The 52,557-nt window shown below is 43.4% G+C and carries 48 protein-coding genes; 27 read left to right on the top strand and 21 right to left on the bottom strand.

The annotated features are described in order from the left end of the window. Positions 1-324: IS1595 family transposase (locus BLS28_RS29120; RefSeq protein WP_143020907.1), on the top strand; the 324-nt coding region annotated here is incomplete at its 5' end. 135 nt (positions 325-459) lie between these two features. Continuing rightward, positions 460-1,536 (top strand): AAA family ATPase, encoded by a 1,077-nt coding sequence (locus tag BLS28_RS29115; RefSeq protein ID WP_091176056.1) that lies wholly within the window; start codon positions 460-462, stop codon positions 1,534-1,536. A 175-nt stretch (positions 1,537-1,711) separates the two neighbouring features. Here the strand turns inward: BLS28_RS29115 and BLS28_RS29110 are convergent, their stop codons facing one another. After that, positions 1,712-3,130 (bottom strand): FRG domain-containing protein, encoded by a 1,419-nt coding sequence (locus tag BLS28_RS29110; protein ID WP_176844594.1) that lies wholly within the window; start codon positions 3,128-3,130, stop codon positions 1,712-1,714. 598 nt (positions 3,131-3,728) lie between these two features. Here BLS28_RS29110 and BLS28_RS29105 point away from each other — a divergent pair. Both BLS28_RS29105 and BLS28_RS29100 read left to right on the top strand, forming a co-directional pair. Next, complete coding sequence (locus tag BLS28_RS29105; protein WP_091176051.1) at positions 3,729-3,980, top strand: hypothetical protein; 252 nt, start codon at positions 3,729-3,731, stop codon at positions 3,978-3,980. Between the two features lie 4 nt (positions 3,981-3,984). Then, positions 3,985-4,518, top strand: a complete 534-nt coding sequence (locus tag BLS28_RS29100; RefSeq protein WP_091176049.1) for a hypothetical protein — start codon at positions 3,985-3,987, stop codon at positions 4,516-4,518. A 428-nt stretch (positions 4,519-4,946) separates the two neighbouring features. On the opposite strand, the gene BLS28_RS29095 is transcribed toward BLS28_RS29100, so the two are convergent. After that, positions 4,947-5,816 carry an AraC family transcriptional regulator gene (locus tag BLS28_RS29095; RefSeq protein ID WP_091176047.1) on the bottom strand — a complete coding sequence of 290 codons (870 nt, stop codon included), beginning with the start codon at positions 5,814-5,816 and terminating at the stop codon, positions 4,947-4,949. Between the two features lie 144 nt (positions 5,817-5,960). Here BLS28_RS29095 and BLS28_RS29090 point away from each other — a divergent pair, with 144 nt between their 5' ends. Then, positions 5,961-6,779, top strand: a complete 819-nt coding sequence (locus tag BLS28_RS29090) for a class I SAM-dependent methyltransferase (protein ID WP_091176044.1) — start codon at positions 5,961-5,963, stop codon at positions 6,777-6,779. 337 nt (positions 6,780-7,116) lie between these two features. Continuing rightward, positions 7,117-7,662, top strand: coding sequence for an REP-associated tyrosine transposase (locus BLS28_RS29085; protein WP_091176042.1), 546 nt, complete (start codon positions 7,117-7,119; stop codon positions 7,660-7,662). A gap of 434 nt (positions 7,663-8,096) precedes the next feature. Here BLS28_RS29085 and BLS28_RS29080 read toward each other — a convergent pair whose 3' ends face one another. Beyond that, positions 8,097-8,780 carry a hypothetical protein gene (locus tag BLS28_RS29080; RefSeq protein WP_091176040.1) on the bottom strand — a complete coding sequence of 228 codons (684 nt, stop codon included), beginning with the start codon at positions 8,778-8,780 and terminating at the stop codon, positions 8,097-8,099. A 141-nt stretch (positions 8,781-8,921) separates the two neighbouring features. Between BLS28_RS29080 and BLS28_RS29075 the strand changes: the two genes are divergently transcribed. Beyond that, positions 8,922-9,728 (top strand): DUF5995 family protein, encoded by an 807-nt coding sequence (locus tag BLS28_RS29075; protein WP_091176037.1) that lies wholly within the window; start codon positions 8,922-8,924, stop codon positions 9,726-9,728. Positions 9,729-9,758: 30 nt separating this feature from the next. Here the strand turns inward: BLS28_RS29075 and BLS28_RS29070 are convergent, their stop codons facing one another. After that, entirely contained in the window at positions 9,759-10,127 is a 369-nt protein-coding gene (locus BLS28_RS29070) for a hypothetical protein (protein WP_091176065.1), read from the bottom strand. Positions 10,128-10,448: 321 nt separating this feature from the next. Between BLS28_RS29070 and mnmL the strand changes: the two genes are divergently transcribed. The 4 genes from mnmL to BLS28_RS29050 all read left to right on the top strand — a co-directional run bounded on the left by mnmL (position 10,449) and on the right by BLS28_RS29050 (position 15,246). Beyond that, entirely contained in the window at positions 10,449-11,405 is a 957-nt protein-coding gene (mnmL, locus tag BLS28_RS29065) for a tRNA modification radical SAM protein MnmL/YtqA (protein WP_256337574.1), read from the top strand. 387 nt (positions 11,406-11,792) lie between these two features. Beyond that, the gene (locus BLS28_RS29060) at positions 11,793-13,025 is read left to right on the top strand and encodes an acyltransferase family protein (RefSeq protein ID WP_143020906.1); all 1,233 of its coding nucleotides are present in this window, start codon (positions 11,793-11,795) and stop codon (positions 13,023-13,025) included. 7 nt (positions 13,026-13,032) lie between these two features. Continuing rightward, positions 13,033-14,376, top strand: coding sequence for an acetylxylan esterase (locus BLS28_RS29055; RefSeq protein WP_176844592.1), 1,344 nt, complete (start codon positions 13,033-13,035; stop codon positions 14,374-14,376). A gap of 27 nt (positions 14,377-14,403) precedes the next feature. Then, positions 14,404-15,246 (top strand): hypothetical protein, encoded by an 843-nt coding sequence (locus tag BLS28_RS29050; RefSeq protein ID WP_143020905.1) that lies wholly within the window; start codon positions 14,404-14,406, stop codon positions 15,244-15,246. 70 nt (positions 15,247-15,316) lie between these two features. On the opposite strand, the gene BLS28_RS29045 is transcribed toward BLS28_RS29050, so the two are convergent. Next, positions 15,317-15,877, bottom strand: a complete 561-nt coding sequence (locus BLS28_RS29045; protein ID WP_091176060.1) for a 5' nucleotidase, NT5C type — start codon at positions 15,875-15,877, stop codon at positions 15,317-15,319. Positions 15,878-15,943: 66 nt separating this feature from the next. Here BLS28_RS29045 and BLS28_RS29040 point away from each other — a divergent pair, with 66 nt between their 5' ends. Together BLS28_RS29040 and BLS28_RS29035 are read left to right on the top strand one after the other, a co-directional pair. Then, the gene (locus BLS28_RS29040; RefSeq protein ID WP_090533966.1) at positions 15,944-16,693 is read left to right on the top strand and encodes a DeoR/GlpR family DNA-binding transcription regulator; all 750 of its coding nucleotides are present in this window, start codon (positions 15,944-15,946) and stop codon (positions 16,691-16,693) included. A 14-nt stretch (positions 16,694-16,707) separates the two neighbouring features. Continuing rightward, a complete protein-coding gene (locus BLS28_RS29035; RefSeq protein ID WP_091176029.1) occupies positions 16,708-17,886 on the top strand; it encodes an MFS transporter in 1,179 nt (392 codons plus the stop codon). 140 nt (positions 17,887-18,026) lie between these two features. Here BLS28_RS29035 and BLS28_RS29030 read toward each other — a convergent pair whose 3' ends face one another. From BLS28_RS29030 to BLS28_RS29020, 3 genes are all read right to left on the bottom strand, one after another. Beyond that, positions 18,027-18,386: an SRPBCC family protein gene (locus BLS28_RS29030; protein WP_223266118.1), complete on the bottom strand. Its 360-nt coding sequence runs from the start codon at positions 18,384-18,386 to the stop codon at positions 18,027-18,029. A 207-nt stretch (positions 18,387-18,593) separates the two neighbouring features. Continuing rightward, complete coding sequence (locus BLS28_RS29025; RefSeq protein ID WP_091176024.1) at positions 18,594-19,430, bottom strand: sulfurtransferase; 837 nt, start codon at positions 19,428-19,430, stop codon at positions 18,594-18,596. Between the two features lie 59 nt (positions 19,431-19,489). After that, positions 19,490-19,963, bottom strand: coding sequence for a ribonuclease H-like YkuK family protein (locus tag BLS28_RS29020; protein WP_091176022.1), 474 nt, complete (start codon positions 19,961-19,963; stop codon positions 19,490-19,492). 494 nt (positions 19,964-20,457) lie between these two features. Between BLS28_RS29020 and BLS28_RS29015 the strand changes: the two genes are divergently transcribed. Further along, positions 20,458-20,961, top strand: coding sequence for a transposase (locus tag BLS28_RS29015; protein ID WP_256337573.1), 504 nt, complete (start codon positions 20,458-20,460; stop codon positions 20,959-20,961). Positions 20,962-21,134: 173 nt separating this feature from the next. Here BLS28_RS29015 and BLS28_RS29010 read toward each other — a convergent pair whose 3' ends face one another. The 3 genes from BLS28_RS29010 to BLS28_RS29000 all read right to left on the bottom strand — a co-directional run bounded on the left by BLS28_RS29010 (position 21,135) and on the right by BLS28_RS29000 (position 22,892). Then, positions 21,135-21,866 carry a lysophospholipid acyltransferase family protein gene (locus tag BLS28_RS29010; RefSeq protein ID WP_091176016.1) on the bottom strand — a complete coding sequence of 244 codons (732 nt, stop codon included), beginning with the start codon at positions 21,864-21,866 and terminating at the stop codon, positions 21,135-21,137. 39 nt (positions 21,867-21,905) lie between these two features. Beyond that, positions 21,906-22,466 (bottom strand): NUDIX domain-containing protein, encoded by a 561-nt coding sequence (locus tag BLS28_RS29005; RefSeq protein WP_091176014.1) that lies wholly within the window; start codon positions 22,464-22,466, stop codon positions 21,906-21,908. Between the two features lie 189 nt (positions 22,467-22,655). Next, positions 22,656-22,892: a hypothetical protein gene (locus BLS28_RS29000; protein ID WP_091176012.1), complete on the bottom strand. Its 237-nt coding sequence runs from the start codon at positions 22,890-22,892 to the stop codon at positions 22,656-22,658. A 146-nt stretch (positions 22,893-23,038) separates the two neighbouring features. On the opposite strand from BLS28_RS29000, the gene BLS28_RS28995 reads away from it, so the two are divergent. Further along, the gene (locus BLS28_RS28995; RefSeq protein ID WP_091176009.1) at positions 23,039-24,916 is read left to right on the top strand and encodes a M1 family metallopeptidase; all 1,878 of its coding nucleotides are present in this window, start codon (positions 23,039-23,041) and stop codon (positions 24,914-24,916) included. Positions 24,917-25,135: 219 nt separating this feature from the next. Here BLS28_RS28995 and BLS28_RS28990 read toward each other — a convergent pair whose 3' ends face one another. Then, entirely contained in the window at positions 25,136-25,570 is a 435-nt protein-coding gene (locus tag BLS28_RS28990; RefSeq protein ID WP_091176006.1) for a pentapeptide repeat-containing protein, read from the bottom strand. A 327-nt stretch (positions 25,571-25,897) separates the two neighbouring features. On the opposite strand from BLS28_RS28990, the gene BLS28_RS28980 reads away from it, so the two are divergent. Further along, positions 25,898-26,389 (top strand): DUF6265 family protein, encoded by a 492-nt coding sequence (locus BLS28_RS28980; RefSeq protein ID WP_091176002.1) that lies wholly within the window; start codon positions 25,898-25,900, stop codon positions 26,387-26,389. A 19-nt stretch (positions 26,390-26,408) separates the two neighbouring features. On the opposite strand, the gene BLS28_RS28975 is transcribed toward BLS28_RS28980, so the two are convergent. Then, positions 26,409-27,197 carry a helix-turn-helix domain-containing protein gene (locus BLS28_RS28975; protein WP_090533985.1) on the bottom strand — a complete coding sequence of 263 codons (789 nt, stop codon included), beginning with the start codon at positions 27,195-27,197 and terminating at the stop codon, positions 26,409-26,411. A gap of 294 nt (positions 27,198-27,491) precedes the next feature. Here BLS28_RS28975 and BLS28_RS28970 point away from each other — a divergent pair, with 294 nt between their 5' ends. Further along, positions 27,492-28,493: a hypothetical protein gene (locus BLS28_RS28970; RefSeq protein ID WP_091176000.1), complete on the top strand. Its 1,002-nt coding sequence runs from the start codon at positions 27,492-27,494 to the stop codon at positions 28,491-28,493. Between the two features lie 324 nt (positions 28,494-28,817). Here BLS28_RS28970 and BLS28_RS28965 read toward each other — a convergent pair whose 3' ends face one another. The 4 genes from BLS28_RS28965 to BLS28_RS28950 form a co-directional block, all read right to left on the bottom strand. Beyond that, positions 28,818-31,031, bottom strand: coding sequence for an alpha-galactosidase (locus tag BLS28_RS28965; RefSeq protein ID WP_256337572.1), 2,214 nt, complete (start codon positions 31,029-31,031; stop codon positions 28,818-28,820). A gap of 15 nt (positions 31,032-31,046) precedes the next feature. Beyond that, complete coding sequence (locus BLS28_RS28960) at positions 31,047-34,385, bottom strand: DUF5107 domain-containing protein (protein ID WP_091175996.1); 3,339 nt, start codon at positions 34,383-34,385, stop codon at positions 31,047-31,049. A 14-nt stretch (positions 34,386-34,399) separates the two neighbouring features. Beyond that, positions 34,400-35,785, bottom strand: a complete 1,386-nt coding sequence (locus tag BLS28_RS28955; protein WP_256337575.1) for a sugar porter family MFS transporter — start codon at positions 35,783-35,785, stop codon at positions 34,400-34,402. Positions 35,786-35,857: 72 nt separating this feature from the next. Continuing rightward, positions 35,858-36,892, bottom strand: coding sequence for an aldose epimerase family protein (locus BLS28_RS28950; protein ID WP_091175991.1), 1,035 nt, complete (start codon positions 36,890-36,892; stop codon positions 35,858-35,860). A 239-nt stretch (positions 36,893-37,131) separates the two neighbouring features. Between BLS28_RS28950 and BLS28_RS28945 the strand changes: the two genes are divergently transcribed. Beyond that, a complete protein-coding gene (locus tag BLS28_RS28945; protein WP_091175988.1) occupies positions 37,132-38,028 on the top strand; it encodes an AraC family transcriptional regulator in 897 nt (298 codons plus the stop codon). Positions 38,029-38,088: 60 nt separating this feature from the next. Here BLS28_RS28945 and BLS28_RS28940 read toward each other — a convergent pair whose 3' ends face one another. After that, complete coding sequence (locus BLS28_RS28940) at positions 38,089-40,554, bottom strand: TonB-dependent receptor (protein WP_091175986.1); 2,466 nt, start codon at positions 40,552-40,554, stop codon at positions 38,089-38,091. Positions 40,555-41,228: 674 nt separating this feature from the next. Between BLS28_RS28940 and BLS28_RS28935 the strand changes: the two genes are divergently transcribed. From BLS28_RS28935 to BLS28_RS28925, 3 genes are read left to right on the top strand one after another with little or no spacing between them, the layout of a single operon-like run. Continuing rightward, positions 41,229-42,362 (top strand): sensor histidine kinase, encoded by a 1,134-nt coding sequence (locus BLS28_RS28935; protein WP_091176057.1) that lies wholly within the window; start codon positions 41,229-41,231, stop codon positions 42,360-42,362. Beyond that, positions 42,359-43,099 (top strand): LytR/AlgR family response regulator transcription factor, encoded by a 741-nt coding sequence (locus BLS28_RS28930; RefSeq protein ID WP_091175983.1) that lies wholly within the window; start codon positions 42,359-42,361, stop codon positions 43,097-43,099. Before BLS28_RS28935 ends, BLS28_RS28930 begins: the two co-directional genes overlap by 4 nt. A gap of 41 nt (positions 43,100-43,140) precedes the next feature. Further along, positions 43,141-43,563, top strand: coding sequence for a DUF1801 domain-containing protein (locus BLS28_RS28925; RefSeq protein ID WP_091175981.1), 423 nt, complete (start codon positions 43,141-43,143; stop codon positions 43,561-43,563). Between the two features lie 6 nt (positions 43,564-43,569). On the opposite strand, the gene BLS28_RS28920 is transcribed toward BLS28_RS28925, so the two are convergent. Together BLS28_RS28920 and BLS28_RS28915 are read right to left on the bottom strand one after the other, a co-directional pair. Further along, the gene (locus tag BLS28_RS28920) at positions 43,570-45,852 is read right to left on the bottom strand and encodes a histidine kinase dimerization/phosphoacceptor domain -containing protein (protein ID WP_176844591.1); all 2,283 of its coding nucleotides are present in this window, start codon (positions 45,850-45,852) and stop codon (positions 43,570-43,572) included. A gap of 177 nt (positions 45,853-46,029) precedes the next feature. Next, entirely contained in the window at positions 46,030-47,475 is a 1,446-nt protein-coding gene (locus BLS28_RS28915; RefSeq protein ID WP_091175976.1) for an aminotransferase-like domain-containing protein, read from the bottom strand. A gap of 91 nt (positions 47,476-47,566) precedes the next feature. Here BLS28_RS28915 and BLS28_RS28910 point away from each other — a divergent pair, with 91 nt between their 5' ends. The 6 genes from BLS28_RS28910 (at position 47,567) to BLS28_RS28885 (ending at position 51,942) form a co-directional block, all read left to right on the top strand. Continuing rightward, positions 47,567-48,034 (top strand): GNAT family N-acetyltransferase, encoded by a 468-nt coding sequence (locus tag BLS28_RS28910; protein ID WP_091175973.1) that lies wholly within the window; start codon positions 47,567-47,569, stop codon positions 48,032-48,034. A 5-nt stretch (positions 48,035-48,039) separates the two neighbouring features. Further along, positions 48,040-49,242: an aminotransferase class V-fold PLP-dependent enzyme gene (locus BLS28_RS28905; RefSeq protein WP_091175970.1), complete on the top strand. Its 1,203-nt coding sequence runs from the start codon at positions 48,040-48,042 to the stop codon at positions 49,240-49,242. A gap of 222 nt (positions 49,243-49,464) precedes the next feature. After that, positions 49,465-50,322, top strand: coding sequence for a helix-turn-helix domain-containing protein (locus tag BLS28_RS28900; protein WP_091175968.1), 858 nt, complete (start codon positions 49,465-49,467; stop codon positions 50,320-50,322). Between the two features lie 67 nt (positions 50,323-50,389). Then, on the top strand, positions 50,390-50,962 hold the full coding sequence (locus BLS28_RS28895; protein WP_091175966.1) for a DUF417 family protein: 573 nt from the start codon (positions 50,390-50,392) through the stop codon (positions 50,960-50,962). Between the two features lie 20 nt (positions 50,963-50,982). Further along, positions 50,983-51,522 (top strand): carboxymuconolactone decarboxylase family protein, encoded by a 540-nt coding sequence (locus BLS28_RS28890; RefSeq protein WP_090534021.1) that lies wholly within the window; start codon positions 50,983-50,985, stop codon positions 51,520-51,522. A gap of 18 nt (positions 51,523-51,540) precedes the next feature. Then, a complete protein-coding gene (locus tag BLS28_RS28885; RefSeq protein WP_218134524.1) occupies positions 51,541-51,942 on the top strand; it encodes a nuclear transport factor 2 family protein in 402 nt (133 codons plus the stop codon). Positions 51,943-52,415: 473 nt separating this feature from the next. On the opposite strand, the gene BLS28_RS28880 is transcribed toward BLS28_RS28885, so the two are convergent. Further along, the coding region (locus tag BLS28_RS28880) for an IS3 family transposase (protein WP_176844590.1) at positions 52,416-52,557 on the bottom strand (142 nt) is incomplete at its 5' end.

The raw sequence follows: 52,557 nt of genomic DNA, 5'->3' as shown, positions 1-52,557 counted from the left end.
CTCAAACCCATTGTTGAACAATCAGTGAGCACAGATGCTACTATTGTAACGGACGGCTTTGGTGGATATGCCGGTTTAAATAAAATATTCCGTGAACATCAGGTATTAAACAAGGAAAAAGAAGAGTATGCCCGGGGAGAGTATCACACCAATACGATTGAGGGCTTTTGGACATTGTTAAAACGGGGGATATATGGTCAATACCATAAAGTATCGCTCAGACATTTGCAATCATACCTGAATGAGTTCACATTTAAATATAACAATAGAGGCAATAACCAGGTGTTTAACTTTTTAATTAACAAAATGGCTACTGCCTCTTGATGGGCTATTACTCTCAAGAGGGGAATCGCGCAATCCTTCGCTTTTTTTATTTCTTCTGAACACTTATGCCGCTTTACCCGGGAACTACGACTTTGCCCTAAACACCAAGCTTTAATTTATCAACGACATAACGCTATGATTGAAAAAAATGGACGACCACTGGTTGTGGAAATGATCCGCGCCGATGTGCGCGAGGCGGCGCGAAGAGACGCTAAAAGAGGGATCCGCCCGAGAGTTTATGACCCTGACGCTATCCCTCCCGATGCTTTTATTATTCACCAGGCCAGTACATGGATGGAGATGGAACGCGAACGCCAAACGCCCCGGATGCTGTTCGGCGAATTTTGGCTTGAAGGTGAGCTGTGTATCCTGTTTGCCGATACCAACATGGGCAAAAGTTTACTGGCCGTACAACTGGGCGACAGCATTACCCGCGGCAAAGCCATCACACCTTTTAAAATGGATGCCGAACCCTGCCCGGTCCTCTACATTGATTTTGAACTAACCGGCAAACAATTTGAACAGCGCTATACCGACGGCAGCACCACCCACACCTTTCACGAAAATTTTTACCGGGGTGAGTTTAACCAGATGACCGGCCTGCCGCAAGATTTTAAAACTTTTGATGAGTTTATAACCCACGCGCTTAGTCGCGCTATTAAACGTACCGATGCCAGGGTGCTCATTATTGATAATATTACCTGCCTGCGCAACGGTACCGAACGCAGCAGCCAGGCCCTCTCGCTCATGAAACAGCTCAAACTGCTTAAAACCCGGCATGGCCTCAGCATCCTGGTGCTGGCCCACACCCCTAAACGCAACCCTTCACTGCCCATTACCCGTAACGACCTCCAGGGCAGCAAAATGCTCATCAACTTTGCCGACAGCGCCTTTGCCATGGCCGAAAGCCAAACCCTGCCCTGCTACCGCTACCTCAAGCAGGTGAAACAACGCAGCACCGCTGAAATGTACGGCAGCCATAACGTATGCCTCGGCCGGCTGGAAAGGCTAAACGGCTTTTTGCAGTTTGTATTCTCCCATACCGATAACGAGGTTAAACACCTGCGCCGTTACAGCCAGGTAGAACGCCAACGCCGCGCCGCCGATGTGCTGGCGCTTCATAAACAGGGCCTGAGTCAAAGGCAGATTGCCGGCAGGCTGGAGATGAGTTTATCGGCGGTTAATAGGGTGTTGGGGGTGGCGGAGGGATGATGAATTTTTCTAATTACGCTCCCGCAAGCTTTCCTATGCTATCGCAAGCATCCTCGCTTGTGGGCTTTATGCCATTCTCTGCAATGTGAGCACAGACGTGACGCTTGCTGTAACGGGGTTACTTACACTATATTGCGGTCAAAGATTGACCCTTGACCGGACGATGGAAATTCACTCAGGCATATCCCAGCACATTGATCTGGGCGGGCGTAAAGAAGATCACCGGATGGTCATTCTCCTGCTGCAGCAACAACTGAGAAAAGATGATCTCTTTTTTGAATACCGCCAGCAATAAATGGAAATCGAAGAGTAGGTAGGGATCATTGATGTGCAACAGAATCTCTGGCTGCAATACCTTCGGTGCGTTGTCAGAAAGGATATCGAACAGATCGGCCCGGATAGCGGAAAGGATCACGGAAGGTGAAACCTGGCATCTGCTGATATTGCCGTATTCGTTGGTCATCTCCAGTTGGAGCAACTTTTCACCTGAAAATGAAAACACCCTGCCTGTAAGCTCCTCGGTGACACCCGCGACGATGACTTGGCTGATAATCTGGATGATCTCCGCGTCCGAGAAGGGTAGATTGCGCATGCCTTCCCAAGCCCGACTACAGCACAATTCAATCTTTTTCAGGAAATTACCAACAATTCCTATTATCGGATCGAGATTGAATTTTACCGGCTTCGTCCGGTCGACCTTCCTTTTTTGGAATAGGTCGGCAAGCTGTTGCCCGATGCTTTCCTGCTGTGCCGCAGCCTGTAGTCCATTATCATAGCTCAGTCGCAACCGGACCCCTTTACCGGGATTCCAGCGTTCCACCAGCGGAAGGTCCCAGCTTTTGAATTCCGCCGAACGCCAGCTTTTATGCTTTTGCTTCCTTTTGAAATAGTGATCGAATTCCAGCCCGCCAATATGACTGATCGGCATATTGATTTCTTCGGCGAACTTTCTCATCCGCTTGCCGCCCTTGATGAGTTCCTCCATATTAAAGTAATGATCTAATAGTTGCTCCAGTTCGCTTTTGCGCTGCGGATAGATATGACCGTTGCGGATAGCGGCGTAAGGTTCACTATAAGGGAATAGGATCCGGTCGAAGTCGTAAAAGAATTCGACATGGCTGTACGGCGTGAACATAAAACAACCCTGCTGCGCTTGGAGGCGCCACAGATTGTCGACATCGATTCGGGCGATATAAGGGGTGATCACCTTCTCCTCCTCAAAATATCCCTTCATACCCGACATGAATAACGTCCAGTCCGCTTCATTCAGGCAGATGAGCACGGCATCTTTACCCGGAATATTGTCTTTGGAATTCGTTGCAAAATAGGCGGCCACTTCCGGGCTATCGGTGAAGTCGATATAGTTCGTCTTGAGGCCGTAGTGTTGTGCCACCGCCCAGAACCAATCAATATCAGCCTTGTATTTCCTGAGCGCGGGGCTTGAATCAAAGAACAGGAACAACCGCTCCAATTGCTTTTGGATCTCCGGATCGGGGTCTGGCAACAGCCTGCTCAGCGAAGACATGACCGGCCAGTTCTGGGCCTGCCCGCGGAAAAGATCATAGGTTCCGGCAACTTTAAATGCTTGTGCCATTTGCAGGGCCTCCGTTAAAGAAGCCGCTTGATATATCTCACTCATATAAAATTCAGGTGAGTCGAAGATACAAGCTTTCGCTTATATTCTTTGTGAATAACTGTATTAACAGCAATCATTTATCCATTCCCTAAAATACCCCACATGCTAAGTAACAAGCAATTCCTCGTCGTTATGTCCTTAATACTTAGCAACACCTCTTATCTCACTAAGCTTTATACTTTTCCATTAAGAGTAGCGTATTAATATAACATGCCTAAAGCATTAAAATAAAAACACTTGTAACCTTGTAAATGTTAAATTTTATAATGAGATTTAGTGCATAAACCTTAAAGCCATGAAGATTACCTCAACTTTGCCACTTCCTTTGTCAGGCAACATTTCTATGCTGTCAATAACGGAAAATACCTTTCCTCCACGCCCTCCCCATTTCCGATCGAGAAGTAGTATTTAGTTACTTTTTAATTAATTAACCGGCCAACAATTCACGGGCATACATGTTACTAAAGTGTTGACTAAGAGTAAACAAATAGTATATAGTTACTTTGAAAGACCAAATATTTATTAGATTTGCACACATTAACTGATCAAGACTTTAATGCAATTATTATTAGAAGGTGGTAATCCTTTGTCAAATTTACCATCTTGGGATACAATTTATAAGCAGTATGGGCCGTTCTTAGGATTATCTGTTTTTTTTTTAATTATAGTACTCTTTTTACAATGGTGGTGGTATAAAAGCAATGTAAAAGATAAAAAAGAGGAAATTGACAGACTTGTTAAAAGGACAACCGAATTAGAAGCAATAAATTTAAAATTGATTGCACAATTAAGATCGAAAGGAAAATAAAGTTATGACAACAGTTACTATTTACGCTATTTTTCTAACCCTAATAGCAGGTTACATAAATTTCAGGCTAAAAAACAAGTATTACATAGATAAATCGATCTATCAATTTCGTCAAAGTAAACACGAACTTACAATGTATATGTTCGAAAATGCTGAAACTATAGATAAGACTCTATACCAGGAATTGAAAGACTTATTACACGTTCATAATCAATCAATTGATCATTTCTCCAAAATACATAAGAAGTTTTTTCCAATTGCTAAGGTAGTAATAACAAATACAATTTATTCCGAAGCAAAATTCGAAAAGAAGATAACCAATTCTAAAACAGAGGAATTTAAAAAGAGTTATGCTAAAGGCGTTTATTATTCACTTGAAACTGTTCCTTTTTTTAAAATGCGACTTCTCTACCTTTTAATAAAAGGTATATTAAAACTATTAGTATTTATCGGGTTATACAGAGTTAAAAATTGGATAAAAAAACTTGATCTGTTCAAGCAAGCAGAGAGCAAATTCGATTCGAGTTGTATGGCTTAAATACTTTTTTTCTATCCATGTAAATCATAGGGTAAGTACCATATTCCTTGATATGCACTTCATTAATAAGATGATTGCATATCAAGGAAATATTCATTAAAATATCCAGCCAGGTTCCCTGCTGCCGAAGCCAAATTCGAGACATAGCATATTTACCACAAGGCACAGCCATGCGGTAGCAAAAAAATCGGGAACGCTGCCGCAAGGTTGTGCCTTGTAGCCCGCATGCAAGGTATAAAACAACGCATCTGCAATAAAGTATCAGCCATGCCTCCCCGCCACCGCAAGCAAATCCTAACATAAGCAATAAATATACGTCGCTAAACCGGCGGTTGGTAAACTGCCCAAAAGGTATATTGTCCCGGGCAGGCCCTTTAGCAACATATCAAAATCAGCAGGCTTTATTCCATTCGCATCTGCAGAGAGATTTAACTGTTGCCTACCGAAGATGGCGTAACGCCAAAACGTTGCTTAAATGATCTGCTGAAGTGGGCTGTGGTTTCAAATCCGCTTTCAAAAGCCACGTCGCTTATCGTTTTTTCACTGTACATGCTCAGCAGGCTCCTGGCGTATTGCAGACGCTTTTCTAATAACCACTTGCCGGGCGTACTGTTAAAGGTTGCCTGAAAATCTCTTTTAAATGCCGAAAGACTGCGGTTGGTTAATTGAGCAAATTGCTCCAGTTTTAAATTGTAACGGTAATTGTCTGTCATTACCCTTTCCAGGCTTATTGCGCGGGGCTCGTTCACCAGTGAGCAAAAGTAGGAGAGCAATTCGCTGTTAACGGGATTATCCGCTATAGTTAGGATCAGTTCCTTAAATTTTAATTCTAACAGGGATTGCGCGGGTTCCCTGGCTTCGGCGAAGTAGGAAGCCATGGAATGAAAGAAACCCGCCAGGGTTTCGCTGGAATTCAAAGTGATCACCTGCCTGTGCCCGGCGCTTTTCACAGGCGCGCTAAATTTTTGGCCGAGGGTTTGGCAAATAAACTCGTCGGGAATAAAGAAGAGTACCAGGCAAAATCCTTCGTCAAAAAATTGTTCAAGTACGAATGCCCCTTTCCTGATAAACACGCAGCTACCTGCACCAATATCGTACGATCCTTCGGCGATATGCCAAATCTTCCGACCCTCCACTACGTAAAACAGGTAATTGTGTTGGGTCCAGAGCGGCGAAAATTTGTTCTTCATCAGGCGTGCTTCGGCGGGGCAGCTGAATATAGTGATCAGCGACTCGTTGCAATTAAACTGACGATAATAGTTGGGGTGTTGCAGCACCCTGTCGTACAAATTATTCATAACGCAATACTATAAGCTAATTTAATTATTTTGAACTTTTAGGTCATTATTCTGGGCTTTTCAGACAAAAATATTCTTATCGCTCTCATTAACTTTGTTTCAATATCATAAACATAACACAATACAAATCAAAAACTTAAACCCATGAAAAATATGAATCCAAACAAAGCACTATGGGAAAAGGGTGATTTCACCCAGGTAGCAGCTACCATGCGCGAAAGCGGCGAGGAACTGGTTAATAAACTGGGAATAACCAAAGGGATGAAGGTACTTGACCTGGGTTGCGGTGATGGTACAACTGCTATACCGGAAGCCAGGCTGGGCGCAGATGTTACCGGCGTTGATATAGCCGCTAACCTTGTTGCAGCAGGTAACGCAAGGGCAAAGGCCGAAGGACTGGGTCAATGCAGGTTTTATGAGGGAGACGCGACCGACCTTCACGAATTAAAAGATGGTTCGTTTGACACTGTGGTTAGCATTTTCGGAGCAATGTTTGCTCCAAAGCCTTTTGACGTAGCTAAAGAAATGGTGCGCGTAACCCGGCCCGGCGGCAGGATAATCATGGGTAACTGGATACCCGGCGACCCTACCCTGGTAGCACAGATCCTTAAGATAAGTTCGGCCTATACGCCGCCACCGCCCGAAGGTTTTGTAAGCCCGATGTTATGGGGTATTGAAGCAAACGTTACAGAACGTTTTAAAAGTGCCGGTATAAATGAAGAAAATATTTCTTTTACCAAAGAATCCTTTACGTTTAAGGCTCCTTACGCTCCGGCCAACTTTGTTCAGGTTTTCAAAAACTATTATGGCCCAACCATGAACGCGTTTGAAGCTGCCGAAAAAAACAACAAAAGTGACGAACTGCAACATGAACTGGAAGCTTTGTTCAATGACCAAAACACGGGCGGGGAGCAAAATACTAATATAAAGGCTACCTTTTTGAAAGTTACGGTAGTTAAGTAGCACGGCTAAGCTTAATTTAAAGGCATCACATTTTTGTGTTGCCTTTTTTGCTGGTGAGAAGCAGAAATGATTTTACGACACTCAGCACATTCCCCACAGCCTTTCGCTGGCGCACGCGTGTCGCGTGTGTCCCGCATGCTAAGTAACACGTCATGCTTGCCTATATATGTGCCTGCATGCTCGATAATCCATTATCCCTCGTCATCTGCATATCTTTATAAGCAAATTAGATACACGCGACACGCGTGCACCAGCCATAAACATGCTTTCAGCAAAATCAATTATGTGTATTAATATTTGAACCTTATTATTGTAGCTTTATACACCTAAAACATCCATGAGTCGCAAATACAAGTTTTTGAACAAAGAAGGATTATACTTTGTAAGTTTTGCCACAGTTTATTGGATTGATGTATTTATCCGATCTATATACAATCAAATTATTATTGAAAGCCTTACCTATTGTCAAAAGAATTTAGGCATGGAACTATACTGCTGGTGTATTATGCCAAGTCATATCCATTTAATTTACAGCGCAAAGAACAACAATCCTGAAATTATTTTAGGTCGGTTTAAAGAATACACGGCTAAACAACTTATAGCAACAATTACATCAAACATCCAGGAATCACGAAGAGACTGGATGTTGTGGATGTTTAAACGCGCTGCTTCAAAAAGTAGTAATGTTAAACAGAATCAATTTTGGCAACATCATAATAAGCCGATCGAACTTTGGACTGCAGCGGTAATTGAACAAAAGGCCGATTATATTCATAATAACCCTGTGGAAGCCGGTTTTGTTACCGAACCTTCATATTGGCGATATTCAAGCGCGATAGATTATGTAGATGGCAAGGGTTTAATCGATATTGAGTTTTTATAAATAGTACATACTTGCAGTCAGGATACACGCGGCACGCGTGCACCAGCGTTCAAAGGTTATTTCTTCAACAAAAAGGCTAATCATCTCTGATCAGCCTTTTCACATAATTACCCCGTTTAGTCTATTACATTTAACATTCATTTTCCTTTGTACTGTGCGCAACAAAAAAACCGCATAATGCACTTGCGCTTAATGCCAATAATAACGTAATCATAGTGTTTAATTTTAGGTGAATAATTAATTAATACTATAATTAGTACGTATAAAACGGGCTATGGTTTTATTAAAAAGCTTGTTTTTAGTACATTCAAAGCACTTTTATAAATCTCATCGCTTGAAGGGATAAACATTATTAATTTATTATTATTACCAGCAAATTTTCGCTACAATTAAAAACATATTTCACTATCAATACACTATTTAGCCGTTAATTGTTATTCATCAACATTTTTTGCCTCTCCCTTCTTCTTGTTTTTCTCTTCACTTTTCTTCTCTGCCTCCTCTTTAGCTATTTGGGCGTTCCGTTCAAAATAATATTCGTCAAGAATGTCCTCCATATCGCCTTTGCGGTAATCTTTGTTCTTGATTTTTTCCACCAGTCTCGGCTTATCGCTCACTATATCGCTCATAACTTCAATAAAATGTTGGCGGTCGAGCTCAGTAACGTTGTCGGGATCCGGGCCATAGTAATAAGTTCTGTCAAGATTGGAGTAAAACATGGTGGCTCCGCTACCAAAGCCTCCCACAGCAGTTTGATTATAACGCAGGCGTACATATAGTTTGGTTGGCCTATCAATAAGCACCAGCAAAATAGGAAAAAGCTCAAGGTCTTTATTATGCGATACTACGAAGCTATCTATCCCTATTACAAAAGCCCGAAACTGCGCAGTTTTAATCTTTTGTTTATCGCCATCAACAGTAACACGATACAGAAAATCATCACCTACGCCTTTGAAAAGACTACGATTAGGGACATTCCATCTAATAAAGCCGGTTATTTTGTTGTTTTGCAGGTCGTAATAGCTTCCGGGGTTCCATCGGCTAAGTACGCTTTTTTGCTGGGCACCTGCATCCATAAAGGCAGCACACAGTAACAGGAGGGAAAAAAATTTGCGCATAAAGCTCAGGTGTTGTTGGTATACAATGCTGTGAAAATACACAAATTACCAATAGCACCCAATAACGATATTACCTGATTTTTCGACCAACAAAAATCATATCTTTAAAATAATTAATTTACCTGGACTTATCTTCCTGCTATGGAACCTATTGCACCAGCCCAAACTATTAACCAGATTATTGAACAGTTAGAGGCCATTATTGCCGATGCTATAAAAACCGACAGCCGCGCCGGATATTTTGCAGCCCTGTACCATAAGGTTACCTGCAAGGTAAGGGAAGGCATCCAGAACGGTGAGTTTGAAAACCCTGCCCGTATGGAACAACTGGACGTGATCTTCGCCAACAGGTACATTATGGCTTATCATTGCTGGCAGCAAAAACAGCCCTGCTCACAGTCGTGGGAGTTGGCTTTTAGCATTTTTGATAAACCGTCGAGACTGGTACTGCAGCACCTGCTCATTGGCATGAACGCGCATATCAACCTTGATTTGGGTGTTGCTGTTGTAGAAGTGGCGCGAAATCTCAACCAACCGCTAACCGAGGTCCATAATGATTTTAATTCCATCAATACTATACTTTCGGCGCTTACTTACGAGGTGATAAGCGAGCTGAACCGGATCTCGCCGCTGCTGTCACTGGCGGGCCTGCATGCGCAAAATAATTCTATCCTCATCCAGTTTGCCCTTGGCAATGCCCGCGATGGCGCCTGGTGCTTTGCCGAAGACCTGTTTACCCGTAACGGGGATGCTTACCCTAAGCAGATTGCCAGCAGGGATAGTGATATCAATAAACTGGGACTTGGCATTGTTAACCCGGTTGGGATGCTGCGTATTACCGTATGGATCATTCACCTGTTTGAAAAACGGGACCCATCCAAAATAACTGAGATTTTGAGTACTTATAAAAAGACTTATTTGAAGGTGAACCCAACTCCCTCAACCTGACAAAGTCAAAATCTATCTCACGTTATTATCTTACCATTCTCTCCACTCGCTGGCTAACCCCTCACCTCCGCCAAAATCTTTAGGATTGAGGCCGCAGGCTATAGTAATTTGATCGACCAGTGCACAAAGATCCTCCCGCTCGCCGGTTTCAATCAGGCTATCGTCTTCAGCGCTTAAATTATTTAATGTCAACACCGCCTTTTTAAAAGCGTTCACCTTCTCAGCACTTTGCGAATGTTCGCCAAGCCTTATTAAATCGCTGATCAAATTATCAAAAATAAGTTTAAACCTATTGCAATTTTCTTCAGTGTATTGTTCAAATCCTTCATTAAATGCTTCGCGCCATCGCACAAACGGGTAATCTGCCTTGCAACTTTTTAATTTTTCCTGATAAGTCATGCTGGCAGAATTATATCGAACCTTGTGTACAGATCCCATATCTGTTTTACTTTTAGTATTTGAATTGCAATTACACAACAGCTGAGCTATAATTAGCAGGAAGAAAACTTTCATTGTTTTGATAAGGCTTTAGATAATACATAATTAAGTAAATTTAAGATGCAACGCAAACTTGCAAATATAATTAAGACACTAATTGGTATTTTTTGTGACCTGCAGGCGCAAACAGACTAACTTTTTGACTCGTCCAAAATTCACTATCTTTGCCGCTCAACCGGTGATAATCACAACAATCGGTGACATCATCAAAAGGAAAGCAAAGTGGAACAGCAAACAATAACAACCTGGGAAAAAGGCTATAACAATTACGGGCCATGGCTTAAGGAAAAATACAAAGGCCATCGCGTGTTTAAAGTAATTGTTGATGGTGGTTTTACCTGCCCCAACCGGGATGGGTCGAAGGGTTACGGCGGTTGTACTTATTGTAATGTTGATTCATTTACGCCTTCCGTAAGCCGTAACGCCCCCACAGTACGCCAACAGGTTGAGGAAGGTATGGAACGTGCCCGTAAAGGCAACAAGGCTGATAAGTTTATTATTTACTTTCAGCCCAATACCAACACCTACGCGCCCGCTCATTACCTCAAAATGCTTTACGACGAAGCCCTGAGCTACGGCACCAAAGATATCGTAGGCCTTTCGGTAGGTACCCGGCCCGATTGTATCGATGCGGAAAAGATTGCTTTATTGGAAAGCTATACCGATCGTTTTGATGTTGACCTGGAAATGGGGATGGAAAGTATCTATAACGATACCCTGAACCAGATTAACCGCGGCTGCAGCCATGAAGAACTGGTAAAAGCCCTGAGTTTGGTCGAAAATTCAAAACTGGACATTTGCGTGCATACCATTTTCGGTTTCCCCTGGGAAACTAAAGAAATGATGCTGAAATATGCCGACGAGATCAACCGTTTTAAACAGATCAAGTTTGTAAAATTCCACCACCTTCATATTGTTGAAGGCTCGGTAATGGGCGTAAAATACAAACGCGAACCCTTCCACCTGTTTGGTATTGACGAATATGCCGATTTTCTGTGTGAGCTGTTACCGCTTGTTCGCCCTGATATCGTGATCCAGCGCCTCTTCGGTCTCAGCGACCGCGAACTGCTCATCGCTCCCAACTGGGGTTTGAAAAAATCAGAGATCCAGTATTATATTGATCAAAGAATTTTGAGCAGAGGTGTGGTGCAGGGAAGTGGTCTGAACCTTGATTTATAGGATTTGAGGATTGTCAGGATTTTTTATGCCGTGGTAGTTTTTCAGAAAAAACGAGGTTTGTGCGATTCCCTCTCTGCCGTTGTTGGTGTTGTCACCAACAACATTTAGAATATGATGTATTGAACAAATAGAAGTTGTTGGTGACAACACCAACAACGGCGAGAGATTACTCGGATTTTCAGGTAAAATCCATCAATCCGGCAAATTCCCCAAATCCCGGTTCTGGTTTAACGAATAAGCAAATCAATGCTCTTCCCCCTGCAACTAAAAACTGCCACTGCAACTTAAAATATCACCACTTGTCAGCTGTTACTTTCTAAACATTGGTATCCCTTTTGCAAACATTTACGTATAATTAAATTCATCTGAAAGTTAAATACGTCTATTTTGTCACAAAGAGCACAATCCAATTATATCCCGGCGTTAACCGGTGTAAGGGCCATGGCGGCTTACCTAGTTTTCATATCGCATTTTGCCTATGTGTTTGATGAGAAATTTCCCCACTCTGTGCAACGTTTCTTTAACGAGTTCCATATCGGGGTTACTATTTTCTTTGTGCTTTCGGGCTTTTTGATCGCATTTCGTTATTTTGATAGTTTTAAATTAACAAAAGCCTGGTTTCTGCAATACCTTAAAAACCGGGTGGCGCGCATCTATCCCATGTATGCCTTGCTTACCATTGGCGCGTTCATAGCTTATCATTTTACCCAAAACCAAACAGTAACAGCAGGACAAAACCCGGTGGTTATGTTTTTTATGAATATCGTTTTTGTGCGCGGCTTTTTTGACCAGTTTAAGTTTACGGGCATTGCCCAGGGCTGGTCGCTCACGGTTGAAGAATGTTTTTACTTTTCGGCGCCATTTATTTTCCTTATCGCCACTAAATACAAAAAGTTTTATATCCAGCCTATCGCGGTTACCGGTTTAGGGGCTCTGCTTGTACTCATCTTTAGTCATGTAAACTGGTTCGGCTTCTTCGGCAACTTTACGTTCATGATGCTGTACACCTTTTTAGGCCGATGCTTTGAGTTTTATGCGGGCATTCAGCTGGCGCTCATAGTACGCAAACAAAAGCTGGATGGTACAAGCAAAAAGAAGTTCACTTACCTGGGCTTTTTCCTGATCTTTTTTTGCGTGTGGATCATGTCTACGTTAACTATCCCGAAAGGATATGAAGCCGGTTTGCATAATCCCTGGGGCATTATAACCAATAACTATCTACTGGCTACCTCGATTGCAATCTTCTTTTATGGCTTGCTTACCGAAACTACCCTCCTTAAAAAGTTTTTAGCACACCCTTTTATTGAACTGCTGGGCAAAAGCTCCTACATATTTTACCTGATCCACTTAGGCTTTATGTACAATTTTATCCATCAGGGCATGAACAGTCTTAACGATTATGTTTTTGAGCTTTATGATAAATGGGGTGTCGACTGGCATTCGCCTTTTGAGTATGATAGTTTAAACCTTTTGTACGCCTTTATCGTTTTAAATATGGTTTCCATAACGCTGTTTAAATTAATTGAAGAACCGCTTAATCACTATATCCGCAAGTCTGATTTCCTGATTAAAAACCAAGCACGCAATCCCGAAAATGAATCAGCTAAGATCAAAGCCTAATTACAACATGCTAAAAAACGCTAACAAACTACTGATCATTACTTTCGCTTTACTGACCTGGTGCGCCGCCCTACCGGCCATGGCCCAGGAAACTGAAAAAGACCCAGCGGAGAATACCGACAAAAGCAGTGGTGATGATGAAGTATCAACGGTATTAACTATCAATAATAAGGATGGTATATTCAGTTCAACCGCCTCGTTCAGCTTTGAAATTAAAAACACTTATGATACTAACCAGGAAGGTAGCATATCATACAATATCACCACCGAAAATGGGCAAATTGTTAAAACCCTGTCAAAGCCGGTAAACCTTAGCAAAAAAAGCACTTCCAAATATGATTTTGAGGTGCCTAACCTAAAAACAGGTTTTTACAAGGTTAACATGATGATCAATGTGAGCGATTATGACGATACCACCCGTCGCGCTTTTGGGATCAGGCCGGATGAAATCCGGTCGCAATATGCCCGGCCGGCCGATTTTGACCAGTTTTGGCAAACCGCCAAAGATGAACTGGCCAAAGTGAAACCCAATTACAAAATTACCGAAGCACCATCCATGAACACCGAAAACCGCAAGGTTTACGAAATAGAAATGAAATCGCTGGATAACCTTACCATCCGCGGTTACATGACGGTACCCATCAGCAAAAATAAAAACAAAAAGTTTTCGGTATTGCTTGGCTTACCTGGCTACCAGGTAAAACTATACCCTATAGTAGGGTCAGACCCCGACCTGGTAATCATCACGCTTAATACCCGTGGGCAAGGTACCAGCCGCGATGTGATCCACACCGAGCGGGATGCCTTTATCTCCTACCATATTGAGGATAAAAACAAATACGTAATGCGCGGTGTAATTATGGATTGCGTACGCGCTGTTGATTTTATTTACGCGCAGCCCAATTTAAGACACGATCAGATCCTGGCAACCGGCGGTAGTATGGGCGGTTATTTATCCCTTGCGCTTTCAGGCGTCGATCATCGTATAAACCTTTGCTCGGCACAAAACCCCATCATGAGCGATATCCGCAATTTGGTGGGCGCTGTTGAATGGCCCATTAACGATATTAAAAAATATGTTTTAAGCAAACCCGGCGTAACCTTTAACCAGGTATTAAACAATCTTGATTATTACGATGCAAAAAACTTTGCAACAACTATAAAATGTCCAACAATTTTAGGCTTGGGCCTTTTAGACCCCTACGTACCGCCCGCCAATGGTTACGCGGTATTTAACTCAATGAATACTGATAAACACGTAATGGTATTTAAAAACCTTGCACATGAGGTGAGCCAGGTATACAAAGATTATGAGGGCCGTTGGATGCGCGATACCTTCGGTTTGTTTTAAAACTTTTAAAATCTTAAACACATGACCTTGAAAAATACTTTATCAAAATATTTGCTTATTGGGATAGTAATATTCGCCATTGCTACGGGTAAAAGTTATGCCGGAGGGTTCCCGGTAAGGCCGGGCAGGATCTCACTATCGCCATCGGCAACTTACTTTTTTGCCAATAAAGCCTGGGATGCCGACAGCCATAAAGGTGCCTTTGCCAATAACGGTAAGTTCAGTTCATGGAGCTATTCTTTATATTCGGAAGTTGGTTTAAGTCGCAGGTTTACCCTGTCGGTACTGGCACCTTATGTAATGAATACCTTTAGTACAGATCTGGGCACCAGCAAAAGTTCAGGTTTCCAGGATCTGGAAGTGGGTATCAGGTACTACCTGGCCAATATCAATTATAAATATTACTTCAGCTTACAGGGTACGGCTATTTTACCCATGTACACCAACACCGCGCTGGGCTATAACCAAAAAGGGGCCGAACTTAAACTGGCCTTTGCAGGCAGCGGGCATTTGTTTGGTAAAAACTCATTCTTCATTCTCGAAAACGGTGTACGCGAATATTTTGGTTACGAAAGCGTTTTCCAGGACAGGTACAATGCCACTTATGGCTTAACGCTTGATAAAAAATTCCGCGAGCAAATTTCCTTAAGTGTAGGCGGCTTTTATGCTACCAGTATCAATAAGGATTTTAACGTAAACCCAAGCGCCAGTAAAAATTTTGCCTTTAACCAGGTATCGCTAAGCTACGGCCATGCATTTGCCAAAAGCCTGTCGCTGTTTTTAACCGGCGGCACCTTTATTACCGGGCGCAATACCGGCGCGGGCACCAGCTTTTCGGCATCACTTAATTACCGGATAGATACGAAATAGCCCCTATAAAAGCGGAAGGCAAAAGCTTAAAGCGATAGTTGTCATTATCAAAAAACCTCTGCAAATTATGCTATGCTAAATCTGCAGAGGTTTTTTCCATTTCAAACAGGTTTAATATTTCATCCCAATTGTGAACCCGCACATGTTGGCGTTCGTGTTTATTGTGCTGCGCATTAAACATGATGGCCTTGCCGTTGCAATAGTCAAGGTTTTTACAATGGTCATCTATCATGTAATCGGTATGAATGATGCTTTTATCGCCACACAGCACAATATTACGCCAGCTGATAAACGGGAAATGCTCCTGAAGCCATTCCAACTTTTCGAATAACGACAGCGGAAATTCCGTAGCGGCCGATACGATGTATATCTCGTAATCTTCCATCAGCTTTTTAATTGCCTCAATAGCGCCCGGCATAACGGGCAGTGTGCGGAAAAATCCGGGTAAATTCAACGAAGCCTTCGTTGTAGCATCCAATGGAAAAGCCTCGGCATGTGATAAGCCATCAATAGCCTCAAGGGTTGTAGTGATGCCGTACAACTGTTCATAATATTTGATCAGCTGCGGCTCGACATCGGCCATAACGCCGTCCATATCGATGGCGATAGTTTTTCTTGTTTGCAATTTCATGCAGCAAAACAAAACATTATTGCAATATTTTGCAAATAAATTATAACTTTGCATTATATTGCAAACATGGTAAGAGAAGAAAGACTCCAGATTATTTTAGATCACGTATCAAAAGATAACAAAGTTATGCTTGCCGAACTGAGCGAAAAACTCAATGTTTCGGAAGATACTGTACGCCGCGACATTAAAGTATTGGCCGATCAGAAGTTATTAACAGCAGTAAGGGGCGGCGCGGTCGCCCACTCTCCCATTCCGCACCATTACCGCGCGAGGGAAAAGCATGACATTGCCTCTAAGAAAGTCATCGCATCAAAAGTGTTGAGCTTTTTAAAAGACGGACAGGTTGTACTTTTTGACGGCGGTACATCAACCTTAGCTGTGGCTGAAAGCCTGCCAGATGACTTGAGGATCACCGTAGTTACCAACAGCTTTCCGGTTGCAAGCGCGCTTGAAGATCATCCAACGGTTGAGGTGATATTTGCCGGTGGGCGTCTGTATAAATCGTCCTTTACTACCATCGGCCATGAAACCATCAATGCCTTCCGGAATATCCGGGCCGATCTTTGCATTTTCGGGATTTGCAGTGTGCACCCTGCCATCGGCATCACCACCAGGGATTATGAAGAGGCCGAGATCAAGAAAACCATGATAGAAGTATCTAAAGAAACTATCGCTTTATCCACCTTAGAAAAAATAAATAAAGCCGATTCTTATTACATAGGCCCGGTAACAGAACTGGATACCATCATTACCGATGTATCTCCAGACAATGAAGAACTTTCGGCATACAAGGAAGCAGGCATTAATATCATCTAATATAAAACAACAACGTGAAAAAGAGTTTACTACCGCTAACTTTAGGCGGCCTCGGCATAGGCACTACCGAATTTGTAATGATGGGGATGCTGCCTGATATTGCCAATGATTTTCACACCAGCATTCCGGTTGCAGGACACCTTATTTCGGCCTATGCATTAGGCGTAGTCATCGGAGCACCGCTACTGGTTGCCTTTACCAGCAGTTATCCGCCTAAAAAGATTTTAACAGTATTGATGATCATTTTTACGGTATTCAACGCATGTTCGGCATTTGCCCCTAATCATTACGTTTTGCTGTTTTCGAGGCTATTGGCCGGATTGCCCCACGGGGCGTTTTTTGGTGTGGGCTCGGTAGTGGCCACCCGCCTTGCCGAAAAAGGAAAACAAGCCCAGGCCATATCCATTATGTTTGCCGGGCTTACCATAGCCAATCTGCTCACCGTTCCGCTGGGTACTTATATTGGTCACCATTATTCATGGCGTTATACTTTTGGGATGATTGCAGCGATAGGCTTATTAACGTTAACATTTATCCAACTTTGGTTGCCGCAGCTGGCTCCAAATAATGCTGGAAACATCCGCTCGGAGCTTTCATTTTTCAGAAAAAAACAGGCATGGCTTATCATCGGTCTTACTGCTATTGGTACCGGTGGGCTTTTTGCATGGATAAGCTACATAGCCCCGCTCATGACCGAAGTTTCCAAATTTTCGGCAAGTAGCGTGCCTTATGTTTTGATTTTGGCAGGCCTTGGGATGGTTGTAGGGAATTTCGTTGGCGGTAAACTGGCGGATAAAGCTTCCCCTGTAAAAGCCTGCTTAATACTGATGATCACTATGGCCATATCGCTGGTTGTAATCTTCTTTGTTTCGCAAAATCAAATCCTGTCGCTCGTTATGACATTCATAACAGGTGGTCTTTCAATGGCAGTTGGTTCACCGATACAAACACTAATGATCAATACCGCCAAAGGCGCCGAAATGCTTGGCGCAGCTGCTACACAAGCTGCTTTTAATATCGGTAATGCATTAGGAGCTTTCCTTGGCGGCTTACCCATAGCCTGGGGACTGGGATTTACCTCGCCCGAAATTGTTGGCGTGATCATGGCTACAACCGGTGCATTCTTTGCGTTAACACTCAGCAGGCAAAAGGTTGAGCTTGCTGAAGAGGAAGCTGTGTTGGTTGGTGATTAATTGAGGATTAAATTATAAATCTACCGCGGGCTTTCAGCCCGTGGTTACCATGATTCCGGCTTTGAGCCGGAGAGTGGTAAGCTGAAAGCTTACACCATGCTATACCACGGGTTACGCTGCGCTAAACCCGCGGCAGTTACTTATAATTTCCCAAACATCTCCTCAATCACCTTGGTACGATAATCAAATATCTGCTCCACCTTCCCTTTAACAAAAACAGTGTTTGCAAATCTTCCTATTGCGCCATAAGGAATAGCATAATGTAAAAGATCAGTCATGTGTACACCGCCATCTATTGCTTTAAAATGATGCTGATGATGCCATAATGCATAAGGGCCAAAACGCTGTTCATCAACAAAATATTTTTTTTCATCAACATGCGTGATCTCTGTCATCCAGTCCATTTTAATACCTAATAACGGCGAGATCTTATAAGTAATGATCATTCCGGGGTACATTTTCGTCTCAGCGGTATAATCAGATGTTACTACGAAGCTCATATCACTGGGTGTGATTTTAGCTAAATTTAATGGCGACGAAAAAAAATCCCAGGCTTGATCAAGGCTGATCGGAATGGATTGTTCTTTTTTTAAAACGTATGTTCTCACTATGGGATAAAAAATAGTTATAAGTTGAGTTTTGATTTAAAGCTGCTATGTTTCTGTGCGATCACGTCGTTCCTAACAGCAATCGCATTTTATTTTAATTTACCTTTCTTCCTTCCCTATCGGCAAATCCCTTCTTGACCATTCGCTCCATGAGCCCACGTAAAGCTTTGGGCCGCTGATGCCCGCGTAATCCATGCCCAGCAGGGTATGGCAGGCTGTAACACCCGATCCGCAGTGAACTATAACTTCGCTGTGCGCTACATCGCCAATTGCGGCATCGTAGGCCTTACGCAGCTCATCGGCGGGTAAATACTTACCGTCGGCACCGAGGTTGTTGATATAAGGCAGATTTAAAGCACCGGGGATATGGCCGGCTATCAAATCCAAAGGTTCTGTCTGGCCCAGGTAGCGTGGTGTTTCGCGTACGTCAATTACCAGTCGTGAGGGATCCTGTGCAGCTTCTCCAGCCTCCGCTATCTCAACAGTATTTGCATATTCGTGTGTCACCGGGTACGGATCAACGGCAACCGGGGCATAAACTTCAGTGCTCAATGCTATACTTGCATCTTTAGCAGCCTGTAAGCCGCCATTTACTACCTGTACGTTTTCATGACCAATTGCCCGCAGCATCCACCACAAACGCGATGCGCTAAACGCTCCCGACTTGTCGTCATAAACCACTACGTGGCTCTTAGGTGTGATGCCCCAGTTGCCCAGCAATACAGCAAACTCCTGTATATTAGGCAACGGATGCCTGCCGCCAAAGGCCGGGTCATCGGGTTTAGTGGTAAGGTGCTGATCAAGGTCGGCGTAGATGGCGTGGTTTAAATGGCCTGCCAGGTAACGCTGGTAAGAGTCCTGCCCTCCGCGGGCATCAATAAGAATAGTATCCTGTGCGGCTAAAGCCGGGTCGTTGATTTCAATAAGTGGCGACATAGGTATATCTGATATGTTTTAATATCAAATATAGATACACGCTTTGGGTTTCGGCAAATTTACTGCACTATTTTATTGGCGCAGTATGAGCTTGCAAAAGCCTCGGGCTTGGCCTTAAACACAAAACCCATGCTCAGGATGTAACCCATAGCCTCGTGCAGGGCCGCGTTACTTTTAAACATCGGGTTGGTGTTAATGTCGGCATGTACCTCAAGCTCCACATCATACAGGTCGAGCAAATCACAAAGCTTGTAAGCAATGTCGATAGACTTTTGCACTTCGCTCAGCATCCTTTCTTTAATGCTCATTTTTTGCGAAGTGCGTTCCTGGTGTATGAACATAAAAGCGCCGCGTTTTTCGCGCAGAAACACGATCACCGTCGCAAAATCCGTTATGGATCCTTTAACTTGTGAGTCGGTGCCGATACATACTTTAAGCTTGTTACCGAGGAGGGCTTCGCGTTCAATTGCCTTTTCAACCTCTTCCATAATGGGCGATTGGATTACTTCGCCGCTGAATTTTCTCCAGGTCATAAAAATTATTTTAGGTAAATTTTAGGCGACCTCTTTTATGGGTCTATAAAAATAAGCGATAACGTTTCATATTAACGTAAATAACATGTGATTTATTTGTTAACATTTAGCTGATTATTAACAGATTAATTGCATTTCGGATGTCGGATTTTGGATTTGGGAATCTTGGAGGATGAATTTCCCCTATTCATTTGTGTCCGCTTTTACTAGTCGAGTTTAGCGATAGCATAACTTCGTCCCAAAACAGGGCAAGCATTCTGCTTACGGAAGCGGAAAAGTAAATTGATAGTATAGTTAGGCTGAAAGCTTAAGACATTTTTCGTCCCCTCAGGGTCTCTCGCAGAGGACCCTGAGGTTGGCAATCATATTTAGATTCATAAATATATTTAACTATGGCTACCCGAACTTTACACAATGATCCCGGCGAGACCTGGTTTATAACTTTTACCTGTTATAATTGGATTCCTTTATTCGAAATCACACAATCGTATAAAATGCTATATGATTGGCTTCGATTTATAGCAGAGAATTACAAGGTGCAAACTCATGTTTTTGTATTGATGCTTAATCATGTTCATCTGATTATTAAAATGCCCGATACAGAAGTAGGGCTTAACAAAATAATTAGTAATGGCAAAAGATTTATGGCTTATGAACTTGTAAAAAAGCTAACAGCATCAGGCAAAATCGACCTTCTTAATCAACTTTCGGCGGCATGTACCGAAAAAGAAAAAAACAAAGGACAAAAGCATAAAGTTTTTGAACAGTCATTTGATGCCAAGCCCATATACTCTACGGCCTTTCTCTATCAAAAAATAGATTATATTCATCATAATCCGGTATCCGGAAAATGGTTATTATGCGATGATTTTATTAAATACCCACATAGCAGTGCAGCCTTTTATCATTCTGCAAAGCCTCATGAATTTTTAACCATAATAGATTATCGGGATTTTTGGACAGACATAAACCATGTGAGACCGGTGAGGCTACTTTAAACATAGCAGCTGGCATGGCGTAGATCATCAGGGTCCTCTGCGAGAGACCCTGATGGGACGGAAAACTTCGTCCAGGCGAGGGAAAAGAAACTGTTGGTGACAACACCAACAGCGGCATTCAATATCAATTAGGGTAAATAAAAAACCCGAAATCGAAACTCCGAATTCCGAAATCAGGACAGCGCAGCCTTGATCCTGTTCTCGGCTTCCAATACCAGGTCGCCAATCGGGGTTTTACCGGGCTCAATGGGTTCAAGTACCGTCCAGGTCATGGATATAAAAGTATTAAGCGGATAAAAGCCGTATTGTACAACTTTCCAGCTATTTTTTATGGCGATAGGCACCAGCAATGCCTCAGGGCATTTTTTCAGCAGCATGGCAACACCTCCCGGCTGAAAAGACCGTACTACGCCATCTTTGGAGCGGGTGCCTTCCGGAAAGATCACTGCCGACCAGTTATTGGCTTTCATCCGCTCACCTAAACTTGTCATTTCGGTCATGGACTGGCGGGAGTCTTTCCTGTCGATATTAGCACCGCCGCCGTGTTTCAAATTATAACTTATGGAGGGGATCCCTTTGGTAAGCTCTATTTTAGAAACAAACTTGGCGTGATACTTACGCAGGTAATAAATAAGCGGGGGGATATCGAGCAGGCTTTGATGATTGGCTACAAATATAATTGGCCTGCCCATCGGCAAATTTTGTTTATTGATGAAAGTCACCGTATCGCCAATGATATAAAAAGTGCGAAACAGGCATAAGTTCAGGATATCAACCGAACGTTTGTGCGCGGCATAGCCAAAAAAACGAAAGCAGATCCACTGGATGGGCTGAAAAATAACCAGGGCTAAAAAAAAGGCAATTATGGCAATAGGCGACAGGATATATCCTAATAACTTTTTCATCAGTAGGCGAAGTTATATTTTTTTCGGCAAAGCGGTAACTTACAAACGGTTTTCTGTTAGTAACAACTGTACTTTAAGCACTGCGGCAACAGTCATGGCATCAGTAATTTCGCCATTACAAACCATGCGGTACATTTCAGCAAAAGGCACTTTTTTGATAATCAACTGCTCGGTTTCTTCAGGCTCGGCTTCAAACTGTTCAAGACCGCGGGCCAGGTACAATATACTGAGTTCATCGCTTACCGAATTACTGAGGTGCAAGCGCTGGATCTCTGTCCACCGTGAAGCTTTCAAACCGGTTTCCTCCAGTAATTCACGTTTGGCTGACTCAAGCGGGTCTGTTCCCTCAGGACCGCCGCCTTCGGGCATTTCCCAGCTGTACAGGTTTAACGTGAAACGGTATTGGCCCACGAGGTAGGTATTTAGTTCTTCATCTAAAGGTAAAATACCTATGGCCAGGTTTTTATAGTGTACTCTGCCATAAATACCGGGATTACCAGCAGGGTTAATCACCTGGTATTCGGTAACGTTGATCCAGGGGTTATCGTAAATGTCTTTTTGAGATGTTATTTTCCAGGGATTATCTTCAGGATGATGCATGGCCTAAAAATAGACATCTTTTTATTAAAAAAATATCATTTCGACAGAGCAGCGCAGGTTGTGAGTAATGGCGCGAAACAGAAATCTTCTACATCAGGCTTTACAACTAAACCTGTAAAAGCCGGGCGCAGAAGATTTCTGCTCACTCATGACACACAAAACCCATCCCTGGTTTGTTCGATTTTTTATCTACTCCGTTACATACTCCAGTTTCACCTGCACGTTCAGGTCTTCATGCATCCGGGCAAACTGGCGCGGGTTGCGGGTAAAGTCAGGATCAGTGTCCATATAAATGTTGGTGATCTTAACCATTTCGGGGTGTTTATCAGTACCTATATTATAGGTAAGCCCCTCGCCGCTTTCTAAACTTTGTTTAAGCTCAAGGTATTGCTTACCGGTTACAATGATCATTTTTTCGGCAGTCATGGATACTATTTATATAAATGGATAAATTACTCAAACCGTGAGTTGATTTGCCCTGTAACATACCGGCGATACAAAATTATCGCTTACCGGGTTCTGTAACGGTTTATTATATTTACCTCAAATATAACTCATATATATCCGCATAAATGATCAGTATTAAAAAATTATTGCCTTTTGCTTTATTATTAAGCGGTACTGCAGCATTGGCGCAGCAAAGCCTACCCATAGCTGTAAACCTGCAAAAAACCTACACCAAAGGAACACGCACCACAACCGGAGCACCCGGCAAAAACTACTGGCAAAACACGGCCGACTATAAGATCAAAATAAATTTCGACCCCAAAACCCGCTTGTTGAGCGGAACAGTTGGTATTGATTATGTTAACAACAGTCCCGATACGTTAAAAAGGGTGCAATTTAAGCTCTATCCCAACTTGTATAAAAAAGGCGTGGCACGTCAAATGCAGGTTTCGGCAGGTGACCTTACCGATGGGGTGCAGATCAAAAGCCTTAGCATAGATAATAAAACACCCGACAGCGCTAAAACCCGCCGTATCAACGGCACAAACATGACGCAGCGTGTTCCCCCTATTGCTCCAAAGCAAAAAGTACATTTTGATATCAGCTATGCATATACATTAAACAAGGGCTCACATATCCGTACTGGTCAAGTTGATACCGGTGCATTCTTCATTGCCTATTTCTTCCCGCGCGTAGCAGTTTATGACGATATTGATGGATGGAACGATTATCCATACGTTGGCTCACAGGAATTTTATAACGATTTTTGCCATTTCAGCGCGGAGATCACCATACCCGGCGACTATAAAGTTTGGGCAACAGGCGATCTGAAAAACGCCGACGATGTTTACGACAGCAGGATCATTAAACGCATCGCCAATGCCGGCGCAAGTGATAAGGTAACGGATATCATTACCGAAGATGATATCAAATCGGGCAACATCACCAAAAATAATCCAACTAACACCTGGAAGTTTGAGGCCGATAGCGTTACCGATTTTGTTTTTGCTGCCAGCAACCATTATTTATGGAAAGCATCGAGCCTGGTGGTTGATCCGAAAACCGGCAGGCGTACCCGTGTTGATGCAGTGTTTAACGAAAAGCATAAAGACTATTATGCGGTAGTTGATTACGCCCGCAAAACGGTTGAGGTGATGAGCTACAAATTTCCGAAATGGCCGTATCCATACCAGCATGAAACCGTTTTTGATGGGTTAGACCAAATGGAGTACCCGATGATGGTGAATGATAATCCGCTGGAAGATAAGGCCGATGCCATTGAGCTTACCGATCATGAGATCTTCCATACCATGTTTCCGTTTTACATGGGTATTAACGAAACCAAATACGGTTGGATGGATGAAGGCTGGGCAACCATCGGCGAATGGCTGGTAAGTCCGGAGATTGATCCTTCCATAGTGGATCCATATGGTGTTGCCGCTGTTGAACAAAGCGCCGGCCACGAGGTTGATGTGCCGGTAATGACACTTACACCAATGCTCACAGGCCCTGCCGGTTTTACCGACAGCTATCCCAAACCAGGCCTGGGCTATTTATATGTAAAAGATATGCTTGGCGATGAACTGTTTACCAAAGCCCTGCATTACTATATTACACAATGGCATGGCAAACACCCTATGCCTTACGATTTTTTTAATTGTATGAACACCGGTTCGGGCGTAAACCTTAACTGGTTTTGGAAAGCCTGGTTTTTTGATAATGGCGTAACGGATCTGGCCATCAGCAAAGTGACTAACGCCGGGTTAAAATATGCTGCCACAATTACTAAAGTTGGCAGTAAGCCCATCCCCGTTAACCTAACCATTAGTTATACCGATGGTACTACCGAACTTATACACAAAAGTATTGCTGTTTGGTGTACCGGTAACAAAACAACCACAGTTAATTTCACTGCAAAAAAAGCGGTTAAAAAGATTGTACTTGGTACTACCTATGATCCAGACAGCAATAAAAAGGATAATGTGTGGGTAAGTGCTAAATAATTGAAAGCTAAAAGCGGAATGCACAAAGCCGAAAGCTAATAATGTGATAAACAAAAAAAGCGTCATTGCGAGGTACGAAGCAATCCCCAATAAGCAGAGCAGCTATGCAGATTTGCCCTGTAAAGTCGGCGATTGCTTCGTACCTCGCAATGGCGATCTTCTTACCGTCCCATCAGGGTCTCTCGCAGAGGACCCTGATGTATGCGCCATGCAGATTTACTATATCCCCTGCTTTTGATACGCCCTCAGCAGTTCATCCACATCAATCCCATTAATTTTCATACCGTTCAAATCGCAATCGGTAATATCAACACCACTTAAGTTGCAATCGGTTATTGTGCTGCCCTGCAGGTCGCAGTTCTCAAATTTAAGGGGGCGTTGTTTCGCAGCAGGATCATAAGCCGGATGACCTTCGGGCGGCATACCTATATCATGGATATAAGCTCCTCCAAGTTGGGCATATTTTATTTCCAGATCGCTTAGGTTGGCATCTTCAATTTTAAGCCCAGTTATACAAACATCCTTAAAGCTTGCATTGTTCATCATCATTTGCTCAAAGCTTGAACCATTAAGCAGAGCGCATTTAACATCAAGTACCTTTTGAGTTTCTTTTATAACAATGATTTCGGGGTTGTTATTTGCTGAGTTTTCCATGATTCATTATTGATTTATTCAAAGATGCTGAAAATGAACGCCAAAGCAAGGTTATACACACGACAAATGACGGGTGTATTTGCGACAAATGAATACTCACTATCTCGTTTAAAATTTAGGCTAAAGCCAGCTCGGTTCACTAAATACCCGTTGGTTAAAACCAACGGCAATGAATCAAAAACAGACATAAAATATCATTACAACTTCATTGCCGTCACTTTTAAGTGACGGAGAATTAAAATGAAGCTTCGGCTTTAGCCGAACCCGTCACTCAGGCTTTGGATTTCCTCCTTTCAATTTGTAACTTCAATTACTTATTTACCACTCATGACCCTGCTCCACCAATTCAAATTGCAGTTACTTATTGTATTATGCATTACTTCTGCTCATAGCATTTTTGGCCAGCAAAAAAACCAGCCTATCACGCATGCTAAATGGTTGATCGGCAGCTGGAAAAATCAATCGGCAAAAACAGTGGATATTGAAACATGGAAAAAGCTTAACGACAGCACCTTTATCGGCAGAAGCTATTCGTTGACTGGTGCAGATACGGTATCATCCGAACATATCCGTATGGAGCAACATAAAGGCCAGCTTTACTATATCCCAACGATAAAAAATCAAAACGATGGAAAAGCGGTAATTTTTACACTTACTTCATCAGATAATAACCATCTGGTATTTGAAAACCCGGAACATGATTTCCCGCAAAAAATAACCTATACCCAAATCACTAACGACTCGTTGGTGGCCGAAATATCGGGGACAAAGAAAGGCAGACAAAAGGCAATACAATTCCCGATGAAAAGGGTCAAATAAGAGAGGAGCAGCTTTATATCTATTGCAAAAATTCGGCTATATCACGACCATAAAATTCTTTGAACAGTTTCCGGAAATAGGCCGGTGTTTCAAACCCTGCTATATAAGATATTTCGGCCACGGTGCGGTATTTACCACTATTGATTGCCTCCATCGACATCAGTAAACGGATTCGCCGGATATAATTATTGGGAGTAATACCCGTGGTGTTTTTTATGCGCCGGTGCAGTTGCCTTTCACTTAAACCCATTTCGTTACTTAACAATACAATGATCAAATCAACTTTTCCAATATATTTTCTTACCAGCGTTTCAAGCTCATAAAGCCAAAGCTGATCGGCAATAGAAAGTTCACTGATTGGCTTTAGATTATGTGTACTTAACTCCGCCCCTCTTTCAATTTCGTTATTTTTTACCGATACGAGTGATACTTTGCTAAATTCTTCCAGTTTCTTTTTGTCGGTAATATTCCTGGCAATAGCAAAAACCAGCTGCTGTTTTTGTACTGGCATCGAGATCCATGAAAGCCATACTATTTCTCCGCTTTTGGTTACATACCTGTTTTCAAAATTATACAGCGGATTGTTTTTCTTTATACTCTCACGTTTACTGGCGGTGATACTTCTGTCTTCGGGATAAACAAATGAATCGATAGGCCTTGCAAACAGTTCGCTTTCGGTATAACCTAAAGTTTTTGAAACAGCCGGGTTAATTTTTTTAAAGTAACCATCAAACCCGGCAACACATAACCAATCGGGCGACAAGCGAAAGAAGTATTCCAGATCAAAAATCTCATTGAAGTTTTCCATATAAATTTCAGTTCCCCTTGTACGGGAACGCAACACATTTGGTAATTAAAAGCAATATAGCCACAGGTTGTGAAAAGGCAAATTCAAAAGAAACCATTTTTTATGATACCCATAAATATTTAACATAAACTGGCAGGATTCTTTAGCAAAATGTCAGTAATGTTAACTTTTCCAAACCGGATTTCACATGTTTAAAGCGAAACAGCCGCTATATCCCATTATGCAAAACCTTTGTTATTCATAAACCGGTAGCAATAGTACAACTGAGTGTTTTTTCATATTATTACGGGTAATATGAAAACCCTATACCAAAACACAATTAAACTCATCCCCTTTACTTTACTGGCCTTATCATTACAAAGCTGCATCAAACAGCCGGGAGCATGGCGAAACGACCAGATTCCCGGCGGTAAACGCGACGATTTCCACAAACTTAACGAACAACTGCTCCATGATCTCCGCACCGGCAACAGTGATGATATCAGCAATATGGAATCGCGGGAAATGCTGGACGACAAGTCAAATCTCAGACAAATAGAGTTGGTAGGCAACGCCGTTAAAACTGCCGACTATGATATTTACGACGAATATTACATTGTAAATAAGCACCGCAGTACAGATACAATAGGCAATGCGTCGGCAGGCATCAACAGCTATAAAATGATCTATAATGGTATTACCCATGAAATGTACATGGCGCTTTTTTTGCCAAAGGATAAAAACCTGCCAAACCAGGAAATGATTACCGCCCTGTATGCCAAATACGATTATGGCTGGAAACTAACCTCGGTAAATGTAAATACTTATAAAATTAACGGTAAAACAGCCCCCGAGCTTTATGAGCTGGGAAAAAAGAAATACAATAAACAGCATTTTGCCGATGCCCGTTTAACCCTTGAACTTGCTTTACAATGTACCGCCCCTAACGACTACTGGCATTACGAACACGATACCGATGCAGGCAAATTATTCCAGGATGCTGCCGAGGCAACAGTAAAACAATACCGTTTCCCGGTAGTAATTGATGGCGTTGCAGGCGAACCGCGGGTATTCCGGATTGGCAATCAAAAAAACAGCCATGGCTGGTTCCCGGTAATTTATTATACAACCAAAGTAAACATTGCCGATACCAACGCAGTAAAAAGCGAGAATGTGCAGATCGGGAAAGTTATTGACAAACTACTACCGGGTATTACTGAGGATAAGGATTATATTTTCTACTCTGCCTGCAGCAAACTACCGCTGGGTGCCGCAACACGTGTTGAACATTTTGATATGACAGATAAGCTGCGGTAATAATACAAAAGCGTCATTGCGAGGAACGAAGCAATCTCAAACTATGCAGGGCCGACCTGCTAATCGGGGATTGCTTCGTTCCTCGCAATGACGCTTCTTTTAACTAATAACATTACTGGTCGAAGTTACGCTACCGCTAAACTTCGACCTAAAACAATGGAAGCATCCTGCTTCCGAAACTGCGACTATTAATTACTTATTAAGTTAAGCTGAAAGCTTAACCCATTTTAGGTCGAAGTTACGCTACCGCTAACCTTCAACCAGTTCATAAAACGAGAAAGGGAACGACAAGCCGTTCCCTTTCTCGTTTTTATAAGTATCTTATCAAATCGCTTCCAACTGCAGCACCACACTGGTGTGATAAGCGTTGTTTCCGGGATTAATACCCACATTCATCAGGAAATCACCGGTAAAAGTTAAATCCTCTTTGCCTAAAACCGAACCCGCGCCCGGATAAAGGTTAATCTCTTTTACACGGTATTTTTTATTAGGGTCGAGGCCTTTCAGGCGTACAGGTACTTTGCTGCCTGATCCGTAACGGTTATTCACCAAATAGTTGAACATTACTGCCTTTGATTTATCGTCGCTTACATACATGATAGATGCCGCGTCGTTATCCCATGGCGAAGCTAAGCGGTACTGGTCGCCGTGCCAGATCACATCTTTTAATGCATCATAGTTTTTCAACGCCGACTGACAGAAACTCAGCTCGCTTTCACTTAATTTGCCTATCACAATATCAAAACCCATTTTACCCATCATGGCCACATCCACACGGAATTTGATGGGTTGTTTGCCCCAATCGGTAACGTGGTTTGAGCTGGTGATAGCCGGATAGAAGAATGAATACTCCCACTGGATAAATACACGCTCCAGCGGATCGGTGTTATCGCTTGGCCAAAACTCTGTAAAGTATTGCAGTGCACCATAGTCAACCCTGCCGCCGCCGCCCGAGCAAAGCATCAGAGGCACTTTAGGATATTTGGCACGAACGCGTTTCAATACATTGTATAAACCATTCACATAATCAACATAAATGTGCGACTGGTCTTTTTTCAAATAAGCTGAATAAGCGTTATAAATAACCGCATTACAATCCCATTTGATATAAGCCAGGTCGGGATTTTTGGCGAACAGGTTATCAACCACGCCAAATACAAAATCCTGTACTTTAGGGTTGGCCAGATCAAGCACCAACTGGTTCCTGAAATACTTTTCAGGACGGTTCGGCTGTTTAATTACCCAATCGGGATGGGCTTTGTAAAGGTCGCTGGCAGGGTTAACCATTTCCGGTTCAATCCAGATGCCGAATTTTACGCCATTGGCCTGCGCTTCTTTTACCAACGAACTGATGCCATTTGGAAGCTTTTGCTTGTTTTCCTGCCAATCGCCCAAACCTGCATTATCGCCGTTACGCGGGTGGCTGTTGCCAAACCAACCGTCATCCAACAAAAACAGGTCGACACCCAGCTTTTTTGTATCTTTTAACAAGCCTGCAAGCTTGCTCTCATTAAAGTCAAAGTAAGTCGACTCCCAGTTGTTCAACAATGTCAGCCTTGAACCATTACCATCAACAATTTTGTATTGGCGTGCCCAGCTTTGCAGCTTACGGCTGGCATCACCCTTACCGTGGTCGGAGTAAGTGTAAAGGAAAGCTGGCGTAGTAAATTCAACACCTGGTTTCAAATGATACTCGGAAGCAGCATTGTTAATACCTGCAATAATTTTCAGGTTATTGGCCACATCCAGTTCAAAATCAATCCTGAAATTTCCCGACCATTCCATAGCCCCGTAAAGCACTTTGCCTTCGTCTTCGGTAGCAGGTTTATCCATTGAGATGGCGAACATCGAATGTTCATACAGGTTGGCACGGGTACCCAGTTTGCTGTCGATTGTTTTAATACCGTGGGTTAAACGGGCTTCTTCGGGCTGCATTTCCATAGCCCAGTTGCCGTGGTATTGCTTCAGCCAGAAACCGCCGGTAGTATTACCCTTCAGGTTTAAATTGGCCGACGCATATTTATCAAGCGTTACTATCCCCTTTTCGTTATGTTTTATCACCGACCATTGCTCAGTTACATCTTCTTTAAAATAGGTTTTGTAGTACAGCTTTACCTCAAAATCATAAACAGGATCTTTCATGGTTACTACCAGTAATGAAATATCATCATCAACCTTGCTTACCGCATGGCTTACGTAGGTTAGGTTTAATGATTTATTACCATCCGCATGAGTAACTGTAATAGCCGGCTCACCAAGACTGGCTGAGCCTGATGGTGTGTAAGCATCGTTTTGTACGCCCGAATCATCGGCTTGTTTGTACATTTTTGAGATGCCTGCATACTCGGCTGTATTGGCAAGCTTTGCCCCCAGGTATACCATGTTCAGGTGCTTTTCGGCATCGGTTTGTAATACAATAGCGTTGTGCTGTGTTTCAACAGGAATGATTACTTGCTGCGCTGCTGCCCTGCCGGCAAACAGCATTGAGCCTGCGAAAAGCAGGCCCAGTGGTAAAGTTTTTGTTTGAGTAGTTCTCACGTGTGATTTTTGGGTTTAACCGGCTGCTTCGGTAATTTGGTTTATCATGTTTTGATGTATCCTCGCCCCAAAATGCCCGGCATCCAGTTTCAGAACCTCGGTAAAGGCCTTTTGTGCCTGCTCAAAATCACGTAAACCGAGGTATCCCAGTCCCTGTAAAAAATAGCAGTGCACGCGGTTCCTTACCTGCAGATCATCTTCAAAAATGAGCAAATTTGGCAGCGAGACGGCAAAGTAATCAATTTTTACGTTATCATCCATGTGCCCGATACCATAATTAAGCAGTTTTTTGAAGATTCGTTCGGCCGATGTACTGTCACCCAGACATTTTTTTGCCAAACCCTGATAAAAGATCTTATCCGGCTGCTGATCGTTATAAAAAACAGCCGCTGTCGGATCTTCCAAACCTATGGCTGCCTGCTCAAAATAGGCCTTTGCCTGTTCCGTTTGCTGCAGGCCTTCATGGGCCTGGCCCAGCCAGTAAAAGATGTCATTTTCCTGTGTGCCGAATAGTTTGCCCTCGCCTAAATTATGTGGGTAGGTTTGTGCCTGGGTCAGCTGTTCAACAGCTTTTTGATATTTACCATCGCGGATGTTTTGCTTGGCCATTTCAACCAAAGCTGCAACATACTGGCCGGATGCTTTGCCTTCGCCGCCCTCCCATGGGTGGAATGTTCTTTGCATCACCTGTTCAAACGCGGTTTGGTGCTCGCCTAAAAAGTTATACAGCGTTGCACGCTCTAAATAAACATCATCACGAAGTTTGGCAGTCTCCAGGTTAGCTTCAACAAATTTCAGTCGTGCTTCTGTAGAATAGTTCAGCTTTTTGTAAAGCTGGTCGAGTTCCATCAGTACACGGGCATCGGCGGGATCCAACGCAAAGGCTTTTTCAAAACAAATTAAAGCTTTTGCCGGGTCATTACGTTTATTATAATAGGCTATACCCAGATTCCTGAATACGGTTGGGAACGTATCGTCCAGTTTTGCTGATGTTTCCCAGGCCGCGATGGCATCATCATATTGCAGTTTATCATAAAACAGGTTACCTAAATAATAAGGTGCTTTGGCATCGGTGGGCACAAGCTCAGCGGCCAGTTTCAGTATGCTGATCTCTTCCAGCCTATCGGGGAAGCACAGGTACGAATCGGCAGCTGAGGCCTGTTTAAAACATGCAGAAGCCTGTTCATTATTGCCAAACCTGTACGCAAAGTAGCCCAGGTAATAATACACCATCGGACTGGTAGCATCACCGTTCACCGCATAATTCAACAAATCTGCAGCTTCCTGGTACAGGCCGGCATTGGCGTAATCAAGTGCGTATTCAATGTAATTTTGGTAATAACCGCGCGATAGTTTAATGAGTTCATTAAGGGTGGCAGTGCCTTTTTCTTCATCACCAAAAGCTTTGTAAGCATAAACCAGCTCAAACAGAGCGCCCAGGTTAAACGCATCCCTTTTTATTGCCGCTGTAGCTACCTCGACAGCATCTTCAAAACGCCCGAGCTTACGGAAAGCCGCCGAGCGCAAAACATAGGCTTTACTGTTATTGGCATTTCTATCTAATGACGACAGCGAGTGATCAAGCGCCAGTTCGTAATCGCCGTTTTCCAGGTCGATCTGTGCTACCGAAAAATAGCCGCTATCTTTCCAGGCATTGCTCCAGGTAGCTTTATAAAACGCTTTGTACGCATCCTCTTTTTTGCCGAGGAATTTCAACGCCAAACCTAAATTGTAATAACACTCGCTATCGTAAGGATTAGGGTTACGCTGGGTGATGGTTTCAACCGCCTTGCGGAAATAAGGCTCGCTTTTAGCAAACTGTCCGCGACGCAAATACCATAAACCTAAAGCATTATTATTGCGGATATCTTTTGGATCACGGCGTAAAGCTTCCTCATAATAAGGCACCGGGCTATAAGTAGCATGGCGGTACTGCTCCAGGTGCTGGCCCGTTAAAAACAACTGCTCGTTATTTTCTACATCGGCAGGCAGCAGGGCCGGACTGGCAGCTTCAGGGATATTGTTAAGCTTATTGCTTGCCGCATCATATTTAATGAGTTCTTTGCCCGCTGCCGAATGTACGGTAAGCAGCAAAAGGTTCTCGTTAATATCCTTAACGGCTATCTCGCGGGTATAAACTTGTTCTGGTACAATGCAAACTTTTTCGCTCAATAATACTTTGCCATCATGCTGCAGTTTGATGTTCAGGTTGTTTTGCTCGCCGGTTACGTAAACTTTCAATAGTAGTTTGCCCTCTTTATAATCAAGTGCCAGCAGGATATCTTTGGTAGCATTTTTTACTACGCCAAGCTCGCGGTATGGCATAAAGTATTGGGTAAAATGTTTTTCCTCGTGCGGCATCAACCAGGTAAAATCGGGTTGGTTATCGGTAAACATACCTGTCATGAGCTCAATGTACGGGCCATCCTCGTCGGTTAGGTTCCTGTCCCAGGCCAGGCCGAAATCGCTGTGGCCCCAGGTCCACTGTTTTTTGCCAGGCGATACATGATGATTGGCTACGTGCAGCAAACCAGCCTGACTGTCATGCTCATATCCGCCCACAAAATCGTAATTGGAGTTGATAGCCATGTACGACGTTGGCACCGGGATATTTTTATACCTTGAGATATCTGTACCCGGCGAATAATCAACTTTATAGTAAGTACCCGTAGCTATCGGGAATGTTGATACGTCGCGCTTACCATGGTCAAACACCGCGTTCAGATCCGGCGGAAAAACCGACTGGTAATCGTCATTAACTTTCACCGCCGGGTTTGCCCACCATAAAAAAGTTTGCGGCAGGGCCGAGCGGTTATAGAGCTTCGCTTTTATTTCGATGTAAGCCTTATCCGGGTGCAGCGTAAAACCGGCCATACCTTTGGTATGGAACATGCGCTCCACTTCATTAACCCAAACGGTTTTGCTGCCATCGGCATTTTCTTCAATTTTATAATCAACCGGTTCAAAAGTGCTTGGGCGATGGTGCTGTGGCCAGTTAAATTCAATACCGCCCGAAATCCAGGGGCCGGTTAACCCTACCAGTGCCGGCTTAATCACCTGGTTATAATAAATGAAATGACGGCCCCTGATTTTGTCATAAGCCATCTGGATACGGCCGCCAAGCTCGGGCAGGATGAGTACTTTGAGGTATTTATTTTCGAGGTAAAGGCCTGCGTATTCTTTATCTTCTTTTTCGTCGTAAATTTTTTCGATAACCGGGTTAGGGTACACCTTGCCGCTGCTACCCTGGTAAACGCGCTTTTCAAAAAACATGGGGTTTTTATCGGGCTTCCCTATACCGTAGGTTGGGATAACTACCTTCTCTTCCCAAACATTTACATACAAATTATTCATGTGGCTTATGATTATTAATGTCTTACTAAATTTTCTTCTAACTCTTCAAGGGTTTGGCCTTTGGTTTCTTTCACTTTTTTAAGTACAAACAAAAAGCCTAAAAAGCAGATCACCGCGTACATATAAAATGGCCCGTAAGTGCCCAGCACCTTAGCCAGTATAGGGAAGGTGAACACCAATATAAAATAGGCAGCCCATAACGATACAATGGCCACTGTTGATGCAGCGCCACGGATCTTATTAGGGAAGATCTCTGAAATAAGTACCCAGGTTATAGGTGCAAGTGAAAGCGCGTAAGTGCTGATGGCCAGCAACACAAATATGGATACCAGCCCGGCCGCCAGGTGATTTTGCAGCAGGTAAGCCAATACAATATAAAATATGGATAAGCCCAATGAACCAATGAGCATCAACGGCTTACGGCCGAGCTTATCAACCTGCCACATAGCCAGCAAGGTAAAAACCAGGTTAACTATACCAATGGATACAGTTTCAAACAATTGCTGGTTTAAGCTTGAACCCACCGAGGCAAAAATGGTTGAAGTATAGTTAAACACCACATTGATGCCACAAAACTGTTGAAACACAGCCAGCGTAATACCTATCAATACGGCAGGGCGTACGCTTTTTTCAAATACGGCGCGGTACGATTGCTTTTTTGCGCCGGTAAGCGATTTTTCAATAGCCTGCTGTGTTGAAGTCACAAACTCTTCGGAGCCTATTTTGTAAAGTACCTTTTCGGCATCAGCGTGCCGACCGGCCTTGATCAGCCACCGGGGGCTTTCGGGCAGGGCTATAACCCCTAATAAAAATACCGCGGCAGGTACCGTGCCCAAACCAAACATCCAGCGCCAGGCATTATCGCCGCTGTCGGCTAAAAAATAGTTGCACAGGTTGGTGATCAGGATGCCCAATACCACGGTAAGCTGGTTGATAGCTACATTACGCCCGCGCACCTGTGCCGGGGAAATTTCGGCAATGTACATGGGGCAAAGCATTGATGCCATCCCTACCCCTATGCCCGCTGCAAAACGCAGAATGATAAAATAAGTGAACCCGGTTGAAAAGGCAATACCCAGTGACGATACCGCGAAAATAAACGCCGCAACCATGAGACCGGGTTTACGGCCGTATTTTTCGGCAATGCGGCCGGCTATGATACAGCCCACGATACAGCCCAGCGCCAGGGAACCGGTAAGGAAGCCCTCCCAAACAGGGTCAAGCGCAAACTCCTTGCGGAGGAACGGCAGCGCACCCGATATTACGGCAAAATCAAAGCCGAACAGGTAACCGCCCAGTGCCGATATAAAGGAGATCCCTATAATATAGCCGCTGTTAAATTTTACTTCTTTTTTAAAATCGATGGTCATTTGATATTGGTTAGTTTCTTCTCTCTGTATAAATTTACTTTAATTAAAGTCCGTTATTAAACAAGCTTTGGGCTTTGGGCCTTCTGCCTTTTGCTTTTAGCTTCATATGGTGCCAAACTTGTATAAAATACTTTGATTGTATACATCGCCTGCCCGCAATACAGCCTGCGGAAAATCAGGATGATTGATGCTATCCGGATAATGCTGACACTCCAGGCACAACGCATCAAAAGGTTTCGCCCCCTGGCCAGTATGTATAGGCGTAGTGCTGCTTAAATAATCACCGGTGTACAGGAACACGCCGGGATAATCCGTATAAACTCTAAGAGCACGGCCCGATGCTTCGTCGGTTAAAAGAGCGGCATAAATTAAGCCGTTCTCCCCGGCTCCCCTGTTGATAATGTAAAACAGGTTAAGGCCTTCAACATGGTTTTCATCTATATTAAATTTATCGCCCAGCTTGTTATTATTGAAAGCCTTTTGCCCGGCTGGTATAATTGCCCCGCTCGGCGTATAGTCTTCGTGCAAATCCACAATACTATCCGATAGCAGGGTAAGCTTGTGGTTATAGATCTTACTTTTAAATGCCGATAAATTAAAGTAAGCGTGATTGGTAAAATTTGCTATCGTAGCTTTGTCGGTAGTAGCTTTATAATTGATCAGCAACTCATTATCATTGCTCCAGGTATAGATAACCATAAGCTCTAACTTACCGGGATAACCCCCATCGCCATCAGGGCTGGTCAGGGTCATCATTACACCATTATCAAAAGCTTCGGCAGTAAACACCCTATAGTTAAAACCGCTTTTACCGGCATGGTTGGAATTTTTACCTTCATTGGCATCCAGGTGAAAAGTTTCGCCTTCGAGCTGAAATTTTACCCTGCTGATACGGTTGGCGTACCGGCCTATGGTTGAGCCGATGTAGCAGCTATCGGTTAAATACCCGTTCAGGTCAGGAAAACCAACCACCACGTTTTCAAAGTGCTGCAGCCTGTCGGGCACCACAACTGATACAATGGCCGCGCCGTAATTGGTAAGTTCAACATAGGCCCCGCTCTCGTTTTCAATTTTGAAAAGATAAACGTTATGACCGTTATGCTGCCCCCATAAACGGGTTGTGGTGTTAACAGCCATGTACGTTCAGATATTTAAATTGTTTGTTCATAAGTTATCCGCTTCATTAAACAGCCAGGTAATTTGCCTGACTTGTTTTAGCCCTAATTGGTTTTGGTAAACCTACTATGAAACAGGTGTTAAAAAAATGGATATTCTTTAAAAAGTGATGGATAATACTATCATTTACTGACAGCTATTAAAATCTTGCCGGGATAAAAAAAATAAATACCTTTAATCGCCAGTTATACAGCAGCGTTATGAATGCGATAGCCGAACCAAAAAAACGGATCAAAGAAGGTTTTATCGGTCAAAAAATGATCGTATTGCCACCAAACATAAAAAAAGCCATCACCAGCAATGCTTTGATCAAAGGCTTTTACCTTACCGCTATCGGCTATTATCCCAAGGCGGCCTTTCATGACCGTGAACGCCGTACAGGCAGTAACGAATATATTTTTCTTTATTGTGTTGATGGAGAAGGCTATGTTTATTTGGGGGGCCAGGGCCACACCCTTAAACCCAATACTTTTTTCATTATCCCCCGTAATGTGGCACACCGTTATAAAAGCTCGGAAATCAATCCCTGGAGCATTTACTGGGTACACTTCAGCGGGCTAAATTCGCACCTGATCTATGAGCGCTCGCTCGAAAACGGGCAGCCTGCGGTACAATCCGTTCCCTACGACAACAGCCGGATTAAGCTGTACGAACAGGTCTACGCCGTGCTTGAACACAGCTATCATGAAAAAGAAATGGAGATTGTTAACATCAACCTGCTCAATTTTATCTCCTCGATGGTGTATTATAAGCAAACCAACCCGGTTGATTATGATAACGATTTTGTGAGCAACTCTATCGCTTATATGAAAAAACACATTAGTCAAAAGTTTGAAGTGATGCATTTGGCGAAACAACAGGGAATTTCAGCATCACATTATTTGCGGCTGTTTAAACAAAAAACAGGCTCATCACCTATTAACTATTTTAACCTGCTCAAGATTCAAACCTCCTGCCAGTACCTGTACTTTACCGACAGGAGCATTAAGGAAATTTGCTCAGAGCTGGGCTTTGACGACCCTTATTATTTTTCAAGGCTGTTTACCAAACTGATTGGCATGTCGCCGTCAAAGTACAGGAAAACACATAAGCGATAGGCCAGCGCGGATTTTGGTTAAAGCCGGTGGCGAGAAATGCCAGGGAATGAAACAGATGACTTAGTTACTCCTCATCCTTTCACTCTCCTCTTTTGAACCGCTTTCCGGTTTCCCCCGGCCGGCCGGTCTTGTACTACCAAACGACTTTGAATAAGTAAGTTTAATTACCGGGAAACGTCTGGTTTCGGTATTGACAAGTACATTGCTCTTTATGTCAAAAGCCTCCCGTGTAAGTGTGCCGTACCGCACATGGATCTGCGTAGCACTGAACACATCGGCCACTGATAACTGCAGGCTGCCACCGTTATTTTTCAGCTCTTTTTTGATCCCGGCATTGATCAGCCCAAAACCATCAACCCTCGTTGTGCCATTATACGACAGGGAATTGTACTGCCCCGATACCTCTGCCGAAAAGCTGCCGGGCAGCTTAAACAACTGGTTAAAATTAAAGGAATATCCGAAGTACGATTTGGTTAACGGATGTAAAGTATAATCCTCCTTAAACTGCCTTAGGCCGCCAACAAAGCTATAGGTCATCTCCCACCAGTTACTTACTTTAAACGGCGCATTGGCCTGCAAGGTAAAGTAGTTTTGATACGGCAGATTTTGTGGCGAAATGAACAAAATATCGTGCGCTGGGCTTTCGCTGAGCTGATAGCGGGCTATGGCATTATCATCCCGGCTGTAAAGCAGGGAAAAGCTATAGTCGCCATAGTTATAGCCCAGTTTTATATTATTGGTGATGGTTGGTTTAAGAAAAGGATTGCCGGTGTAAACCGCCGTAGGGTCGCTGTATGCAAAGTATGAGGCCAGGTCGTCATATGATGGACGGCTGATCCTTTTGGTGTAAGACAGCTGCAGTTCGGATCGGTCACCCAACTTTTTGGTGAACAGCACTGTGGGGAACAGCTTTCCCAGTTTACGGTCTACAATGTTGCTGCCGGTTTGTGGGTTATCCATATTGGTATAGGAATATTCATAACGTACTCCTGTATTAAGGCTTATGCTTTTACCAAGCTGCCAATTAAGGGACAGATACGCCGCGCCAATATCTTCCTTCATGTATATGTTCGCAGCGGTCTGCATATTACGCTCCCAGGCCCCATTATTAAAACTTTCGATACCCGATGAGCTTGAACTGCCGGTATGCGCTCCTTTAATACCTGTTTCCAGTTTTAGTAAGGGTGATAGCTGGTTGGCATAATCGGCTTTAAACACGCCTACGTTGATGGCCGTATTGGCAAATCCGCGTTGCCTTTGCGCGCTTACACTGTTGTTGGCGTACACCTGCTCGCCATATTTGTTTACAAAGGACGTATTAACTTCGCTTGGACTGTTATTTCCATAATGGATATAATCGGCTTCCATGCTTATCTTCTCCCCTTCCTTCAGCACATGTTCAATATTGAGCGAGCTGGTGAGGTTATCCCAGTGCGCGTTCCCGTTAATATGCCCAATATACCTGAGCAGTGAATCGGGCAGGATCTTATACCCCGCGTTACTGTATGTATAAGTGGGCGAATGGCTGTTGTTATAGCTCAGGTTACCGCTTATGGTAGTTTTAGGATCCAGCTTAATATCAGTACCCAGGGTGGCATTGTGATTATTGCTGATCCTTTTGGTTTTTGTGTAAAATTCTACCTCGGCATTACCTCCGATAAAAGGCATGTACTGACTTCCGGTAATAAAAAGATCGGTATAGGTCCGGTCGTGCTGAAACGTGTAGGAGCCGTACAGATTGATATTTTTAGTATTATGACTGAGGTTGATGCCGGCAGTGCCTTTTTCGCCCATGCCGTAACCGCCAGTTAAGGAATAGGAGCCGTTTGTTCCCTGCTTTTTGCTTTTCTTCATTACAATATTGATGATGCCGGCACTGCCTTCAGCATCGTATCCGGCGGGCGGGGTGCTCAGCAGCTCTATTTTTTCAATATTATCGGCACTGGTACCATTAAGCAAATTCATGACCTGGGCAAGCGGCATACGCACCAGTTTGCCGTTGATCATTACTGTAGCCCCGCTTTTACCGTTCAGGGCAATACCATTATCCCGGTGATCGATAGTTACCCCCGGCAATCGTTCCAGCACCTGCAGGGCCGTACTGCCTTTGGTAAGCACACTGCTCTCAACATTTACCACTAAGCCATCGCTGCGCTGCTGGTACAATGGCTTATTTGCCCGCACTACCACCTCGCCCAATTGCCGGGTGTCCTCCTTCATCACAATAACAGCAAGATATTTTGCATCCTTGTTCCCGCTGATTTCAAAAGGCGATGAAAACCAGGTTTGATAGCCGATACTGCTTAACCGCAACCGGTAATTACCGGAAGGGGCATCCGCAATATTATAGCCTCCCTGTTCATTGGTAAGCATACTTTTAACTGAAGATGAATCTGCAGTTCTGACAAGCGATACAGTGACATATGGCAAGGGCTGGCTGCCGGCTGTGGTAACCCTGCCCGACACCTGGGCATTTACTATTTGTGCCAGGCAAATAAGTAACAGGCTGATGCATAAAGTTTTCATATGGCGTGTGTAACCTTTCTGGAGGTTATGCCGGCAAATAAAAACAGTGCTTTAAACTTTAAAAAACATGAATGATGAGTGACATGAGATAATTGATGAGATACGCAGAAGCGGGTTAATCGGTTTAAAACCAAAACTATACTGCCTTTTTTACGGCTTATAAGTTAAAGCCTGCATTTGGTCAATTATTTGTGCAGGTTGATATAATAACGAAATATAAATCAGTGCAATTGCTGTATCTTTAGGTAGGATATTGAAAATTTCTACAAACCTGTTCCCCCTCTGGGAGATTTTAGAATTTAATAAACATGTATTAATTGAAGGACAGATGCACCAGAGGTGCAAAAGGTTTGTAGCTCGTAAAGTTATAGAATACCCTTTGCCCCAGAGGGGCAAAACACGACGATTTGCTGGTTAAACGACAAGCAATTTGTGGGTAAACTTAAACTCGCAGAGGACCCTGATGCCTACGCCACGCAGGTTCGCTTTTTTCAATTCGGGTAGGGCGGCGGCCCTCAGGGTCCTCTGCGAGAGACCCTGAGGGGACGGGGAAAATATATTGGGTATTGAGAGGTGTCATCCTGAACCTGTCGATGGACATGCGCAGAGGCCCTGCTCGTCATGCTTCGAGGATCTACCCATGACACCTGTTTTTTATTATTATGATATTTAACATGAACAGTTTATCCGTTGATACATTAAACCAAAACTGGCTGTTTAAATACAAGCTGTACCACATCCCATTTTGGTGTGTGTACCATTATTTTTGGTTTACCATAGCGGTGGCTAACCCTGTGGCAGCGGCCAAATCCATGTTTTTTTCGGCTTATAGTGTCAAGATCCTGGCTTATGTAGTTTTCCAGGCGCTGGCGGTATATTTTAACCTTTACCTCTTAATGCCGCGGTTTATGAAAAAAGAGCGGCTTACCCAATATGTAATTTATCTTTCGCTAACCATCATCGGCACATCATCGCTTATTAACGGCGGCTATTATTTAAGTGCTTTTTTTGCAGGCTGCTCAGTAAAAAAAATGTTTGGCGTTGATCCGGGCAATTTTATGAGTTTCTATAATACTTCCTTCCCCTCTACCGTAGCCAGTATGACTTTGGGTATGAGTATCAAACTCACCAAAAACTGGCTGCAAACCCAGCACCGCCAGCAGCTGCTCGAAAAAGAGAAACTGGAAACCGAACTTAAATTCCTGAAATACCAGTTTAACCCGCATTTTTTGTTCAACAGCATCAACTCCATATTTTTCCTGATCCATAAAAACCCCGGTATGGCATCGGCATCATTGGCCAAATTTTCTGAATTACTGCGGTACCAGTTGTACGAGTGCAACGACCAGCAAATCTCTTTAGGAAAAGAGCTTAGCTATCTCGAAAACTTTATCGAGCTGGAAAAGCTTCGGCAAAACAATAATGTGCATGTTGCCTTTGAAGCAGATGAGCCGATGCCCGGTCATTTAGGCATAGCCCCCTTTATATTAATGACCTTTGTAGAAAACGCGTTTAAGCATGTATCCAAAGAGGCGGAACACCCTAACTGGATTGCGATTAGATTGGGATTGAAAAACGATCAGCTCGATTTTCATGTTGCCAACAGCGCATCAAACGACCCGGGAACCGGGCTTGTGAACTTTGGGGGTATCGGCCTGAAAAATGTAAAGCGCCGGCTTGACCTGATTTACCCCGACCTTCATAAGCTGGAGATCCAAAATACCGGAGACCGCTTTGAGGTACACCTGCAATTAACTTTAACCGAACTGGAACAATCATCCGCAACCTTTCAAATGGCCTCACTATGATGAACTGTGTAATAATAGATGATGAGCCCTTAGCCCGCGAAGGATTAGCCAGCTATGTACGCGAGGTTGATTTTTTGAATTTAACCGGCACCTGCGAAAACCCGCTCGAACTGATCAAGCTACTTGACCACCAGGCTATCGACCTAATATTCCTGGATATCCAGATGCCGAAAATGAACGGTATTGATTTTTTAAAGATCATGCAGAAACCGCCGATGGTGATCATCACTACAGCCTACCCCAGCTATGCGCTTGAAGGCTTCCAGCTCAATGTGCTCGATTACCTGCTGAAACCCATCACGTTCGACCGCTTTTTTAAATCGGCCAATAAGGCTAAAGATTATCACCGCCTGCTTAACAATTGGGCCCAGCCCGGCGCACCAAAAACGGAAGCTGATGAAGGTTACTTCTTTATCAAATGTGGTAATAAATACGAAAAGATTTACTTTGATGAGATCCTGTACGTTGAGGGGATGCAAAACTACGTTACCATATTTACCGCCAAAGGCAAATATATCACGCTGCTTAACCTCAAAAGCCTTGAACAAAATTTAGATAACAAACTCTTTATCCGCGTACATAAATCATACATCGTATCAACCGGTAAAATTGATGGTATTGAGGGAAATGATATTTTTATCGGTCAGCACCGCATCCCTATAAGCCGCAATTACCGCGAGCAGGTGATCCGACAGGTTGTTGCTAATAAACTGTGGGATAAAATAAAATTTTCGTGATATATTTATATATCGTTTTTAACCTTTATCCTGCTTAAGCCATGGCCAAAAACACCAATAAAACCACGGAAACCGCAGCAAGCGTAAGCGATTTCATCAATACCATTGCCGATGAAGCCAAACGGGCCGACAGCTTTAAGCTGACCGCGCTAATGGAAGAAGCAAGCGGTCACAAAGCAAAAATGTGGGGGCCGGCCATTGTAGGCTTTGGCAGTTATCATTACAAATATGAAAGCGGCCGTGAGGGTGATGCCCCGCTTATAGCCTTCTCGCCCCGTAAAAATTCTTTAACACTCTATCTTCCAGGCTTTGAGAGCAAGGAACAATTGCTGCAAAAATTAGGTAAGCACAAGCAAAGTGGCTGCTGTACGCATATTGTTAAACTGACCGATGTAGATAATACTGTACTCAGGCAATTACTCAACGAATCATTTAAACACGCGGAAACAACGCGCTGCAAATAGAGATCATTATAAGAAATTGCTTTCTACCTCGCTATGGTGCCTTACTTTCTCAATTTTAAATTCAACACTGATAGTAACGCCCGCCTTATTTTGAACTTTAAAAGTGCCACCCAGTTGTTTACTTAAGGCCTTCATCATTTCCATACCCAATGAGGTTACTGTTTTAAGATCAAAGCCTGCCGGCAGCCCTTTTCCGTTGTCGGCAATGGTTAATATCACTCCGTCTTCGCCTACGCGGTTCAACGCGACGACGATCTGCCCGCCTTCACTGCTAAAGGCGTACTTGATAGCGTTGGTTATGGCTTCATTAAGTATCAGGCCGAACGGAACAGCCTGGGTCAGATCGAGATAAATGGGTTCAACCACCTGCTCAAACCTGATACGACGGGTTACCGAATCAAAACAATCGGTGAGGTTGCGGATCAGATCGGTTACGTATGATGGCATATAAATGCTGGCCACATTATCAGCACTATACAATTTATGGTGTATAAGCGCTATGGCCTGCACCCGGTTTTGGCTTTCAGTGATGGCTTCAATGGCCGCGTTGTTTTCCAGGTATGCCGATTGCGTGCTTAACAGGCTCATCACAATTTGCAGGTTATTTTTAACCCTGTGATGTACCTCTTTTAGCAACCATTCTTTTTCATTAAGTAATTTTTCCTGTTTACTGTTCAACAGCTGCAATGATTGGTTTTGCTTGTTAATTTCGTTTTGCTGAGCCTGTAACCGTACATTGCTGCGCTGCTTTAAACGATAACGATTATAACCAACCCCCAGCGAAAGCAACAACATTACCGAGCCTCCAATAAGCAAATTACGATCGGCCTGTGCTGCTAAAAACCGGCTGCGCTGCAACTGCTCATTGTTTTTAAGCAGTTGGATATCCTTAGCCTGCAGTTGCAGGTCTTTATTCTTCTTATCCGTATCAAACTCAATTTGCAAAAAGGAGGTGTGCTTGGCATTGTTAACCAGGTAAACCGAATCGGTAAGCATTTTGTAGCGCTGATAATGCTTAATAGCACTTTGGTACCTGCCCATCCCCGAGTCGGCCTTAAACCAGTTGAGCTGGTTCTGTGCCAAAAAAGGCAGCACCTTTGTTTTTTGATAAAAACTTTCATTTTCCTGCAAGTAGGGATACGCTTTATTATACTGCCCTATGGCGATATAATAATTAATATATGACCTTAACATCTCGGTATAATTTGCCCCTGCATCTTTTTTTAGCGCCTCCATTTTGTCGATGTACACTTTGGCCATTTTATACTGTTTAAGCTTCAAATAAACCAGGCAAAAATCATAGTAGTTTTCAAATCTTTCCTGCGTTGTTGTAAACAGGTTCATATTTTTGAGCAATTGCAGCCGTGCAAGCGCTTTTTCGGGCTGTTCCATTTTATAGTAGCTCATGGCCAGGTTACCGTTTATTACAACTATTGAAGCTGTGTCATTATATTTTTGGGCAATTTTTACAGCCTTATCAAAATAAATTATGGCATCGCCAAATTTATGCAGCGTATAATACGAAAGGGCAAACCGATTGTATATTGTACACATTTGCAAACTGGTATCACCGCGACCTTCGGCAAGCCTCACCGCTTTCAACTGATACTTCAGGGCGTTATCAGCATCTCCCTGGAAGGTAAGGCAGCCGCCAAGCAGGTTGTACAAACCATCCAGGTCTTTTTTCCCTATCGATTGGTATATTGCCAATGCCGTGCGCAGGTTTTTAACAGCAATATCATACGATCCTTTTATGCTTTGCAGATCGGCCATATCTACGATAGCTGTAGCTTCCCTGTCCTTTAAACCCGCTTGCCGAAAAATATCAATGGCTTTTTGATAATAGGCTATTTTTTTATCCAGGTCCTGGCCTTCATTTCCATAATGCTGCCCAATAATGACATAAGCTTCGGCCATACCCGGCAAATCATCTATCGACTTAAAAAAATCAAACCCCCTCTGGGCCAATGCAGCACCGCCTTTATGATCGCCTTTTTTATTGCTGATCATTGCTGCCATCAACGCAGCGTTCCCCTGCCCTTTAACATCATTAAGCTGAATGCTTAATTGTTCGGCTTGTTTCATAAACCGGTAAGAGCTATCTGTTTCCTTTGCTCCCGCGCCCGATTTGAGCAGGATAACACGGCTTAAAGCAAGCAACAGCTTCACTTTGCCGGTATCAGCTTTGCTTTTTTGAATTTGCGATTGCAACGAGGCTGAAGATTGCGCACACAGCTGTCCTGTCACGCAAACAACAGCAACACATAGCAGTAAAAATTTAAATTTCATGATAAAGGGGATAACCATTAAAACGTGCTGCCGTCTTTTAAAAACAGAACTTAAAATACAATAAAAAATTCAATAAATGCCTTATAGATAACTATTTGGCATAACCATAAATAAAATACTAATTTATTACTAATCAGCCATTCAGAAAAAATTAAGTTTATTTGGTGATGTTGTAGTTCAGGATATAAGGCCATTCACTAATTTCCCCAACACCTTAAAACTATCTTCAACCACCCCGTCAAAAGCTAACCCAAAACTAATGCGGATAAAATTGGTAAACCGCCCGTCTACACTAAAGATCTGGCCGGGAGCTATGCTGATGCTTTGCTCTATTGCCAATTGGTACAGTTCAAAGGCATTTACCTTTTTATCCAGTTCGACCCAAAGCGCATAGCCGCCTTGTGGCCTGCTAATCTTTGTACCTGCCGGGAAGTGTGTTGCGATAGCCTGCGTATACCGCAGGCACTGGGTATATAACGCCTTCCGCAAATGCCTCATGTGCAGGTCATATCGCCCGGTTTCAAAAAAATGACCAATAGCTGCCTGTGTAGGTGTGGCCGAGGCTATGGAATGCATCATTTTAATATTCAGCACCTGTTCTTTAAACCTGCCCGGAACGCACCAGCCTACCCGGTAACCAGGCGCTATTGATTTGGATACCGATGAACAAAGGATCACCCAGCCATCCTTATCATAACTTTTGCAGGTGCGCGGACGGCTTTTTCCAAAATAGATCTCACCATAAATATCATCCTCAATTAAGGGAACTTGCTTTTCAGCAAGCAGGCGCACCAGTTGCTGCTTACGCTCATCGGGCATGCAAACCCCTATCGGGTTACTAAAATTGGTAACAAACAGGCATACTTTTACTGGCACTTCATTCATAGCCCGTTCCAGGTATTCCAGGTCGAGGCCGGTATCGGGGTTCACCGGAATTTCCAATACTTTCAGGTCCAGGCTGAGCATCACATTGAAAATCCCGAAATAAGTAGGGCTTTCAATAGCAATGGTATCGCCGGGCTTGGTAAGCGCCCTTAAGCAAAATATTAAAGCTTCCAGGCAGCCCTGCGTTGTGATCACATCATCTTCGGTAATATTACCACCCCAGTTAAAGGCGTTTTTAGCCGCCTGTTTGCGCAAAGCAATATTACCCTGCGGGTTTTCATAAGTGATATTACCCGATGGACTATTACGTATAGATTCCATCATGGATTTACTGAGCTTTGCCAGCGGAATCAGGCTGAGCGGCGGCGATGAGCGCGAGAGCTGCAAAACGCTGTCTTCCGACATGTTGCGGTAAACCATCGCAATCATTTCGGCAACGCTGGCCTGTTTAACCTTTTTAAGCGGTGGTTTGGTTTCGGGCACGCTGGTAAAACGGGCGGGCAGGTATTTTACATAGTAGCCCGATTTGGTACGTGCCTCTATCAAACCCAGGTTTTCCAGCTCAACATAGGCCTTATAAGCTGTACTCATGCTAATACCCTGCTCCTGGCTCAGCATCCTTACCGACGGCAGCTTGTCGCCGAGCTTAAGCAGATTTTGCTTAATCTGCTTTTCAATCCGGGCAGCAATTTGTGCGTATAAAAAATCGTAATCCTCAGTATGAGCAATGCTTTCCATGCAAAATCTGTTATGCTCAAAATTAACAAAACTACATCTGTTTTTCTATTTCCGAATGTTTTTATTTTGTAATGATCAAATAATTAAGCACATGGAACTACAGGTTATCGATTATCAGCCACAACATGCCCCCTATTTTGAAAAGTTTAACAAAGCATGGCTTGAAGAGTATTTTAGCGTTGAACCTTTTGATAAATGGGTACTGGAAAACCCCGACGAGGCCATCATTAAAACAGGCGGCAGCATTTACTTTATCACTTCGAAACAAAAAATTATTGGCACCGTAGCGCTGCGATATATAGAAGACGGTGTTTACGAGCTTACCAAAATGGCGGTGGATAAAGACAGTCGCGGAGCTGGCGCCGGTCAGTTTCTATGTCAAACCGGTATTGATAAAGCGCGTGAACTGGGTGTAAAAAAGCTGGTACTATTTTCAAACAGAGTGCTTGAAAATGCCATCCACATTTACCGTAAGCTGGGCTTTACCGAAATCCCAGTTGAGCCCGGCACCTACAAACGAGCGGATATCATGATGGAAATAAATTTCACAAATAACTAAACCTGATGGAAAATATACTAAGCGAACAGGAAGTACAGCAACTAAGGGCCGAAACCCGGGGCACAACAAAAACCATCCACTTCAATAATGCAGGCTCGTCCCTGCACCCCGATGTGGTGGTTGATACCGTGATAGATTACCTGTACGAAGAAGCGCAAAACGGCGGCTACGAAACCGAGTACACATACCGCGAAGAGCTTGAAAACACCTACAACCTCATAGCCCGACTCATCAACGCCCGCAAGGATGAAATTGCCATTGTTGAAAACGCCAGTATTGGCTGGTGGCTTGCCTTTAACGGCATTGATTTTAAACCCGGCGATGAGATCATTACCTGCGAAATGGAATATGTAACCAACCTGATAGGTTTGCTGCACGCTAAAAAAACCCTGGGTGTTGAGTTTAAAGTAATCCCCAATGATGAGCGGGGTAATTTCCGGCTGCAGGCTTTGGAAGATGCCATTTCTGACCGGACAAAACTGATAGCCGTAACCCACATCCCCTCAACCGCAGGGAGCATGATCCCGGTAGCAGAGATAGGCAGGATAGCGCGCAAACACAATATTTTGTACCTGCTTGATGCCTGCCAAAGCGTGGGCCATGTGCCGCTGGATGTGCAGGAAATAGGCTGCGATATGCTGGCCGTAACCGGCAGGAAGTATTTGCGGGCGCCGAGGGGTACCGGCTTTCTGTATGTCCGCAAAGAAATTCAGGATAAGCTGAAGCTGTTTTTCATGGACGGCTTCACTACCCAATGGGTAACCGAAACTGATTTTAAACCGCGCAATGATGCCCGCCGTTTTGAGGTGTATGAAAAAAGCCGCGCCTTAACTCTTGGCCTTGGCAAGGCGGTTGAATATGCACTCAACATAGGTGTTGAGCGTACCTGGCAGCGGGTGCAATATTTAGCCAGCTTATTACGCGAAAAACTAAAAAATATTAACGGCGTAACCGTTCATGATTTTGGCGATGAGTTATGCGGCATCGTAACTTTTTCGGTAGATGGCATGGAGGCCGCAACGGTAAAAAACAAGCTGGCCGAAAAGCACATCAATGTATCAGTTGGCAAGGCGGTTTCAACCCTCATTTATATGAACAAAAACAAACTGGGCAATATCGTAAGAGCTTCAGTACATTATTATAATACCGGGGAAGAGATTGATATCTTATGCGAAGTTTTAGAGGAGTTGGTTAGAGTGAGTGTTTAACATTCGCACGATTAAGCGCCCCCGCTATTGTTCGTGTTGTCACCAACAATAGCGGGTTATAGTTCAAGCGAAAAACGCTTAAACTCGCTTGATAAAAGCTGTCAACAAACGGCAGCATCTATTGATGTTTTGTAATTTTTGAGCGCAAACTCGGCCTCATAAAAGTCGTTGTCGCTATAAAAAGCAGAGTATATTTATATTAGTGCCATAAATCATTGGCCATTGAAAGCAATCCGCGATAAAGCAGGTGAATTTTTACTTGGGTTACAGGATGTACGGGAAGATATTCTATGTACGCCTGCCCAGTTTTCTGAATATACCGTTTACCTCGTTCCTGAGGGGTCGGGTATCTTTCATGCAGATTTTGGGGCATTCCCTTTTACAGGCCCGGTGTTGTTGTTTTCAACCCCGTTGCAGATTATTTATGTAGACGAGTGCCGCGCAATAAAAAGCAATATCTTACAATTTCACAGTGATTTTTATTGTATCGAGTACCACCGTGAAGAAGTAGCCTGCAATGGGTTACTATTTAACAACATCTATATTGATCCAATAGTTGCGCTTACTCCGCAGGATGTAAAAGTGTTTGAGCTGTTACTGATGCAGATGAACGACGAATTTATGCAGCCGCAACCATCCGAAATTGTATTGCGGGCCTACCTGCAGCTTTTTTTGGCCAAGGCCAGCAGCATAAAAATAAATGGCATCAGTACCGGTGAGGATAAACCTCAAAAAGATGAAATAATGGAAAAGTTCCGGACGTTGCTTAACCAGCATTATCTTGACCTGCATAAACCATCAGATTATGCCTCGTTACTCGCCATATCTTCTGATAATTTAACCCGGCGTTGTACCAAATACTTTCGCAAATCACCATCACAGCTTATCCAGGAACGGCTTATCCTCGAAGCAAAGAAACAGCTCCATTTAACCCGGCAAAGCATCAAAGAAATTGCCTATAACCTTAAATTCCAGGATGAGTTTTATTTTAGCCGGGTATTTAAAAAGTTCACCAAGGTATCGCCCCAAACTTTTCGCGATAAAACAGGCATCTCCATCGTCGCGGATTTGTACAAATAAAACCCCGTTTCGTCCATGTTTGCGGGGCTCATAGCGTTGTAGTTTTGCTTTATCAAAAAACAACAACATGAAAACTTCAATCATAAATACCATAGCCGGCCTTGATCAGCTTGGCAAAAAAGCAGTCCGTTTCGGCATCGTAGTCGTATTCCTTTGGATAGGCGGCCTTAAATTTTTCACTTACGAAGCCGATGGCGTTGTGCCCTTTGTGGCCAACAGTCCGGTGATGTCATTCTTTTACAACCATCCAACAGAATACAAAAAACACATCAATAAAGAAGGCGAACTGATTGCTTCCAACCACCAATGGCATATCGAAAATAATACTTATGGCTTTTCTATTGGTCTGGGTATTTTCCTGGTAACACTGGGCATACTGGTTGCACTTTATAAAGTTGTACCAATACCAAGTATGATTGCCAGTATCCTGGTATTTATCATGACTTTGGGCACGCTTTCCTTCCTGGTCACTACGCCCGAAAGCTGGGTACCACATTTAACCGATAACCAATGGGGCTTCCCATACCTGTCAGGCCGCGGTCGTTTGGTTATTAAAGATGTCGTGATCCTTGGCGGTGCCATCATCACTATGAGCGAAACCGCGCAACTTTATCTTAAACGTAAAACAACAAGTAAATAATATTAAACCATAATATAATCATGAAAACTATAAATGTTCCCACCCGCGAACAGGTAAGTGCCGAAGCGCAGGTAATGTTTGATACCTTCACAAAACGCGTTGGTAAAGTACCTAACCTTTATGCCACCATGGGCTATTCGGCACCTGCACTTAAAATGTTTATGGATATGGAAGATGACATGAGCAAAAGCGTGTTTACCCCCAAAGAAAGGGAAGCCATTGCCCTCATTGTTTCTGAGTTAAACGGTTGTGCCTATTGCTTAGCCGGTCATAGTATGCTGGCCATGAAACGCGGCTTTACTAAAGAACAAACCCTTGATATCAGGAGAGGCCATACAGCTGATGACAGATTGAATGCCATTATCGGTTTAGCCAAGTCAATTGTTGAAAATAAAGGTAAAGGCGATGAAACCATAGTAAATAACTTTTACGAAGCCGGTTTTGATGAAGCCGCTTTGATGGACCTTATAGCCTTTATTACCATACGTGTGTACACTAACTACGTATTTGCCAACACCGAAGTTCCGGTAGATTTTCCTGCCGCTGAGCCTCTTAACTAATATCTAAAACATTTCATCATGAAAACCACAGAAGAAGTAAAAGGACAGTTAGCCAATAAGTTTTTAACAGGACTAAAAAATCGTGATTGGGAGCTCATGCGCTCGGCCCTTGCCAATGATGTTACCTGGACCCTGCCGGGAACAAGTTTGCTTTCGGGTCCTGCTGTTGGTGCCGATGCCGTGATTAAACGTGCCGGTCAGCTGCGTGATTTTGGGGTAATGGTTCAATTTAACCATATTTTATACGGATTGGATAGTGTAGCCCTGTCGCTTCACAATACTGCCAGCCGTGGCGATTTGATCCTGGATGAGCAGGTTGCCATAGTTTGCGATATTACTGACAATAAGATTAGCCGGATAACTACCCATTTGAGTGATGTTGAAGGGATCAATGAGTTTTTTATTGAAGGGGTGATTTAACGTCATACAGCATATCATAAACTCATTTGTGTTCCATCAGGATCTCTCGCAGATTTAAGTTTACCCATAAAATCAATAATCAAATTGGGTAATCCTGATAAGTTGAACCACTCTCGGGTTCGGGTAAGGGCTGTGACGTTTTGTACAAACCTGTTCTCCTTCTGGGGGATTTTACAATTTAATAAACATGTATTAATTGCCCAAGGACAGATGCGCCAGAGGAGCAAAAGGTTTTTAGCTCGTAAAGTTACGTTCCATCAGGGTCTCTCGTAGAGGACCCTGATGTCTTCGCCAAGCAAGTACGCCTGTTTGGCGCATTGGGGTGTGATGGTTTATCCGGACAGTTGATCTGTCATGATTTATAAAAGTAAAAATAAATAACTTGTTGTTTGTTTGTGGTGTTGAAATGTGGGAAACTCGGAGAGTTTTCCATATTTCAACACGTTTTTCTTTTTTTGCTTCTTTTTTTCTTTTTATCGGGCCTCCGCTTTTTGTGGATAACTTGCCTTTCGCTCAAACGCCATCGGGCTGATATAGCCTAAGGCTGAATGTCTTCGGATAGGGTTATAGTACATTTCAATATATTCAAATATCTCGCTGCGGGCATTTTCTATA

Source organism: Mucilaginibacter gossypii (genome assembly GCF_900100945.1).
In the GTDB taxonomy this organism is placed as follows: Bacteria; Bacteroidota; Bacteroidia; order Sphingobacteriales; family Sphingobacteriaceae; genus Mucilaginibacter; species Mucilaginibacter gossypii.
The sequence above is the reverse complement of the archived record's forward strand: the minus strand, read 5'-3'. Positions and strand labels throughout refer to the sequence as shown.

Excerpts from the sequence above, each read along its gene's own strand:
- BLS28_RS29110 (WP_176844594.1), bottom strand. The coding sequence starts at position 3,130 with ATGGCACAAGCATTTAAAGTTGCCGGAACCTATGATCTTTTCCGCGGG.
- BLS28_RS29090 (WP_091176044.1), top strand. The coding sequence starts at position 5,961 with ATGAAAAATATGAATCCAAACAAAGCACTATGGGAAAAGGGTGATTTC.
- BLS28_RS29095 (WP_091176047.1), bottom strand. The coding sequence starts at position 5,816 with ATGAATAATTTGTACGACAGGGTGCTGCAACACCCCAACTATTATCGT.
- BLS28_RS29030 (WP_223266118.1), bottom strand. The coding sequence starts at position 18,386 with ATGAGCTTCGTAGTAACATCTGATTATACCGCTGAGACGAAAATGTAC.
- BLS28_RS28940 (WP_091175986.1), bottom strand. The coding sequence starts at position 40,554 with ATGAAAACTTTATGCATCAGCCTGTTACTTATTTGCCTGGCACAAATA.
- BLS28_RS28945 (WP_091175988.1), top strand. The coding sequence starts at position 37,132 with ATGAATGCGATAGCCGAACCAAAAAAACGGATCAAAGAAGGTTTTATC.
- BLS28_RS29010 (WP_091176016.1), bottom strand. The coding sequence starts at position 21,866 with ATGAAAAAGTTATTAGGATATATCCTGTCGCCTATTGCCATAATTGCC.
- BLS28_RS29020 (WP_091176022.1), bottom strand. The coding sequence starts at position 19,963 with ATGACCTGGAGAAAATTCAGCGGCGAAGTAATCCAATCGCCCATTATG.
- BLS28_RS29075 (WP_091176037.1), top strand. The coding sequence starts at position 8,922 with ATGGAACCTATTGCACCAGCCCAAACTATTAACCAGATTATTGAACAG.
- BLS28_RS28925 (WP_091175981.1), top strand. The coding sequence starts at position 43,141 with ATGGCCAAAAACACCAATAAAACCACGGAAACCGCAGCAAGCGTAAGC.
- BLS28_RS29070 (WP_091176065.1), bottom strand. The coding sequence starts at position 10,127 with ATGACTTATCAGGAAAAATTAAAAAGTTGCAAGGCAGATTACCCGTTT.
- BLS28_RS29085 (WP_091176042.1), top strand. The coding sequence starts at position 7,117 with ATGAGTCGCAAATACAAGTTTTTGAACAAAGAAGGATTATACTTTGTA.
- BLS28_RS28890 (WP_090534021.1), top strand. The coding sequence starts at position 50,983 with ATGAAAACTATAAATGTTCCCACCCGCGAACAGGTAAGTGCCGAAGCG.
- BLS28_RS29015 (WP_256337573.1), top strand. The coding sequence starts at position 20,458 with ATGCTATATGATTGGCTTCGATTTATAGCAGAGAATTACAAGGTGCAA.
- BLS28_RS28935 (WP_091176057.1), top strand. The coding sequence starts at position 41,229 with ATGAACAGTTTATCCGTTGATACATTAAACCAAAACTGGCTGTTTAAA.
- BLS28_RS28950 (WP_091175991.1), bottom strand. The coding sequence starts at position 36,892 with ATGGCTGTTAACACCACAACCCGTTTATGGGGGCAGCATAACGGTCAT.
- BLS28_RS28960 (WP_091175996.1), bottom strand. The coding sequence starts at position 34,385 with ATGAATAATTTGTATGTAAATGTTTGGGAAGAGAAGGTAGTTATCCCA.
- BLS28_RS29045 (WP_091176060.1), bottom strand. The coding sequence starts at position 15,877 with ATGAAATTGCAAACAAGAAAAACTATCGCCATCGATATGGACGGCGTT.
- BLS28_RS28980 (WP_091176002.1), top strand. The coding sequence starts at position 25,898 with ATGACCCTGCTCCACCAATTCAAATTGCAGTTACTTATTGTATTATGC.
- BLS28_RS29005 (WP_091176014.1), bottom strand. The coding sequence starts at position 22,466 with ATGCATCATCCTGAAGATAATCCCTGGAAAATAACATCTCAAAAAGAC.
- BLS28_RS28905 (WP_091175970.1), top strand. The coding sequence starts at position 48,040 with ATGGAAAATATACTAAGCGAACAGGAAGTACAGCAACTAAGGGCCGAA.
- BLS28_RS28915 (WP_091175976.1), bottom strand. The coding sequence starts at position 47,475 with ATGGAAAGCATTGCTCATACTGAGGATTACGATTTTTTATACGCACAA.
- BLS28_RS28885 (WP_218134524.1), top strand. The coding sequence starts at position 51,541 with ATGAAAACCACAGAAGAAGTAAAAGGACAGTTAGCCAATAAGTTTTTA.
- BLS28_RS29115 (WP_091176056.1), top strand. The coding sequence starts at position 460 with ATGATTGAAAAAAATGGACGACCACTGGTTGTGGAAATGATCCGCGCC.
- BLS28_RS29080 (WP_091176040.1), bottom strand. The coding sequence starts at position 8,780 with ATGCGCAAATTTTTTTCCCTCCTGTTACTGTGTGCTGCCTTTATGGAT.
- BLS28_RS28910 (WP_091175973.1), top strand. The coding sequence starts at position 47,567 with ATGGAACTACAGGTTATCGATTATCAGCCACAACATGCCCCCTATTTT.
- BLS28_RS28920 (WP_176844591.1), bottom strand. The coding sequence starts at position 45,852 with ATGAAATTTAAATTTTTACTGCTATGTGTTGCTGTTGTTTGCGTGACA.
- BLS28_RS29100 (WP_091176049.1), top strand. The coding sequence starts at position 3,985 with ATGACAACAGTTACTATTTACGCTATTTTTCTAACCCTAATAGCAGGT.
- BLS28_RS29055 (WP_176844592.1), top strand. The coding sequence starts at position 13,033 with ATGCTAAAAAACGCTAACAAACTACTGATCATTACTTTCGCTTTACTG.
- BLS28_RS29105 (WP_091176051.1), top strand. The coding sequence starts at position 3,729 with ATGCAATTATTATTAGAAGGTGGTAATCCTTTGTCAAATTTACCATCT.
- BLS28_RS29040 (WP_090533966.1), top strand. The coding sequence starts at position 15,944 with ATGGTAAGAGAAGAAAGACTCCAGATTATTTTAGATCACGTATCAAAA.
- BLS28_RS28895 (WP_091175966.1), top strand. The coding sequence starts at position 50,390 with ATGAAAACTTCAATCATAAATACCATAGCCGGCCTTGATCAGCTTGGC.
- BLS28_RS28995 (WP_091176009.1), top strand. The coding sequence starts at position 23,039 with ATGATCAGTATTAAAAAATTATTGCCTTTTGCTTTATTATTAAGCGGT.
- BLS28_RS29025 (WP_091176024.1), bottom strand. The coding sequence starts at position 19,430 with ATGTCGCCACTTATTGAAATCAACGACCCGGCTTTAGCCGCACAGGAT.
- BLS28_RS28970 (WP_091176000.1), top strand. The coding sequence starts at position 27,492 with ATGAAAACCCTATACCAAAACACAATTAAACTCATCCCCTTTACTTTA.
- BLS28_RS28930 (WP_091175983.1), top strand. The coding sequence starts at position 42,359 with ATGATGAACTGTGTAATAATAGATGATGAGCCCTTAGCCCGCGAAGGA.
- BLS28_RS28990 (WP_091176006.1), bottom strand. The coding sequence starts at position 25,570 with ATGGAAAACTCAGCAAATAACAACCCCGAAATCATTGTTATAAAAGAA.
- BLS28_RS29000 (WP_091176012.1), bottom strand. The coding sequence starts at position 22,892 with ATGACTGCCGAAAAAATGATCATTGTAACCGGTAAGCAATACCTTGAG.
- BLS28_RS28975 (WP_090533985.1), bottom strand. The coding sequence starts at position 27,197 with ATGGAAAACTTCAATGAGATTTTTGATCTGGAATACTTCTTTCGCTTG.